Consider the following 57,671-nt stretch of genomic DNA (forward strand, 5'->3'; position numbering starts at 1 on the left):
CGTACCTTCTAGATATCGTTTTACTGCTTTTATTTTATCTTTTGAAGAAAATTTAGCCATAAAAAATGCACCTCCAATTGTTAGTTATGTGCCTAACAATTGGGGTGCACTTCATTCCGGTAGCGCTTAATACCCTTTATTTTTTAATCTGTAAAATAACCTTGTGATTTTTTTATATTGCATCACATCTGTCTGTTTCAAACCATTCTCAATATCTGTAAGTTCCACAGCTAAAATTTCGCTTGCATAATTTTGCTGAAATAAAATATCTAGTAATAAACTTTCTTCTTCCTTTGTTAAAACAACTTCCCTTTGCATATACCCCTCTCCTTACACTCGCATCGTTACTCTTATTATATAAAAAATTCAACCCATTTAATAGATATAATATTCAGTTTTTATTAAAAGATATGTAGCAATCGTACACATACAAAAAAATCATTTCGTATATCGATTTGCATAGCTAAACGCCGCATAAGCATCCGGCTTAATTTTTGCAGTTAATCCCATTGCTCGAATTTTTTCTGTCATATCTAAAATAAATTCTTTTGTTAAACCATCATTCCCAATGTCTAAATGAATTTCCATTATGAATCCAGCCCCATCTTGAGCATAAGGATGCAATAACTCCCATATTGTTTGTATATGAGTAGGCGTAAATAGACATGCGATTTCTTGACTAAACTGCGTTTCTAAATATATTTTCTCACGTAAGGTTGCCGGCTTATCTTTTACTGATCTGTGGTGTAAACAGCCCCAGGCACCTTTTCCAACACGATGAATATGGATTGCTGTAATAAACCTCGTATCCTTTTGATGCGCTTGCGAGTCTGTCCCAATGGATAATCGATATAAATTTCGCGGATCCTTTTCAATGAAACTACAAATACGGTTAAAGACCATATCAAAATTTAAATGTCTCTCTGAAACATTGTAAAATTTATGTGCACCGTCCACAGAGTCACGTCCTTTCAATTAGACAGACTTTTCGTATTCTCATTGTATGGGACAAAAACTAAAATTATAACTTCCTATCCTTTATTCGTTTCAATATTTCGAATTACAAAGTGACAAACTTGGCACGTATAAATTACATTTTGATTAGATTGAGCCGTTAATACATGAATAATCTCAGCAGAACTTTGACAATTAGGACAAATCACAACTGGTAAACGTTCCATACGATAACCTCCTAGTTATATTTCTCCCGGCTATTTGCAGAACCCAGCGATTGTGAGAAGTTTAGCTTCACATATTCACCCGGTTGACGGGACTAATTTTCCACATGGATAAGCAAACTTGCACGGATTAAAATTTCATTTTAATACCATTGTAGGAAAAATAAAAAACTTCTATACATTCCGCTAGAAAGTAATAGAACTAAAAAAGGTACTGCCACATGGCAGTACCTTTTTTATATGTATCAAGAAATGATATCGTAAATCTCAATTGCAACCATGTCGATATTATCGAATTGATACACTTGAGGTTTTTCACCTTGTTGATACACTTCTAACTCATACATTTCACTTTTATCGAAAAATTTCACGCTACATTTGCGCTCACCGTTCACTTCAAAATAGCGTTGTGCTACTTCACCGCTTTCAGCTTGTTCTTGTAGACTAACAAGTCGAGTTAAAATTCCTTGGAGTAGAGACATGAAATCTCTCCTTTCTCTAATCTTCCTACCAATAGGTTTTACAGCTATACTCATTCTATCCGCCATAACAGAAAAAATGTTCCACACTCTAGGATAAAGGTTATTGGCCAGAAACTCAACTAAAAATTTGTCGAAATGCGAAGGAAAAAACAGAAAGAACATATTTCCCCTTCTTTATTGCGGTTTTTATACTGGAAGAATATAATAAAAAACAGAAAAAAAGGAGGAATAACAATGGAAAAAATTGAGGTTTATACACAACCCGATTGTCCGCCATGTGTTATTGTGAAAGAATTTTTGAAGCATAATAACGTTGCATATGAAGAATTTGACGTAAAAAAAGACGCTGCTGCTCGCAATCGTCTTTTATACGACTATGATTCTTATTCAACTCCAACAGTCGTAATTGATGGCGAAGTAGTTGCAGGGTTTCAAATTGAAAAGTTACAACAACTACTCAATATAGAATAGGAATAGGTAAATACCTATTCCTATTCTTATCCCGCTATTTGTAGGTAGTAAAACTCCCACCCAAAATTTAGCTACAGCAAAGAAGTTAGATGGAAGAGTAATCCCTCTCACTGATTAAAAATTTCACTTTATAATTGTTGCAACCTTTTTATTTCAGTTAAAAGTTCCTGACTTTCATGATATCCTGCTAATTTCCATTTATCTTGATCCCTTTTCAATGTTACAATTTGATACTGTCCACTTTTTGTCCGCTCATATACATATAAATTTTTATGTTCTTCATCATACGACATTTTCGTTTCTGAATTAAAAGAAAACGGTGCTTCTTTTGCCGGAAGTAAATATTCACCACTTTTTTTATCACTTCTGCTATTTTCATCTGTAAATACTTGAAGGAAATTATCTGTAAAATACGGTGATAACGTCTCTATCATCTTATTCATCGGCAAATGCTTCCCACGAATTGAAAACTGTGTTTCATAGCCTTTTTGTATCGTTGTAAATACTTCTTTCCGATCGACTTCCACTTCCTCTTTTCCTAAAACAGTCGTAACACTATAACCAACTAGAAAGGCAACACATACAAATAGAACAAGCCATATTCCATATTTCCTCATTTTTTCACCTTCCTTTTAAAAGAACTTGTCTTTGTAGTATTCATTGTAACAATGATTATGCAAAGAAAGGACAGATTTCGTTCGTAAAATCTTTACAACGATAGACAGCATTTTCATCACCATTTTCACTATTACCAATTTATGATAAAAACAAACAAAAAATGCACGAATTCCTTCGTGCATTAAAATAAAACATCTTCTTCATATAAATATTCATAAGATAAATCTATAAATAAAAAGTTGTCATCATCAATCGGGAAAGAAAATGTTCGTACCATTTCTCCCGTTTCAATATCTGCATATAAATCTGAAAGCCTCGCCTTATTCTCAAAACGCATTTTCATGATATTCTCGAGAAAATACGGGCGCCAACTCCAGTTCTTCATATAATAATCCGGCATCACAATCCATTCTCCATCTTTTTTCATAACATTTCCTGATTGTTGGAAACCATCTTCATTACAAATAAATATACGAAAACTACACTGTGATACACTTTGACTAAATTGTAATAACCAATCATTTATATCTTCATTCTTTTTTTGTTTTGATAAAACATCGCCAATGCGATCGCGTAACATCTCTGTTAAATTATAAATTTTTTGTAACTTCTTCTTTTCATGCTGAATAAACTGATGACATTCATTACCCAGTCGCTCTTTCAAAACATTCGTTTCAATAAAATCAGGTAAACATTCTTTCAAATAATTACCTTGATAATATCTTCCACCGTTCTTCCAAGCATATTGCAGTTGATAAAAAGCATCTATTTCTTCATATAACAAAGTTGCACCAATTCTTCTAGCAAGTAATGATAAAGAATATAAAATATCTTGATAAGATTGTAAAAGTGCTGTTTGCCTTAAGTTCGTTAAATCTACTTTTAAAATATCAGGTGCTAACACGCTAATACGCTCTAAATTACTTGTGCCCGTTCCGACTTTATTAATCGAAATTTGAATACCATATGTACGATAATACATAAGCAAATGATTAAATTGCTCTATATCTTCTTTACATTCATGCTCTGTAATCTCTAAAACAATTTGTTTTAAATTTAAACCTTGTTCTTCATACCTCAATAAAAGTTGAAGCAAGCTTTCATCATTATCATTCATTAATACATTAGCATTCCGATGTATAAATAATAATAATTTTTGATCGCTTTCTAAATAACGATTTAAAGCTTTTTCTACTATAATATTATCCGCTTCCAGTTGAAATTCACTTGGAATCGAATCATCGTGAAAGAAAGAAGCTAAACTTTGTATGCCCTCTTCTGTTTGAATACGTCCTACTACTTCGTATCCAATTACAGTATGCTCATCAGCACTAAAAATAGCTTGATAATAAGGAAGGACTTTATCCAAGTTACTCATTACATCTAATGCATCTATCAACGTGCTTCCCTCCCTTTACTTTTCAAAAATTATAACATGATATTTACGGAAAAATAATAAAAAATCCCTTCAGTTTTCCTGAAGGGATTAGAGGGGTAAAATGCTAAGGGGAATTAGCAATTCTACTATGAAGAAAAAAGAGGTCTTAAATATAACGTATATATGACCTCTTGTAAACACTTTTCTTTCATATGTCACAATTCCGTCACATTTAACCGTAGAAAAATGAATCAAACATTCATTTTTTTATCCCTTTTAAAATGGATATTGATGTAAATGTTGTCCTCCATCCATTGTCATGCAAGTTCCATTTATGTACGCAGCTTCATCTGAACATAAATAATAAGCTAGGCCAGCGATTTCTTCTGGCGTACCCAACCTTCCAAGCGGAACACTTTGTATCGTACGTTTAGCCATTTCTTCTGAAATCCATAATTTATCAGCACCGCCCGTACGTTCAATTGGTCCTGGCGCGATAGCGTTAACTCGTATTCCATATTTACGTCCCCACTCAACAGCGAGCGTCTTCGTCATTGCTAATACTCCTGCCTTCGCTGCAGCCGAATGAATCACTCCTGGACCTGCATCCCATGCATATGTTGCTACCATGTTAATGATATTCCCTTTTATACCTTTTTCAATCCAATATTTTCCGACAGCATGACTACAGTAAAACGTACCGTTTAATACAATATTAATGACTGAATTCCAGCCATTCACAGATAAATCTTCTGCTGGACAAATAAAGTTTCCAGCTGCATTATTTATTAAAACATCAATTCTACCAAACTTCTCATCAATCTGTTCAATCATTTTCTGAATGTCATCCGTATTTCTTACATCCATTTGTACAGGTAATACTTGCCCTGGAAATTGTTCAATTTCCAACTTTGTTTCCTCTAGTTTTTCCTTTGTACGTCCTGTAATAACAACTCGTGCCCCTTCTTTTGCAAAACGAGTCGCCATTCCTTTTCCCATTCCACTCGATCCACCTGTTATAATAACTACCTTTTCTTTCACATACATCCCCTCCAAAAAATGAATACACATTCATTTTATCACTTTATTTAATAGAAATCTTTATATTTTTAAACTTTTCTGATATTTTAGCGTAAAGAACTTTCTTTTTATTCATTTTTTTTCGTAATCTATACTACTTTTTATTATGTAAAGTATATTTTAAATAAACTGAAAGGAGATTTGAGTAGCCTATAAATGGAATGAAAACATTGAGGTATACTCATATTTTTATGAAGCACATTACAAGAAGAAATTTTTTAAAAATTGGTATGCGTACTTGTCTCTATTCATTTATAACCAGTAGCATCGGATACTACTATGCTAAATATATAGAGCCCCATTTCATTTCTTTTACACAGCACACATTAAAATCACAACTCATCCCAAAAAGTTTTCATGGTATGAAAATTCTTCAATTCAGCGATTTACATCTCGGATACTATTTCTCGCTTCAACATTTATCTAAAGTTGTTTCTAAAATTAATGCTGTAAATCCAGATATTGTCCTTTTTACCGGAGATCTCATTGATAATTATCAAACGTATACTGACACTCCTTTCGTTGCATCCATTTTAAAAAATATACAAGCCCCCTTTGGTAAATTCGCTATTTATGGTAACCATGATCACGGTGGATATGGAACTGAATACTATGAGCACATCATGCGTGAATCAGGATTTGAGCTATTGCTCAATAGTGAAAAAAGAATTCGTCTAATGGATAATAGCGAAATTTCTATTTTCGGTCTCGATGATATACTACTAGGCAAACCAAAAATAGAGAAAACATTAGAGCATGCACGGCAAAGTACTTATAACATTGTTCTTGTTCACGAACCAGATATCGCGCCCCAAGTTTCTAGATATCCAATCAACTTGCAACTTTCTGGTCATAGTCACGGCGGACAAGTACAAATTCCTTTTTTAGGAGCTATTATTACACCTTCACTCGCCAAAGACTATATTGAAGGCTTCTATACAATTCAGGATTTAACTCTCTATGTCAATCGAGGCCTGGGAAGAACACGTGTCCCATTTCGTTTTATGTCAAAACCTGAAATCACAATTTTCACACTCCAACATTCTTAATAATTCGCCTATTTTCTTACATATCCTTTCTTGTACGCGCTCATCCACGTTTTGTTTACCATATGATAAAAGTGAGTCCAATAAAGGAGGTATGTTCATGTATCCATATTATCAACCAATTCCAGTCCGTTCAGCACCTATTGGTCCAGTAGGCGACTCACGCTTCTTCCCGTTTTTTGGCGTTCCCTTTCTAGCTGGAATTGCTGGTGGATTGCTCGGCGGAGCATTAGCTTTCGGCCCTCGACCATTTTATCCACCTTATCCAACACCTTTCCCGCCACCAGCACCTTATCCTTGTTACGGTGGACCATGTCAGCAACCATACTATTACTAAGTTAAAATAACGATTCTTTCAAATATTATTCTCTCAACGAGCCATCTCATTACACGCTTATAATAAAACTATTGTTTCTACTCATCCTTCCATTTTTGGAGCATATGAGTAGAAACAAGTAAAAACCTCTTATTGACATAAGAGGTTTTTACTTGTTTCATTATTCAGCGTCTGTATTTTGATATGCCATCTTAAACAACTTCACTTGGCTATCAATTTCTTCTGTACTACTATTAATAACATAATAGTAATCACCATCTTTATTTTGTTCACGTGTTTTCACATTATCAGCTAATGTAAGCTGTAAAATCGCCTTAATTCGTGCCTTCATTTCAATATCTAATATCGGGAAAGATATTTCCACTCGCTTCTCCATATTTCGCGTCATCAAATCAGCTGAAGATAAATATATTTTCTCCTCCCCATTATGATGGAAATAATAAATACGGCTATGTTCTAAATATCTTCCAACAACACTAACTACACGAATATTTTCACTTACATTTGGAATGCCAGGTCGTAGGCAACATGTCCCTCGAACAATGAGCTCTACCTTTACTCCAGCTTGTGATGCTTCGTACATTTTTTTAATTAATGGTTTATCTGTTAATGAATTCATCTTAGCGATAATATATCCATTTCCATATTGCCTATGATAACGGGTTTCTTCATCTATTAAATCTATAAATTGCTCTCTTATATCAAATGGAGCAACCGATAAATGATGAAAATGTGGCTTTGTTGTATAACCACTTAAATAATTAAAGAAATTGGTTGCATCAACCCCAAAGTCTTTTCTTGATGTAATATATCCAAAATCAGTATATAACTTCGCTGTTGCATCATTATAGTTTCCAGTTCCGAGATGTACGAACCTTTCGATTTTTCCGTTTTTTCTTCTTACAACTAACGTAATTTTACTATGTGTTTTCAAGTGACTTACACCGTAAATAACATGACAGCCTGCCTGTTCCAATTCTTTAGCCCAATGAACATTGTTTTCTTCATCAAATCTTGCCTTTAATTCAACTAATACTGTCACTTGTTTTCCCTTTTCAGCCGCTATCTTTAACGCCTGAATAATCGGTGAATCACCACTTACACGATATAACGTTTGTTTAATCGCAAGTACATTCGGATCGTCCGCCGCATCACGGACAAAATCAACTACCGGCTGAAATGATTCAAAAGGATGATGTAATAAAATATCATGCTCAATTGCTTTTTCAAATACATCTTCTTCATCACCTAAATCTTGAGGTGGTTGCGGAATAAGAGCCGGATATACAAGATGTTCATATAAAGGAGCTAGTTTTTTATATAAAGAAAACAAACATGTTAAATCTAATGGACCATCCATTATATATACATCTTCATCTTTTACTTCCAGAACCTCATATAATAACGCTAATACTCTTTCATCAATGTGTTCTTTCCCAACTTCTAAACGAACAGCAGCCCCCCACTTACGCTTTTTTAATTCTTTTTCAATTACCTTTAATAAATCTCTCGCACCTTCTTCATGAATCGTTAAATCTGCATTGCGTGTAATACGGAAACGAGTAACAGATGATACTGTATATCCCGTAAATAATTTATGAGTAAAGCTACTAATTACGTCTTCTAATAAAATAAATTTATGCTTTTGCCCTTCGCTCGGTAAAATTATGAAGCGCTCAAGTAATGAAGGAACTTGCACAATTCCTAACTTCGTCCTGTTTTCTTCTTCCGCTTGCTTCTCATCATATAAAAGAGTAGCCAAATTCAAACTTTTGTTTAATAACATTGGAAATGGGCGATATGCATCAATAGCTACAGGAGTTAACACCGGAAAAATTTGCTCATCAAAATACTCTTCTATAAATTCTCGCTGCTCTTTCGTCAAATCATTGAATGTTAAACGTTCAATTCCCTCTAACTCAAGTGCTGGTAATACATAATTTTTAAATGTATCATATTGTACTGTCATTAGTGCATGGGCTTTTATCGCAATTTTATTTAATTGCTTTTTTGGTGTTAAGCCAGCTTTATTTTCTGGCTGATTAAATCCAGCACTCACTTGATCCTTTAATCCCGCTACACGTACCATAAAAAATTCATCTAAATTCGAACTAAAAATACTAATAAATTTCAATCTTTCCAAAAGTGGATTATTTGCATCTTGCGCTTCTTGTAAGACACGTTCATTAAATGCTAACCAACTTAACTCTCGATTATTGTAATAAGCTGTATCATTTAAATTTACTGCATTCCCCTTCAATAATTCCATTCTCTTCACACTTCCCCTTGAAACTTTTTTACTATAATTTACTTACTTTTATTTTAGCAAATTACAATATTATAAAGTGTAATTTTTTTGTAAAGACATCCGTACAACCTAATATTTTAGTTCAAATGACAAGTTAATATTCGTTTTTAATACTCTTTCTAACTGTTTTTTTGTTTTTCAGCTTGTACTTTTTCCGCTAATGCCGATTGTTCACATAAAGCTTTAAACGTTAATCCTTCTTCGCTTTCTGTTATAGATATGGTATCAATAAGCGATCGTTGCCTTGCATTTAAAGTAGCTGAAAATTGTAAAACAGCTCCTAACAGGCGGATTTTTTTTGTTCGCTTTTATCAAACCAACCTTCAAATGGAGATAAATGTTGTTTAAATAACATTTTTGATTTATACGATGCAATAAGCGCTAGCCTTACTCGATCTTTATGCATCATGCCATCAATTGTCTTATTCGCTAATAAATAAAACGTATGTAAACGGCTCGCTTCTTCGTCTATATATTTGCCTATATTAAACACTTTCGCTGCTTGATGGAACACTTCCCAGTCTTTTACTGACATAGAAATAAGCCCTATTTCCTCAAGTTGTTTGCAAATTAGTCTTCCATGTTTAATAAGTTGAATAACAAATTCCATGTCCATTTCGTATTCATGTGATAGTAAATGCAGACTTTCTTCAACTACGTTCGGATAATATGAAATCCCCAAATCTTTTGTCAACTCTTCATAGAAAACACCTTCTCTTAACCCTTTTCTACTTAATACAAATGCCGGTGCCTCTATAACATTAACAAGTGTATGAAATACTTCAACCGCTGGAATAATCGTATCTGCTCGATCTTTTGCCAATCCTTCCAATTTCTGAAGTTCTATGAACGACAATCTTTCCAATTCATCTTTTACACTTTCAATATCTTCTTCTTTCATCTTGTATAAATGTAATCCTGCTATAGGATAACATATTAAATTTTGATGGATTTTTACTAAGTTCCTAGCACTACCACCAATTGCAATAAGAGGCAATTTCTTATTGATTAACCATGGTAACGTTCGAAGTTGAAACTCTAAATACTGTTGCATTCCCTCTAACTCATCTTTAGTAGAAATATCACCTTTAATAAATTGTTGCTTTAAAGAAAGTGCCCCAAAAGGAAAACTATGGTACTCTAAAATCTCTCTATTTCTAAAGTATGTAACTTCCGTACTTCCCCCACCAATATCTACCGTTATTCCTTCTGAAAACGATGTAGAATTCATAACCGCCAAGTATCCGTAACGCGCTTCCTCATACTCTGATAATACTCTAAGCGTAAAGTCCGTTTGTCCTTCAACAAGCTTTTTAATTTCCTCTTGATTCTCCGACTGTCTAATTGTTGCTGTTGCAACACAAAGTACATGATGCAACTGATGGAATCTTGTACTTTCTTGAAATTGAAATAATGTCTGTAATAATACTTCTATTCCCTCTTCATTCAACACACCATCAATTAAGTAATTCCTTAACCTAGCAACAACTTTCGTATTTTCAATCTCTTTATAAAAACCTCCATTTTGCTTTTCATAAATAACTAAACGCATTGTATTAGATCCAATATCTATAATGGCATACTGTTGTTTTAATATTTCTTTCAAACTTCTCACTCTTTCATTATCAAATTTCAAAAACATATTCTATTACTATTATACAAAATAGTTGTTTTTTGTAACAATATTGCTTTAATATTGAAAATATATACAATCACTTTTTGCGTATAATAAATACCTATTTTATTTATGGTATAATAATGAAAAATTGAAAGGAGATTCAATATGAAACCTTCACAACCACAATCTCAATTACAAAACCAACATTCTATTAATCGACTAGCTCAATCTATTTTCGTTGTGAATCGTCATGCTAAAGCAGCTACTAATCCTAAATATTTATACTGGTTAAAAAAGACAGCTTTAGAACGTTTGATTGCTGAAAAAAAAGCAATTAAAGAAGGATTACATTTTTCTAGAAACCCACGTTTTAGCCAACAACAATCTGATGTCCTTATACGTTTAGGCGATTATTTTTTCCACATCCCTCCTACGAAAGAAGATTTTCGAATTCTACCGCATCTTGGTCATCTTGAATCCTCCTATCGAAATCCGAAAACAACCTTATCTTTAACAGTGGCAAAAAAAACAATTCAAGATTATATTGGTCCTGAAGCATTAAAACAAGAAAAAAAATTAAGTGAACCTGTTCCATGGTATAGTCGTACTTATACAAAAAAATAAAACAGTTTGGCCAAGTGTAGGCCAAACTGTTTTACTTTTTCTCTTCTTTAATTTTAATATTTGCTTGTTTATAAAAAGCTACTTTTTCTGTATTATAAGACTTTGTGAATTCATTAAATTTATCTTTTTCTGACTCAATATCCTTATAAGATTGATTTACTACTTTTACTTTTTCACTAATATCTTTTAATTTAGTACCTTTATCTTGTAACATTGTATATAACTCTTTTTCTTGTTTTAAAGATTTGTCATAGCTGTCATACATTTTATTAAATGAATCGTGTCGTTTCTCATACGTGCTTTTCACTTTATCAGCTTGATCTTTCAATTTCTTATCTTCAATTTTCTTCACATACTTATCAGCTGACTTCACTTCTTCTTGCGCTTTATTTAAAACTTCTTTTTCTTTTGCAAGCACTTTTTCTCGTTCAGTTGTATTTTTCACTGCTTGATTCAGTTTTTCTTTAACAGTTTGATTATTATCTTTTCCTTCTTGAACAATCTGGTTATATAATTCTTGTCCTTCTTTCTCTAAAGTCTCAAGTTTTTTTGCATCTTCAAACATTGTTTTTTCTTGTTTAGCAGCGTTTTCAAACGCTACATATAATTCTTCTTCTGGTTTCGGACCGAAACAACCGGCTAATAAAATCATTGATAATGCAGTTACAATTGCTAATTTACTATATTTCAACATCTCTTCCTCCTACTTATAAACGACCATCGTGTAATATAAAAAAGTTATAAAATATGTAATTGTTCTATACACTCGCATCTTTTTTACGAAGATCATTAATATTGTTTGTACAAATTATTACTTGATATTACATTATTCTTTTTGAATTATTTAGCAATTCCATATCCATCTTTAAGTATACTACTTCGTGTTTTTTAAGGCCTGTTCACACTATGTATTACTTTAATGTCCACGGAATTTCACCTCAGTCTTAATAAGACTATAATAGTTCACCTGATAAAAGGTGATCGCTCCGCTCTCACGTCTATCATTCCCTTTCCAGCTTTCTATCAATTAATCTCTTTGTTCATTTTACACAGTACAATCGATATCTCGCAACAACTTACAAATATTCTTTTCATTTCCTAAAAAGGAAAAGTGTAGAGCTTGCTTTCCTCTACACTTTTAAAATAAAACACACTGTGCAAATTGCATTGACACTACCATCATAATTATATGCTTATTTCATATATTTTTAAAGACTTTTATTACAAACGTGGCGTTTTTTTGTAATAAAAGTCAAAAAAATGTTACAAATAAAACATCTTCCTATCATATATCTTCAAATCAAAGCTTCACTCATTTTCTTGCAAATTTCTATACTGGTACAATTGATTTTGCGACTTTCTCAACAGTTCTTCAAACGTTTTTCCTTCTACTGGATAGCTAGCTGCTCCAAATAAAAGAGTGACACTGAGTAAATCACCTTCTATTTCACTTTCAATATTTTTCATTAATCGTTTTGTTATTGTTGATGTTTCATGACCATTATCAATTGCTACAATAACGTACTTATTTTCATCCCACTTTGTAACAACATCGCCCTTCCGAATTGTCTTTACAATTGTACTCTCTAATTTTTGTACTAACACTCCCAACTTTTTTTCTTGCAACGTGTCTTTTAATCCTTCCCATTCTTTTACAGAAAGAATGTACACTGTAATATTACGAGAATCTCTTTCAGATAAAGCAGCTACTTTCCCAAAAAAATCAACAACAAAATCATTGCTTGCCATTCCTCCTACTTCCATACCCATACGCTCATTCGCTCTTTTATCGTACCAATGTCCAAAATAATAACTTAGTATCATTTGCAATATATAAATAATAAAGACGGTATAAAATGATCGTGAATCCAGTTTTACAATTACATCCTGAAGTGCAATCCATTCTGTAACTGCCACAGTATTGCCAAGCAATAATCCACTAATTTTCCCTTTATGTTTCATACTTTTCCCCCTTTTATACCAATATATGTTTCTATATCAATAATGTTTTTCTACAAAATAAAAAATGTACATATGCAATGTACATTTCTGCTTAAGCTTGTATACCTTTTCTACTCTATTTCATATATATAATATATAACTTTTATAGAAAGGAGTAATCTATATGCTACAAAAAGAGAATCTATCAGATGCTATGCGTTTACTAGCTGGTTTTCTATTATCATTAAAATTATTATTTACCTCTTTCGGCATACACTTTATTACAAACGATCAAATCGACGCTATTGTTAATGTTGTTTCATTTTTATTTATTCTATACTTTGGCTACAAAAATAACTATGTAGGAAAAAAAGGAATGGAGCAAAAAAAAATACTCAAAAAACACAACCTTCACTAAAAAAGGAACCTTTTGTACAGGTTCCTTTTTATCATTGACGCACAACAACTTCATTTGTTTGCAGTGGGCCATATGATATCTCTTTATCTTGAAATGTATATGTAGCCTGAAAGAATGTTTGTTTAAGAGCTTTATCTTTATTAGCTTTTATTTTACAACGTAGTTCCACCTTCTCATTCGGTAACAATTCATCAATTCGCCATCTAACAAGCTGGAATAAAAACTCACTTATCCCCCTATCAACTTTTAAAGAATTAGGAATATAAGCAAAGTAATCTCGAATCATATGACTTACAACGACTCTCGAAATCATTTCTACCCCTTTATTTTCCACTTCAATTCGCATAATAAGTATGTCGTTTACATCGTAGGTCAATTCATACGAAAATTGTTCTGTATACATACTACCAATTTGTAATGTAACGGCTACTTGAGGAAATTCGTTTTCCTTTTTAGATCCGTCAATCCACAATACTGGTTGTAGCGGTATTGAATACTTTCCTGTATCCGAAATTCGTCCCCATATTTTCATATTATATATTCACCTCATTTCAGATGTAACATACACACAATGAATTCCCCAAATTACTAAAGCTTGCTACAAGCAACCTTTAATATTTCTCTTCCTTTTATCCTATTCGACAATATGAAGAAAAAACCATTTTTCATCTATTAACAGAAGGTGTTCTTTATGAAATTTTTTTACAATTTACTTCATTTCCTTTATAGCAATATTCAGTATGGCTCACTCGTTCTCTACTCATACGAAAGAATATTTTGACGGAAGAAAAAGTTTGCCTTATAGTCAAATTTGACTATAATATTCTTTATGGCATATCAGTGCACTTATGGAAAAGAAATTAAAATCAACTATACATTAAAATTTTTTATCCACTGCACTCAAAACTTAATATAGTTTACTTATTTCTAAAGGAGGGTTATATTTGGAAACTCAACCATTAAAAAAAGACGCCAACAAGACAAAATTTGTTGTTGCTGGTTTACTGCTTGGTATATTAATGGCCGCAATGGATAATACAATCGTTGCAACCGCAATGGCAACAATCGTTGGAGACCTAGGAGGATTTGATAAGTTTGTTTGGGTCACATCAGCTTATATGGTAGCAACAATGGCAGGGATGCCTATCTTCGGGAAACTTTCTGATATGTACGGGCGGAAACGTTTTTATATTGGGGGCCTCATTCTTTTCTTATTCGGTTCTGCGCTCTGCGGAACAGCTTCAAGTATTGAGCAATTAAGTATTTATAGAGCTATTCAAGGTATCGGTGGTGGTGCCCTTATGCCTATCGCCTTCACAATTATGTATGATATCTTCCCACCAGAAAAACGCGGGAAGATGACAGGGCTATTTGGTGCTGTTTTCGGGACATCTAGTGTATTCGGTCCTTTATTAGGTGCTTATATTACTGACTACATAAGTTGGCATTGGGTCTTCTATATTAATATTCCATTAGGACTTATCTCCTTTTTCTTCATTACTAAATACTACAGTGAGTCTCTAGAATTTAGAAAACAAAAAATTGATTGGGCTGGTGCTATTACACTTGTCATAAGTATCGTTTGCTTAATGTTCGCATTAGAACTTGGTGGTAAAGAATACGCCTGGAATTCCACTGTAATTATTGGCTTATTTACAACAGTATTTATTACACTTATTATTTTCTTCTTTGTAGAACGAAAAGCAACCGAGCCTATTATTTCGTTCCATCTATTTAAAAAACCTTTATTCGCAGCTAGCCAAGGAGTTGCCTTTTTCTATGGTGCCGCTTTTATTATCTGTACAGTTTATATTCCAATCTTCATTCAAGGCGTTCTTGGAGGTTCCGCCTCTAATGCTGGATTAATTTTAACACCAATGATGGTTGGTTCTGTAATTGGAAGTCAAACAGGAGGACAATTAGCTTCTCGAACAAGCTATCGTAACATTATGATGGTATCTGGTGTCTTCTTCGTTCTTGGTATTTATTTATTAAGTACTTTAACAATGGACACACCTCGTTTACTCGTAACACTATTTATGATTCTCGCTGGGCTTGGTGTTGGCTTCTCATTCTCAGTATTAAGTATGTCCTCTATTCACAAGTTGGAAATGCGGGACCGTGGTTCGGCGACATCAACAAACTCATTCTTCCGATCACTCGGTATGACTCTTGGTGTAACGATTTTCGGTACAATTCAAAATCATATTTTTACAGATAAACTAAACTCTGTATTCCCACCTGAACTAGCAAAGTTAGCTCCAAAAGGCGGAGACACAAGTTTCTTATTATCACCAGGCGCTACCGCAAAAATTCCTGCTGAAGTATTAGCGGGTATTAAAGAAGCTCTCGCTACATCTATTGCGAATACATTCTTCTGGGCACTCATCCCGGCTGTACTAAGTATTATTTGTATTTTACTTATGGGAAATGAACGCCTCTTTACAGGCCCTAAAAAGAAAGAAAAACAAAAGCAAGTTAGTTAATATAAAAAAGAAGCGGCATATTCCTTTATGAAAAAGGATATGCCGTTTATAATATGTATAAAGTGAAACTTTAATCAGTGGGGGGTGTTCATCCCCCACTGATTATTAGCCCTCACCAATCGGGCTTTTACGGGCAGTTAATCCCCACCTAACTTCTTTGCTTCCGCTGAATTTTTGGGTGGGGATCTTACTGGATAAAGTTTTTATATACAGGAGTTGAGACAGCATGAGCATGAAATTAGTCATTCTCGGCTTGCTACTCGAAGGAGATAAACATCCATATGAAGTGCAGCATATTATGAAAGAACGACAAATGGATTGTTACATTAAATATGCTAAAGGATCACTTTATTACGCCTTCGAGCAATTAGAAAAGCAAGGCGCAATTCATATTACAAATGTAATTAGAGACACAAATCGACCTGACAAAACGATTTTTCATATAACAGAAGAAGGCAAAAAACTATTCCACACTTTACTATTAAAACAATTCGAAGCCAAAAACCAAATATATAAACCTATTTATTCAGCCTTATCTTTCGCTCACTTTAGCAATGATCACGAATTAGTTCCTATTTTAGAAAAAAAGAAAAACGATACTCTTCAATATTTACATACTATGCAAACGATATATGATTGTAATAAAGGAAAGGTTCCACGTGCACAACTATATATTTTGCAAAGTGTAATTGAGCATATTACAGTTGAATTACAATGGCTAAACACTCTCCTTAAAGATGCTATAGCAGGCCGACTTTCAGAAGTTGCTATAGATGAAAATTGAGCTATGAAAGAAGACATCCCTACTTCTTTCATAGCTCAATTTCTCTTTTTATACTGTACTATTATTAATTACTTCAGAATAAAAATTCAGAATAATAAGAAATGAAAAACTTTAGAATTTTCTTATTTCAAAACAGTAGACAAAATTCCAAAAATTGTGTTAGAATTTGTTTCAATATCATATCGCTTGTTAAATTCCTTTCAAAAGGAAAATAGGTACACGAAAGTTTCGTTTCGTGTTTAAAAGGGAAGCTTGGTGAAACTCCAACACGGTCCCGCCACTGTAAATGCTGAGATTTCTTTTTAGTACCACTGTGAAAACGGGAAGGTGAAAGAAATTATATGAAGCATAAGTCAGGAGACCTGCCTGTTTTAACAACACTGATAGATTCACGGATGATGATGAGGTGTTAAAACAAAAAGGAAGGCTTATTTTCTATGTCTTTGTACTTTTTGTTATAGGTATTTCCTAGTAAACGGAAATGCTTACTTTCAATTAGGGAGGAATTTAAAATGGCAATTCAAACAAGTAACTTAGGTTATCCACGTATCGGACTACAACGAGAGTGGAAAAAAACATTGGAAGCATTTTGGTCCAATAAAATCGATGAAGAACAATTTTTAACAACAATGAAAGAAATTCGCCTTCAACACGTAAAAGTACAGCAAGAAAAAGGGATTGAACTCATTCCAATTGGCGACTTTACATATTATGATCACGTTTTGGATACTGCCTATATGCTAGGATTTATTCCATCACGCTTTTCTGAGTTTACATCTTACCTTGATGTATATTTCGCAATGGCGCGTGGCTCTAAAGATCACGTAGCTTCCGAAATGACAAAATGGTTTAACACAAACTATCACTATATCGTTCCTGAATATGAAGAGGGATTACAAATCTCTTTAAAAGATAATCGTCCACTTCGCTTATACGAAGAGGCAAAACAAGAATTAGGAGTAGATGGAAAGCCTGTTATTTTAGGACCATATACTTTCTTAAAATTAGCTAAAGGCTATACACAACAACAATTTCCCACCATTTTAAAACAGTTAGTTGCACCTTACGTACAACTGCTTTCAGAACTACATGCAGCTGGGGCACAAGCCATTCAAGTTGATGAACCGATTTTCGCTTCTTTAACGAAAGAAGAAGTTCAACAAGCAAAAGAAATTTATGAAGCTATTCGTAAAGAAGTTCCAAATGCGACTCTTCTTTTACAAACATATTTTGATAGCGTAGAAGAAAACTATGAAGAAATTATTACATTCCCGGTATCCGGTATTGGATTAGATTTCATTCATGGTAAAGAAGGTAATTTAAATGCTATTTCAAAATATGGATTCCCAGCTGATAAAACTTTAGCTGTCGGTTGTATAGACGGCCGTAACATTTGGAGAGCTGACCTTGATGAAGTACTTGCGTTATTTACAACGTTACAAAAACAAGTCCAAACGAAAGATATCATCGTTCAACCTTCTTGTAGCTTATTGCATACACCAATCGATAAAACAGAAGAAACTCACTTATCGACTGAGCTGTTTGATGCGTTAGCATTTGCAAATCAAAAATTAGAAGAGCTAGTTCTTATTCATTCCGCTCTCACTCAAGGTACAGAAAGCATTAATAATGAGCTGGAAACATATCGAAACGTACATCATACAATTCGGTCATCTGCTGCTCGTAACCGAGAAGATGTCAAAGCAGCACGAACAGCACTAAAAGAAGAAGATTTTTCACGCCCTCTTCCATTTGAAAAACGATACGAATTACAACAAGTTGCCCTGGAGTTACCGCTATTACCAACAACGACCATTGGTAGCTTCCCGCAAACAACTGAAGTTCGTCAAACGCGAAAAGAATGGCGTAACGGTGTTATTTCAAATGAACAATACGAACAATTTATTGAAAAAGAGACAGAAAAGTGGATTCGTTACCAAGAAGAAATTGGGCTTGATGTACTTGTACATGGTGAATTTGAAAGAACTGACATGGTCGAATATTTTGGTGAGCGCCTTGCTGGTTTCTCATTCACTAAAAACGGTTGGGTACAATCTTACGGTTCCCGCTGCGTAAAACCACCTGTTATTTATGGTGATGTAGCCTTTATTAACGGCATGACTATTAAGGAAACAGTTTATGCACAAAGCTTAACAGAGAAAGTTGTAAAAGGAATGTTAACCGGACCTGTTACAATTTTAAATTGGTCCTTCGTTCGAAATGATATTCCAAGAAAAGAAGTTTCGTATCAAATTGCACTAGCTCTTCGTCACGAAATTGAACTACTTGAATCTTCCGGAATTAGAGTAATCCAAGTCGATGAGCCCGCACTTCGTGAAGGAATGCCACTAAAAGAAAAAGATTGGGATGCTTATATTACATGGGCAGTACAATCCTTCCTTTTAGCAACTTCTTCTGTAGCAAATGAAACACAAATTCATACTCATATGTGTTACAGTAACTTCGAAGATATTGTTGACGCGATTCGCGCATTAGATGCAGATGTAATTTCTATCGAAACATCAAGAAGTCACGGAGAATTTATTGATACTTTAAAACATACAACATATGAAAAAGGCATCGGCCTAGGTGTATATGATATTCATAGCCCACGTGTACCGAGTAAAGATGAAATGTATAAAATCGTAGAACAATCTTTAGAAGTATGTGATCCTAAATATTTCTGGATTAATCCTGATTGTGGTTTAAAAACGAGAAGAACAGAAGAAGTTATTCCAGCTTTAGAACATATGGTGCAAGCAGCGAAAGATGCTCGTTCCCTTTTAAAAACAAACCCATTTTTTATTCTTTACTTTCAAAAAAGAATTCGTATTGTATTTTATATAATTCATCATCCGTTGGCTCTTCAAGAGGAATTGCTTGTAAGACAACTGTATACTCACCATTTGGAATAGGTATTTGAAATTTATTAGAAAGAATACTCGTTATAACGATACTTTCATTTTCAACTGTAAAAGGAACCGTAATCGTTCTAACTACTTCTTCTTTTTCAATATGTTTCCCTGGGGTCACTTTCACTTCACAAGTATAATCTGAAAGTGCTTCAAAAATAACAGTTCCATCTGCCTTAGCATAACCTCTTTCAAAATCTTCATCAGTCCAGTCTACATAAGGCTGCTCACCGTCATAGTTCATCAACATTAATTGCGAATAAGAAATCGTTAACTCCATAGTTCCCCTTCTCCTTCATTATGAAATGTACAACTACTACTTCACTTCAAATTTTACTCGCGTACCATCTGGATATTTATCTAACTTATTCCCTACCCAAGAGCCTGCTCCGCGGTTATCCGCCGGACTTATATATTCAATATGTGCTCCTTTTCCGCCTTCCTTGCACATCGCCATTGGCCATTCATCACGATCATACCCTTTTTTTGATGGATATGGTGCTAACGACAATTTCCTTCTATCTGCAGCACCACCACGATCGATTGTACAAACTTCTGAATGCCCTTCTTTTATAGCATCCGTAATATGTTTTCCGGTCTCTGGATAACGTTCTTTCGGAAATTCTAACACTTGATCATACGTATTTGTTTTCTTTACACTTGTTTCCTCTGGCACAAGTACTTCATAAACTGCCACTAAAATAGACAGAATTGCGATAATTGAAATGATAATACCTTTTAATTGCTTCATGTATACCTCCATGTTTCTACCAGTTTCTTTTCCTCCGTTATTATAACAAACTTCTCCTGTATATGTTTTCAGACATTATTTTAGTTATTCCTTGCCATTCCGCCAAAAATTTTCATTTTTTCACTAATGCTGTAGAAAACTAATAGCCTTCCGACATTCTTTTTCAAAGGAAGTCCTCATAAAAGATTGAAATGATATATACGATACTTTTTGGGGAGGAAATATGATGGAAGCTACCTATAAAACGAAAGATGTCACGAATAAAACAGGCATCCCAAAACATATAGTTCGCAAATATAGTCAGCTGTTAGAGGAACATGGTTATATGATTTCCAAAACAGCTGATGCTCGTATTTATAAACTTGATGATTTAAAACTATTGAAATCTATACACGAAAGAGCTGCTACATTACAAGAAGATATTTCAGAAACGATACCGATTATTTTAAAAGAAAAAGAGGCCCCGCCTGTACCAGTTATACAAGATAAGCAAGAGATACAAACGAAAGAAAAAGAAGATGGGCGTAACTTTGAGGAGTTCATGTTAAAACTTGAAATGCTAGCTCAATTAAATGAAGCAATTATTCATCAAAATTCTACTCTAATTACACAAAATCGTTTAAAGGATGAGAAACTAGACGAATTGATGCAACAAGTTTATGTAAAAGAAGGCTCTCAAGAAAAAATGCTTCAAGAGTTAGTCGATCACGTCGCTCAAACCGATGCACTGCAAAAAGAAAAGATGGACTTATTAATGAATCATATGTATAAACGAGAATCCAAACAGGAAGAAAAAATGAATAAACTTGTTAGTCAAATTTATAACAAGGACAGTAACCGTGATGCACAGCTTATGCAAGTTATTCGAGAAATTCAAGAAACAAAAAGAATGGTTGCTGCCTCAAAAGAGCAAAGCTTCTTTCAATCATTTAAAAGTTTATTTAGCCGAGCAAAACAAGAAAAAACAAATGAATAAACAATATAAAATAAAAAGTTACCTTCCATCGGTAACTTTTATTCCTTATTTTGTACAGCTGGTAATATAATAATTGCTTCAGTGCCTTTTCCACTTTCACTCTTATATTCCAATGTACCATTATGCGCTTGTAAAATACTAAATGTTACCATAAGCCCTAATCCTGTCCCTTTTTCTTTTAAAGAATAATATGGTTGCCCAAGCCTTGCTAACTGTTCTTTCGTCATACCAACACCACTATCTTTAACTCTTATTATGATTGTTTCGTCTTTTTGAATAGCTGTTACTTTTAAATATCCTTTATTTCCTTGAATTGCTTCAATACCATTTTTAACAACATTCATAATAGCTTGCTTCAATTTTGTCTTATCACCAATCGTATAAAGACTTTCTGAAATTTCAACTTGTAAATACACACCTTGCATCGCTGCAAATGACGACATGAGAGTGGTCATTTCTATTAATTGGGCTGATAAACAAATGTGTTCTTTTTTCTCAATTTGCGGCCTTGCTAAATTTAAGTAATCTGAAATAATTTGTTCCGCCCGATCCAATTCAGCTAATACGAGACTCATATAATCCTTATTCTTCACATCTTCCGTACTTTCTAGTAATTGGATAAACCCACGAACAACAGTTAGTGGATTTCGAACTTCATGTGCCACACTTGCTGCTAACTCACTTACAATATTAAGCTTTTCTGATTTTTGCATCTCTGTACGTAGCAATGCATTTTCATTTAAATATTCAGTTAAATACACCTGAAATACCATTGTCATGACCATGATAAGCGAGGCAAATATAAATCCGCTATATATTTGCGAAATATACGGTGTAAATCCTGTTTCCAAAAGAACATTAATCATGCCTAATACTAAAGAAACAAGCACATAAAATGATGAAATCATAAATGCTAAAATTAATTTCTTATCCCTTGAAAAAAGAGACCATTTCTTTGATAAAAATAGCGGAACTATCAATAGAAATATTACTTCTACAACCGGAAGAAAGCTCATTCCCTTTAGTAACCATTCATATGCAACAAAAATAACCGCTGGGATTAAACCAACAATCCCACCATATAAAAACCCACTGACTATTGGAATTGGGTGAAAGTTATACCCGCACACATTGCCAAAACAAATAGAATATGTCATGGAGAGAACGAGCGTAACGCTAGATAAAAACATAATAAAGTAACGATTTGGCTTCGGAGGCATTTCTTAATAGCGATTTAAACGAATCGCTTCATATAAAAATAGTGGCAAAATTATGATGGCAATTTGAATCAACAAATCACGGATAAGCTCCATAACCTCTCATCCCCTATATGTATTTTGATATGATTATATCATTTTATAGGTGTATTTGTTTTAAAATTTCGATTTTTCTTAACATATTTGTTGATTCTTTGTTAACAACTCATAATAATTGTTACAGATTTTCGAAATGATTGTAAACCCTGTACCAAATTTCCCTCGTGCAGTATACAATGAATACGGATTACAAAGAAAATATAAAAATACTTTTTTAGACGGACAACTATAGCAAAATACAGCATATAATCCATACTATCTATGTTTACAAATAAGTGATCATTACTTTAGTAGGAGGAAGATAAATATGGCGGGTACTACGCTTGTTTTAAAAGAAGAAAATTTGGTTGTTCTAGAAAATGTTGAAAAATCAGTATATGAAGAGTTACAGCATAAAGCAGGAGATGAAGATTGTACATGTGCTGTGAACGAATCAGTTGTTCACCTTGGCAAGGTATCCTCTGTACTCTGGAATGAAGATGAAATAGATTGGGAATACGGATATTAAAAAGTCGCTTATAGCGACTTTTTTTCTCTTTTCTCTCTCTTTCTAAATTACATATACAAAGCGCAATCATAGAAAATATGATAAAATGAACTTAATTTTCAAACGGAAGAAAGGGAGATACAATGGAACAATTCATTAACCCTAGAGTGAAGGATATCCAAATTTCTGGAATCCGTCAATTCTCTAACATGATTCAAAACTATGATAATTTGATTTCTTTAACAATCGGACAACCCGATTTCCCTACACCTTCTCTCGTAAAAGAAGCGGCAAAACGGGCTATTACAGAAAACTATACAAGCTATACACATAACGCTGGTTTACTAGAATTACGTAAGGCAGCTTGTAACTTCGTAAAAGATAACTACGATTTACATTACTCACCTGAAAACGAAACCATCGTTACAATTGGTGCTAGCGAAGCAATTGATGTTGCATTCCGAACGATTTTAGAGCCAGGAACAGAAGTAATTTTACCTGCTCCTATTTATCCAGGTTACGAACCTATTATTCGATTATGCGGTGCAACGCCCATTTTTGTAGATGTTCGTGAAACTGGATTCCGTTTAACAGCTGACGCTCTAAAAAATGCTATTACAGAAAAAACAAGATGTATCGTACTACCATATCCTTCTAACCCAACTGGTGTAACTTTATCCACAGAAGAATTAAAAGATATTGTAGATGTTTTAAAAGATAAAAATATTTTCGTCCTTTCAGATGAAATTTATAGCGAGCTTGTGTATGAACAAAAGCATACATCTATCGCTCATTTCCCAGAAATGCGTGAAAAGACAATTGTCATTAACGGTTTATCTAAATCACATTCTATGACTGGCTGGCGTGTTGGACTTTTATTTGCACCAAGCTATTTAGCAGGACACATATTAAAAGTTCATCAATACAATGTAACGTGTGCTACTTCAATCGCTCAATACGCTGCAATTGAAGCATTAACAGCGGCTAAAGACGCACCCAAAATGATGCGCCACCAATATAAAAAACGCCGTGATTACGTATATAATAGACTCACTCAAATGGGATTAACAGTTGAAAAGCCAACAGGTGCATTTTACTTATTCCCATATGTTGGTCATTTGACATCTTCATCATTTGAGTTTGCACTTGATCTTGTCAAAGAAGCTGGACTAGCTGTAGTTCCTGGAACAGCATTCTCTGAATACGGTGAAGGCTACCTCCGCTTTTCCTATGCATATAGTATTGAAACTTTAAAAGAAGGCTGCGACCGATTAGAAGCCTTTCTAATAAAAAAAGCTAAGAGTTAAACTCTTAGCTTTTTTTATGCATAATGATCACAAGTTTGACGTTTTAGTAATTTATGAGGAATAATGATACACTTTGCAGTGGATTCTGCATTCTCTACTTTATCAACTAAAGCTTTTGCTGCCTCATATCCTAGCTGATAAATATTCACATCAACTGTCGAAAGTGGCGGGCTCGCAATTTCTGATAATAAAGCATTATTAAAGCTTACAATAGAAACATCTTTCGGTACAATGAATCCTTTTTTAGAAAGAGCACTTAACACACCAAGTCCAATTAAGTCATCCGTTGCCATAATTGCCGTCGGCGGTTGCTGCAGTCCCATTAATTCCTCAACAGCTTGTTGACCACTTTCCCTCGAAAAATCAAAATGTAAAATATATTCTTTTGGTAATAAAATGTCTGCTAATTTCAAGGCATCACTCATACCAGCTAAACGATCTCTCGTTACAAGTAAATCTGATCCACCACCAATGAACGCGATTTGCTTATGCCCTAATGAAATTAAATATTCTGCCACTTCTCTTGCAGCTGTATAATTGTCATTATCTACATATGTAATTTCATCTTTTCGATCATATGGTTTTCCTATTAAAACAAACGGGAAATTTTGTTCATGTAAATATTGAATAATCCGATCATTCTCCCTTGAATATAAAAGAATAATGCCACCAATTTGGCGTCCCTGTACCATCTTTACGACACCATTAAAAATTTCTTCTTCCGTTTCACCTGTCGACATGTAAAGCGCATAACCTTCTACGTGTGCAAATGAACTAATCCCTCTTATAACTTCTGGGAAAAATGGATTTTGAAAAGCTTTACTTGCAGAACTTGGCATAACAAGACCAAGTGTTTTCGTCGTTTGGTTCGCAAGATTTCTCGCATTTAAATTGGGATGATACCCTAATTCACTCATCACTTTCCTAACACGGCGCTTTGTCTTTTCACTTATACTTGGATTATCAGCAATTACACGAGAAACTGTTGATGGTGCAACATTCGCTTGCTTCGCCACATCTTTAATTGTAACTGTCATAAAAATCCCCCTCCTCTCATTTCTCTGCCATTTTTCATATATTTTATCTCGCACTCATTGCAAGTCATAAACTTTCATTTCTTATATCTTGCAAAACTAATCCTATTCTCCCTCTTCATGTATTGTAAGGGATATAGCTATTTTTTCCTATACTATAATATACTATTTATTTCACTTCTTTTCACATGTGATGTCAAATCTCTTTTCATCTCCCTATAAACTTATTTATAGGGAGATGAAAAGAAAAATGGGACGTAATGTCCCATTTTTCATCCTTTTGTACCTCCAGCTGTTAAACCAGAAATAAAGTATTTTTGTAGTGATAGGAATAAAATTGAAATTGGGATCGCAATTAACACAGAACCCGCTGCAAACGTTGTAAATTCATTACCGAATTTCTTCGCAACCATTTCATATAATCCAACTGCTAAAGTATAATTTTCTGGTGTTCGCAAAATAATACTCGCTAAAATGAAATCTGTAAATGGACCAATGAAAGTAAATAGCGCTACAACCGCTACGATTGGCTTTGCAAGTGGCATAATGATTTGCCAAAAAATACGAAAATGTCCTGCTCCATCCATACGAGCTGATTCATCCAGTTCTTTCGGAATCGTATCAAAATACCCTTTCATAAGCCATGTATTCATCGGAATGGCCCCGCCTACATAAATTAAAATTAATGCAAGGTGTGTATCAATTAATCCTGTTAATTGAGCTAATACGTATAGAGCAATTAACGCTGCAAAGTTTGGAATCATTTGCAGAATTAAAAATGTTAATAAACCATTTGTTCTTCCAACAAAACGATATCTCGAAAATGCATAAGCGGTAAAACTAATTGCTAACACTGAGAAAATCATCGTTAAAACACTTACTTTTAATGTGTTTTTATACCATAGTAAGTAATTACTATTCTCTAGATCTAATAACTTACGATAATGATCTAACGTTGCATTTTGTGGAATAATACTTGATCCAGATAAACTATCACCCGGATTAAACGATGAGCCAATAATCCATAATAACGGATAGAAAATGATGGCACACATTACGAAAATAACTAAATAACTTAATGAGAGACGTAACATCTTCTGTCTTTTAATATTCATTTACATCATATCCTCTTCTTGGAATGATTTTGTTCTCTTAAATTGCCATAACGCAACTGTAATAACGATTAACGATAATATCATTGTAAGAGCTGCTGCTTTTCCGTACTGCGCTGAAGTCATCGTTAACTTATAAATCCATGAAATTAAAATATCCGTTCCACCTGCGTCTTGTCCAGCTACAGCAGGACCTCCACCGTTGAATAGATAGATGATACTAAAGTTATTAAAGTTAAACGTATATTGCGTAATTAATATTGGCGCTGTTGCGTATAACACTAGTGGCAATGTAATTTTACGAAACTGTTGCCAAGCTGTCGCTCCATCTACTGTAGCCGCTTCATATAATTCTCCCGGAATCGATTGCAGTATACCTGTTGTCATCGCAAAGATAAACGGGAACCCAAGCCACGTTTGAATCATAATTAAAGCAATCTTCGCCCAAAATGGATCTGTCATCCAAGCAATCTTTTCAATTCCGAATAAAGCTAATACTTGATTGTTAATCGCTCCGAATGTTTCATTAAACATACCAGAGAAAACAAGAATAGATACGAATGCTGGAACCGCCCACGGTAAAATGAAGATTGTTCGAATAATCGCCTTTCCTTTAATACCGGGCTGATTTACGATAATCGCTAAGAAAATACCAAGTGCAACTTGTAATGTTGTTGCAACGAATGTCCAAATGACAGTCCAAGAGAATACACTTACAAATGTCTCTCTCCACATCGGTAAAGTGAAAATATCAATAAAGTTTTTAAAGCCCACCCAATCTACTAATTTAGCTGGAGGAGAATGATATAAATCATAGTTTGTAAATCCAATTAAAATTACGAAGATGATTGGAAATACGACCACAAAGATAAGTAGTAGAAAACCTGGTGAAACCATTAAATAAGGAAAACCTTGATCTAACAAATTACGATATTGCTCTTTTACAGAATTTAACGGTGTTCCGCTATCACGTTTCTTTCCATTTTGGTATGCATCATATAAGTTAAATGCATATATGCCGAGCCCAAAAGCGATAACGATAAGGGCCAAGATTCCTTCTACTAATAGAAAGACAGAATGGTCACGTGGAACTTCTGTACCAAGCGTTACAATACCCCATAATCCCATATTTAATAAATCAGCAAAGGCTACAATAAAAGAACCTGTTAATACTAGAAAAATAAGACCTTTTACAAATTGTTTATTATACATTTGGCCCACGCCTGGAATGATTGATAACATGGTTGCCATTTTCCTATGCTTTGAACGGTTTAACCCATTTGCTGGTTCCATAGATGTTTGCATGTTCCTTCCCCCTTTTTTCTTCCTACATGGAAGGGAGAGAATTCGTGCCTCTCATATTAGAGGCACGAATTTCACCTTATTTTTTCTTGTTATGATTTGCCTTAATATTACCTTTAATTTGTTTCACTGCACTATCAAGCGCCGCTTTTGGTGCCTCTTTATCTGTAACAACTAATTGAAGCGCATCTCCAGCTGGTTTCCAAACTTCTTGCATTTCTGGAATGTTTGGCATTGGAATTCCATTTTCAGATTGCGTTGCAACTGCTTTTGCAGCTTCGTTATCTTTAATAATTGGATCTTCCATTACTGATTTTACTGGAGGAATTTCTTTTGTTTTCTCAAATCGAATTTTTGCGTTTTCTTCATTTGTTACCCACTCAGTGAATTTTGTAGCTAAATCATTTTGTTTAGAGAAACTTGTTACATGCCATCCTTTAACCCCAACAAACGTTTTCATTGGTTGACCATTTGGTAATTTCGGCATTGGAGCAACGCCATAATCAATCCCGTTCTTTTCCATTGCTTGGAACGCCCATGGGCCATTCATGATAGAAGCTGCTTTTCCTTCATTGAATAGTCCATCAGCAGCAGGCCCACCTGATTCACCGATAATACCTTTTGGGAATAATTTTTCCTTGTACCATTTTTGAAGATATTCAGCACCTTGTACTGCTCCACTATTATTTAATCCAACATCACTTGCATTTGGCTTTCCATCTTTTTCACCAAATACATAACCGCCCATACCTGCCATGAATGCATTAGCAAAGTAGAAGTTATCTCCTAATGCTAAAAATCCGTACTTGCCATCTTTCGTAAATTCTTTTGAGAAGTTAAACAGCTCGTCCATCGTTTCTGGCGCTTTTGGCATTAGTTTTTTATTGTAAATAAAGACTGGTGTCTCAATTGCTTTTGGTAAACCATATAATTTTCCGTTATATGTCTGTGCTTCTATTGATGAATTAGTAAATTTACTCTTTACAGCATCATCTGCTTTCACTTCAGAAAGTAAACCTTCTGTTACTGCATTTCCGATTTGATCGTGTGGCAATGTTACAACATCTGGTCCAGTCCCCGCTGGCCCATCAAGGCGTAACTTCTTCACTTGATCTGTCATTTGCATTTCAACAACTTTTACTTTTACTTTATATTTTTCCTCAAAGCTTTTCACTGCTGGTTCTAAACCAACACCTTTTTTATCATCTTCCCAAACAAGAAGATCATAGTCTTTTTTCGCTTTACTTTCCTCTTTTTTCCCTGAATCTTTCGGTCCACATGCAGATAACATACCAATAGATAATGCTGAAACCGTTAATAATGATAATGCTTTCTTCATCCCAAAAACCTCCCTAAATTGTCTATGTACCTCAGTAACTGAAAACGTTTGCATTTGGTAGTTTAATTGAAGCGCAAACAATATCTCAATCTATGAAAACGTTTGCGCTATTTGTCTATCATTATACATTCTTTTATTCATTTTGCAAATATTAATTTAAAAATTATGTCATTATACTCTTTATACATTGACTTTATATAAAATGAATACTACTCTTATAAGCAATATTAAAGCTACGAGAAAGGCAATCGTTTGCAATACAGGCTTTATTATTACACTTAAGGGAATACTATGTATAGAGATATTGAAGGGGGATTTTCTATATGTTTAAAGAAGCCATTTATCATAGGCCGAAAGATAATTATGCATACGCTTATGATGAACAAACAATTCACATCCGAGTACGTACTAAGAGAGATGATATTCAAAGCGCCGATCTTATTTACGGTGATCCTTACGAATGGAAAGACGGGAAATGGATATCAGCAAGTACACCCATGAAAAAAACGGGTTCTACTGCATTATTTGATTATTGGTCCATTGCAATCGAACCAAAATTTAAGCGCTTACGTTATGGGTTTGAATTAAAATCTGAAACAGACACTCTTATTTATGCAGAGCGAGGATTCTTTTCTAGCATTCCAAATGATGATGTTGGTAACTTTTTCTGTTTTCCATTTATTCATGCAGATGATGTATTCAAAGCACCATCTTGGATTAAAGACACCATTTGGTATCAGATTTTCCCTGAGCGATTCGCTAATGGCGATAGTACGCTGAATCCAGAAAACACCCTTCCTTGGGGAAGTGCGAATCCAACTCCAACTGATTTTTTCGGCGGAGATTTTTCTGGTGTTATTCAAAACCTTGATTACCTTGTTAAGCTTGGCATTTCCGGAATATATTTCACACCTATTTTCAAAGCTCATTCAAACCATAAATATGACACAATTGACTATATGGAAATTGACCCACAATTTGGGACGAAAGAAACTTTTAAAGAGCTCGTTGAAGAATGTCATAAGCACGGTATAAAAGTAATGCTTGATGCTGTGTTTAATCATAGTGGATACTTTTTCGAGAAATTTCAAGACGTACTAGAGAATGGTGAGAAGTCCGCATATAAAGAGTGGTTCCACATTCATGAATTTCCGATTATAACCGAACCACTTCCAAATTATGATACTTTCGCCTTTACACCGTATATGCCTAAATTAAATACAGCTCATCCAGATGTAAAAGAATACTTACTTGAAGTAGGACGTTATTGGGTACGAGAATTCAATATAGATGGCTGGCGCCTTGATGTCGCCAATGAAGTCGATCACAACTTTTGGAGAGAATTCCGAACTGAAATAAAGACACTAAATCCTGAAGTATATATTTTGGGAGAAATTTGGCACGATGCCCTTCCGTGGCTACAAGGCGATCAATTTGATGCTGTCATGAGCTATCCTGTTACAAATGCTCTACTTTCTTACTTTGCTAACGATTCCATTAAAGCAAGTGAATTCATGAAGCAAATTACAGAATCTCTACATTCCTACTCTATGAATGTAAATGAAGCAGCATTTCATTTATTAGACAGCCATGATACTCCAAGAATTTTAACAACATGCAACGGAGATAAAAATAAGTTGAAATTGCTCTATGTATTCCATCTTTCTTTCATCGGCTCTCCTTGTATTTATTACGGGGATGAAATTGGTATGGATGGCGGCATGGACCCTGATTGCCGTAAATGTATGATTTGGGATACTAAGGAACAAGATCATGCATTATTTACCCATATACAAACATTGATTTTATTACGTAAACAACATAAAGCATTTGGAGGACATGGTACTTTTCAATTCATCGAAGCAAATGATGAACATAATTATATTTCTTATACGAAAACATATGAGGATGAAACTATCTTTTTCGTTTTAAACCCTACTAATAGTGAAGTTACAGTTTCACTCCCTCTTCATGTTACTGGTAAGAAAATAATTAACATTTATACAAACGAAGAATTTTCAGCGGAAGCAAGTGTATTACAAGTTACACTTCCTCCATATGGATTCTCCATATTAAAATGGTAATCCAAAAAAGCCTTATGCCAAGTTTGAAATGGCATAAGGCTTTTTCTTATTTCAATTTGAACACTATCGCTTCATACGGACGTAATGGAATGTTATCTATTGATCCGATTTCTACATCGTAATTGTGTATAAATAACTCTGATTCACTATAACTAATATCCTTAGGCATTTCAAATACACTTTCATCCGCAGTAAAGTTTGCAATGACAAGTAGTTTTTCATCTCCATATGTTCTTACATAAGCAAAAATAGAAGGGTCATTATCTAATATTAAATCATATGATCCATACACAACTATTTCATTATTTTTGCGTAGTTCAATTAATTTCTTATAGTAATAAAAAATTGAACCTTCATCTTGGATTGCTTGTTTCACATTAATCTCTTTATAGTTAGGATTTACAGTAATCCAAGGTTCACCTTTTGTAAATCCAGCGTGATTCTGATCATTCCACTGCATCGGAGTTCTAGCATTATCACGACCCTTTATATAAATAGATTCCATTACTTTTTCTATATCTTCACCATGGTCTATCACTTTTTCTTTATACATATTTAACGTTTCAATATCTCGATATTCATCAATTGATTGGAATCGAACGTTCGTCATTCCAATTTCCTCTCCTTGATAAATATATGGCGTTCCTTTCATCATATGAAGAACTGTCGCTAACATTTTTGCTGATTCAATGCGATACATTCCATCATTACCAAAACGAGATACAACGCGAGGCTGATCATGATTATTCCAATAAAGGCTATTCCATCCGGTATGCTCTAATGCTTTTTGCCACTTTGTTAAATTCTCTTTTAAAGTAAGAAGTGAGCATGGTTTTACATCCCACTTTCCACCTTCTCCTGAATCTAAATCCATATGTTCAAATTGGAATACCATTTGCAACTCTTTTCGTTCTTCTCCAGTATACAATTTCGCTTCTTCTGTCGTTACACCAGGCATTTCACCAACCGTCATAATATCATAATGCGATAATACTTCCTCATTCATTTCATGTAAATATTTATGAATGTTTGGACCGTTCATAAAATGCTTATGACCTGAAACATACCCCTCTTCTTCTGTTTCAACAGCTGGTAATCCCTCTTCTTTAGAAATAAAATTAATAACATCCATACGGAAGCCATCAATTCCTTTTTCTAACCAAAACTTCATCATTTCATAAACATCTTGTCTTACCTTTTCATTATCCCAATTTAAATCTGGCTGTTTTTTAGAAAACAGATGTAAATAATATTCATCTGTCATTTCATCATACTGCCATGCTGATCCACTAAACGCTGCTCCCCAGTTATTCGGCTCTTTTCCTTCTTTTCCAGGGCGCCATATATAGTAATCTCTATATTTATTATCTTTTGATTTACGTGATTCAATAAACCAATTATGTTCATCCGAAGTATGATTAACAACTAAGTCCATCATAAGTTTCATATTACGTTCATGCATTTCATGTAATAGCTCATCCCAATCTTCCATTGTTCCGAACTCGTTCATAATTTTACAATAATCGCTTATATCATAACCATTATCATCATTTGGAGATTCATAGACTGGTGATAACCAAATCACATCAATCCCTAACTCTTTTAAGTAATCTAGCTTTGAAATAATCCCTTGAAGATCTCCTATACCATCACCATTACTATCCATAAAGCTACGAGGATAAATTTGATATACTACACTTTCTTTCCACCATTGTTTTTCCATTATGCTACCCCATTTCATTCATCATTCATTTTTCTCTTTTTTAAGGTGCAAGCGTTTTCATTAATGAATGATAACAGATTCTATCTCAATTTAAAATAGCGCTTACAATTTTTATTGTTCTTTTTCTAAGAAAACATATGAAAACCACTAATAAATCTCCAATAAATGAAAACGTTTTATTTTTTTATTTATTTTTTGAATCTATTCGTTTATAATGAACTCAAAGAAAACGTTTGCATAATTATTTCTAGGGGGAAATACCATGGCAGAACTTAAATTAGAAAACATTTATAAAATATATGATAATAACGTAACAGCTGTAACTGATTTTAATTTACACATTCAAGATAAAGAATTTATTGTATTTGTCGGTCCTTCTGGATGCGGAAAATCTACAACATTACGAATGGTAGCTGGACTTGAAGATATTTCAAAAGGCGAGTTTTCAATTGATGGTAAACTAATGAATGATGTTCCTCCAAAAGATCGAGATATCGCTATGGTATTCCAAAACTACGCTCTTTATCCACATATGAGTGTATATGATAATATGGCATTTGGATTAAAACTTCGAAAAATACCAAAAGATGAAATCGATCGTCGTGTGAAAGATGCAGCAAAAATTTTAGGACTTGAACAATATTTAGATAGAAAACCGAAAGCATTATCAGGTGGACAGCGCCAACGTGTTGCTTTAGGTAGAGCAATCGTTCGAGATGCAAAAGTTTTCTTAATGGATGAACCATTATCAAACTTAGATGCTAAACTCCGTGTTGCAATGCGCTCAGAAATTTCTAAGCTACATCATCGTCTTGGAACAACAACAATTTATGTAACACATGATCAAACAGAAGCAATGACTATGGCTTCGCGTCTTGTCGTTATGAAGGATGGAAAAATCCAACAAATTGGAACTCCAAAAGAAGTATATGAAACACCAGAAAACATTTTCGTGGGTGGATTTATCGGCTCACCAGCTATGAACTTCTTCCGTGGTAAATTGACTGAAACCGATTTCGTTATAGACAATACTATAAAAATTAAAGTATCTGAAGGAAAAATGAAGATGCTACGTGAACAAGGCTATGTAAATAAGGAAATTGTTTTAGGTATTCGTCCAGAGGACATTCATGATGAACTACTATTTTTAGAAGCTTCACAATCTACTGCCTTCACAACAAAAATTGAAGTCGCTGAGTTATTAGGTGCTGAATCCATTTTATATATGAAACTTGGGAATCAAGATTTTGCGGCACGTGTAGATGCAAGACATACGTTTTCACCTGGTGACCAAATTAAATTAGCATTTGATATGAATAAAGCGCATTTCTTTGATAACCAAACTGAACAACGTATTCGCTAAAAAATTTATCTTTACTATACACATACAAAAAACCGTCCACATATATTGAGGGCGGTTTTCATTATTATACTAGGGCTTCTACTGTATGAAATGATTGTCCTTTCGTGCTAATAATACCGAAAATCGGTAAATCACTAAGCACCACTTCTTCTTGCTGTTTCATAAAAGATGACGTTAATTGTTTTATCTCTATCCAAACGTCATTAATACAAAGTACATTGGAATCGTTCTCTTGTTGGCGAGAAAAAATAGAATCTATTTTATATAAACCTGCATTTTGAAAAAGCATATCAATGCGACTGAATGCATTCAAAGTAATGCTAATAACGCGTTGCCAATCTCCTTGCTTTCCCATATCATAGGATACAAAAAGTGCCTCTCCGCCTAGATTCATAATTTCCTCCACTGTTGCTTGTCCACTCTCTTGATCAATGTCCGTCACAATAACTTTTGCGCCTTGTTTAGCCAACAAAAGAGCTGTATTACGTCCAATACCGATGCCACCGCCAGTTACGATAGCAACTTTTCCTGCAAGCTTCATTTTCATTACCCCTTCTATAAGTCTTACCGTCATTCAGTATACTCCTTTATAAGATTAATCTGCAAGCAAGAAAAATTGCTATTTCATTTGTAAACGTTTACTTTTTATCCTTCTTTTTTCTTACTATTACGCTGATCGAAAACTAAACCGATGAAAATTAAAATCCCCCAAAAGATTACACTACCTCCAGTCATTTTAATCTCCCCCTTATTATATAAAGATATTATTTTAATCATTATAACATTTTCTAAATTTTCAATCTATTAAAAATAAAAATGATATTATTACATAAATGGTATTTGTATAACAAAAAAAAAGACCTTCTTATTTTATGTATAAAAAGGTCTTTTTTTCATTATACAAGACTTATTACTTTCGTTTTTGTAATTAAATCCTGAAAACCACAATTATCTTTGCGGAACAACATCATATATATATTACATATTAATGGAATTCCTAATAGCAATACGTTCGGTAATAACACTACAAAAAATCTTATAATTAATGTTTGCAACGTTAGCTTTTCACTCTTCAATGAAATTAATTTTATTCTCGTTACCTTTTTTCCAAGTGTAACACCGTTCCAAATAAAGGGTAACACAATAAAATATATCGCCATTAATATAAAAACTACTGCGAAATCATATCTAAAATCACCTAAGCTTATATTAAAGCGCTTAAACATAGCACTATAGTTTCCGGTCATAACAGCTACTACTGCACCATACATAACCGAGATTAAAAACATGTCAATTAGGGAAGCACCTATGCGATTCATTACAAGCGCTGGACGATGCATCTTTAACTTCATTTTATGTCGACTCCTTCATATCCTTCTTTACCCGTCTCATCGTACCACTTCTAAAAAACATTGTAAACTAGCGTTTCTCTTACTTTTCTTGTACAATTTGTTACAATAGCATTATAAAGGAGGTTCCCATATTGAAAAAATGGATAATCCTATTCGTCGCCTTCCTATTAACTGGTTGTGCAGGAAACACAGGTCACTTAACTTATACGGTTAACGATGAATACGAACTCATACGTACTTCTGGAAATGCATTTGAACTTTTCCCCTCGCAAGATGCTGTATATGCCACACAATACATCCCTGCAAAAATTACAGACATTGCTTGGGATGATAAATACATTATTGCAAAACAAACCGAGGAAAAACCAGATCCGAATAACCCTGACGCAGCAATTGCAAATAAAAAAAGTGAACATTATTGGATTATTGACGTAAAGCACAATAAACGTTTCGGTCCCTACAATGAAAAGCAATTTAATGAACAAAAAGATGCGTTTAAAATTAAGGTGCCTTTTCAAAGTGTAGATTCATACATAAAAGAAATAAAAAAACAGTCAGCATAATATTTGAATGCTGACTGTTTTGTCTTACATTATTTTAGTGAGATGTTAAACGTTTGTGGCTCTTTTACAACATCTTGTGTTTCTGAATCCCCTGCAAGTAAATCATCAGTTGTAAACTGAATATCCTTTACCTTGTCTTTTCCATCGTCAAGTATTAAACCAATAATACCATCTCTTGTTTCACCAGGCTTATAGTCTTCTCTTGATACATTTTTTGTACCAACTAACGTATCTTCGTCATATAAAAAGTTTTGAGTGGCTACTTTAAAATGTTGCTTACCATTAATCATAACATCATTCATAGAGAAAAATTGCATATTTTTATTTCCGCTATTCTCCACTTTATATGTAATCTCAACGTAACGAATTGTATTACTAATCTCTGTTCCACTTAGCGATGCATATAATTCTGCATCTTCTTGGCTTACTTTATCCCCTAATCTCCGTTTTACTTCTTCAGGAGTTAGTGCCGTGTATACTTTCAATGTTTTTTTTGCCTTTTCACTCATCTGTGATAAAGAAATTACTTTCACATCTTGTACGTGAATTTTCATTGGCGCTACTTCAAATGTTTGATTCACAGAATGCATCTGCTCTAACTTGAAAGTACCCCATCCTGTTTCTTTCACTTTTTGTCCTACTTTTTTCAGCTCACGCCCACCATATTCTTTTGTTTCAGGAATAGATTCTTTCTTCTTTGGTTCAGCTTTCTTTTCTTCTTGATGGAAGCAACCACTTAACATAAGAAGAAAACTACATAAAACAAAAATACTTTTCCATGCTTTCATCATTTCATTTCTCCTAACGCTATCATTCATGAATATAAAATTAGTCCCTGGCTTTGTAAACTATAGAAACAATGACAAGTCCACAAAATGAACTTGTCAGTCCAGATACTATTATACCTCCAATTTGGAAAATATGAAAATAGGGATCTAGGAACGCGTGCATGATAAATATAATAGTTGCTACAACAATTACTGAAACCCAATACTTTCTTTTTTCCGAAGCTAAAATAAGATCTTTACCCATTTCATTTCTATACTTCCATAAAACGTATACTAATAATAGAACACCAATACATGTACTTCCATGTTGCATATATTTATAAACAGAGATACCGTACCATTCTCTTTGTAATAATGGTATTTTCATAACAAAATAGCCTGTCTTATGAGTGAATGCATCCCAAACAACATGCGTTAACATACCGAATAATGCTGAATAACAAAATACAAAAAGATTCTTCCATGTATGAAGCCCCCACCACTTGTCTACTACATATGTATAATACCCAGCAAACGGTTTAGGTAAATGCGTTATAAAAGGCTTTTTTAAAATGTAATGATATATGTATGCTAACAAGAAGACAAGTGGTAAATTCAAATATAAGAATCCAAGCCACGTATGCCCAATTACACCATACGGTCTAAAGTGTAAAAAATATTCAAAGTCAGGCGCCATACTACCTAATATAAGAGCCGTTACTGAAATATGTTTAGAATGCTTTTTCGCAAAAGGAAGAACTGCTGCTGGATGTGCAAATGTAAACGGCATACTTTAACTCCTTCTCACATTTTCAATAGAATACCATATATCATAACGAGAGAATGGATCTTCATGCAATATTTATTTTCACATTGGAATATGATAGTTTAAATGATATAATCCACATAAAATATTCAGAAAATAAGGAAGGGATTCAGGTGTCATTAACACTTGTATTTGCCGCCTTTTTAGAATCAAAATCCTTTATGAATTGAGGTTTATATATTGATTGACGTACCTTTTTTACAAAATGTCACATTAAAAAAAGAAAATATCCCTAGTTTTTCCGCATATCCTTACTGCTTACCCGCTATTCGAACATTACAATCACTAGCTTTCCATCCAAATGTAACATTCATTATTGGAGAAAACGGAACAGGTAAATCAACATTACTTGAAGGAATTGCAATTGCGTTAGGCTTTAATGCAGAAGGTGGAACGAAGAATTTCCGCTTTAGCACTAACGATTCACATTCATCTTTACATGAATACCTTCGAATTTCCAAAAGTTTCAATACACCAAACGACGGTTTCTTTCTTCGCGCTGAATCATTTTATAACGTTGCTTCTTATATTGATGAAATAGATGCTATAAAATCTTACGGCGGCGTTTCACTACACGAACAATCTCACGGCGAATCATTCTTTTCCTTATTTATGAACCGTTTTTCAGGACAAGGTTTATACATTTTAGATGAGCCTGAGGCAGCTTTATCACCAATGAGACAACTTTCCATGCTCATTCGAATGCATGAGCTAGCGGAACAAGGTTCACAATTTGTTATTGCGACGCATTCTCCTATTTTAATGGCCTACCCTGAATCCACTATATATTCTTTAACACAAGAAGGGATTCACGAATCCACATTAGAAGAAACTGAGCATTACCAAACGACGAAACTTTTCTTTGAAAATCGTGATCGATTATTTCATCATCTATTTGAATCGTAAAAAAAGAAGCAGCAATAGCTGCTTCTTTTTTATAGTGCTTCTATAAATAAGGCAACCCCGATACCGCCACCGACGCATAAAGAGGCAATTCCTTTTTCTAACCCACGTCTTTTTAATTCGTGAATTAAACTTACTGTAATACGAGCCCCTGTACAACCAATTGGATGCCCAAGTCCTACGCCACTACCGTTTACGTTCACTTTTTCACGGTCTAAGCCTAACTCTTTCTCTACAGCCAAATATTGAGCCGCGAAAGCTTCATTAATTTCAAGTAAATCTGCATCTTCCAATGACCAATCTACTTTTTCTAAACCTTTACGAATTGCTGGTGCTGGTCCAATACCCATAACTTTTGGATCTACTCCAGCTACTGAATATCCAACAATTCTAGCTAACGGTTGTAAGCCTTTTTCTTTCGCTTTTTCTTCGCTCATTAATACTAGAACCGCGCTTCCGTCATTCAGGCCAGATGCATTACCTGCAGTTACTGAACCATCTTTACGGAAAGCTGGTTTTAATCCAGCTAATTTTTCTGCTGTAATATCAGCACGTGGATGTTCATCCTTTGAAAATACTACTTCTTTTCTACGTTCTTTTATTTTAATAGGAACAATTTGATCGTCAAAGTATCCAGACTCGATTGCCTTCAGTGCCAATGTATGACTTCGAAGAGCAACTTCATCTTGTTCCTCTCTTGTAATTTCATATTGTTCAACTAAATTTTCCGCTGTTTCCCCCATCATAATATGATGAATCGGATCTTCTAACACTTCCCACACCGTATCACGAATTTCTCCGTGCTGTAGACGTTGTCCCCAGCGGTGTTGTTTCAATGCATAAGGGCTTGAACTCATTGCTTCTACTCCACCTGCAATAACAACGTCACTTACACCTAATTGAATTTGCATTGCAGCTGACATAATTGCTTGCATACCTGAAGAACATTGGCGTTGGATTGTATACCCTGTAACTGTGTCAGGAAATCCTGCCGCTAATGCAGCTGTTCTTGCCGTATTTGCTTCATCAGTTCTTTGAATACAATGACCTAAAATCACTTCATCAACTTCGTGTGGTTCTACCCCGCCTCGTTTTACAGCTTCCTGAAGTACAGGAACAGCTAATTCTACTGGCGTTACATTTTTTAGCGCTCCCCCAAAAGTTCCAATTGGCGAACGAACTGCAGCTGTAATAACAACATTATGCATTTTGCACTTGCCCCTCTCTTATGTACCCTAGTCAGTTTTTAGGTGAAATTCCATAAGATGTATATCTATAACTATCATACTATAAACATACTAAAAAATCAAAATATTTAATATAATAAAAATAGAAGGAATTAACCTTCTATTCTGTCAATGCATATAAAAATTTTTGTAAAATTTTCTCTGTCGTTTCATTCAATTTGGGTAACTTATCTACCGGAAAATATTGAAGCTTCAATCCTTCATGATCGAGCTTTAATTCCCCACTCACATGATGCCCTTGATACAGATGAATGACATTAAAAATTTCATCTCCATTAGGATAACGGAAATATACTTCCTTTCCTGATAGAACACCAAGAAATTGCATTATTTTTGCAGTTAACCCCGTTTCTTCAAATAACTCTCTACGTGCAGTTTCTTCTGTCGTTTCTCCTAATTCCATCGCGCCGCCAGGTACACCCCAATCATATGTATCTGAACGATATTGAAGCAATACTTCTTGATTATCATTTAATATAATGATTGCTGACCCAACGAGAATAAGTGGCCTTGTCCCAACGACTTTGCGTAACTCTTCAATATACCCCAATATGTAAACTCTCCTTTCCTCACCCTCCCTTATCATAACAAAATTTTTCTCCTTTTGTTGATGTAATTTCCAAGAAAAAAAAGGAAGTTTCCGCTTCCTTTTTTCCCATTTCTATTTCTTAAAACTTTCATATTTTACAGCTTCAAAAGCTTCTTCAATTTCATCATTACGATAATGGACATATGTAAATCGCCCTAATTCTACTAATCTTGCTATTTCTTGTAACGCTTTATGCTGCTCATATGTTTCTTCCAGCTTAATATGTACATAAAACTTCATCAACGGATGTTCATATAAAGGTTCTCCCACCTCTACATATACATCTTCAACCCCTTGCACAACTCTTACATAACTTGCAAATTGATAAAGAGCTTCTCTGTCTGAAACGATTTTTAATGTATACATATATTCTCCCCCTTTTCTTTACTATATCAAAAAGATGATATCACCATGTTATAGAACTATGAAATTTTTTCGACTTGTCATCTATATATTCAATAAAGAAGGCGTTTATCCATACATGACATCTTTTTCCCACATATATTATAGGAAGAACTTTTTTTCATTTGAGGTGTTCCTTATGGATCCATACGTCAATATATGTATTTGTATTACTCCCGGCGCCGATATTTCTGATGACCGCATCGCAAAAGATTTAGCTGTTGCAGAATCAATTTGGCACCCCATTACATTTCAAATTCAAGAAGTAATTGTATTAAATGAACTTTTCCGTTTTTTTGACCGTGAAATCAGTTATAAAAATTCCATTCAAAGTCAAGAAAAGCTGGCATCCTTTTTCCAAACATGTGTAAATGAAGCTCCTGAATGCGACCTTTATATTTGTTATATTGGCAGTGATTATTTCAAAGAAACAGCAGTAATTGCCTGCGCTTATTCTTTAGCAAAACAACAGCAACTGACTGGCTATATCATTTTAACAAATTCGGCTGCTCCTATGAAAAATATATATACGCTCGCTCACGAAATCGGTCATATTTTATTTACAAGACGTGTTCACGGAAAACTTACTCATGCAGATCCTCATTCTCCAACCGGCTCGGAGCACCACCCTTCTCCAACAAATCTTATGTATCCGATAGTCCCTCGTCCAGAAAATGTTCATATTCATTCCTTATTAACAGCAGAACAAAAAGCGCTCTCTTTACAAAGCTCTTTATTACAAAGAAAAAAACAGTAACCCTCATGTTACTGTTTAAAACAACTTATTCCAATCAACAAAACAAATCCCGGCTGCTAGAAATAAAAATAGACAACTAAATGTAAATGTAATCCCTCTAAAAATCCCTATATAATATTTCTTTGGAAATAATTTTTGGTATATCCAGAGCAGCCGCTTTTTATTGAATTTCTAGTTCATACTTTTTCTTTCTTCAATTTTTAAAGACCATTTCATTAATCCATATATACTTCCATACATAAGTAAGACCTTTGCAATTCCCCAAAATACATTACTTTCTTCTGAGTCCTTAAATAAGAACATAATCGTAAGAGGAACAATTAGTACAAAAACACCCATCCAGCCAAGAACATATACTTCACCAATAAGAAGTAATAAAAAGATAATTGCTGCTAATATATATGTTTGCATTGTCGCCAATTGCAATACAGGTGTCCCATACCATTTATTCATAAACATCAATAACACCAATAATAAAATAGGAACCATTACTATTACATAAATCATTCCAAATTCTACTAATTTACTTTTAAAAGAAGACATTCTAAATGCAACAATCGTTCCAATAATCGTAATGATTAAAACGATAGGATAACCAATTAACTGTACATTTGTTAACGTAAATTGTTGATCTGGACTTCCAAATAAAATATTTGTCAGTAACCAATATCCACCAATACCAATAATCATCCCTAAAATACTTTTTATGCTCCCGCTTTTATCCTTCTCCATCTCTTTCGCTAATTCTTCCGCATACTCTTTTGGTGAGTCACCAAATATGTCACTTACTGTCTTTCCCTTTTTTTCACCTTCTATTAAATGAAGCTCTGCATCTTCTAGAAAAGCGTCCACATCTTCTTCTTTAATCCCTTTTGTTATTAAATATACTTTCGTATCGATTAAAAACTTTTCACCTTCTTTAGAAATCTTCATTATAACTCCTCCCTTATTTAACCATTTCTCTTCTATTCGTCTTCATCATAATTTCAACAAAAATTAAAATAAATAAACTTCCGTATAAACATATAATTTGAAATAGCATTGGCATAAGTTCTTCCGTTGTAAATGTTTTAAACACTAACATAATTGAAAGTGGAATGATTAAATATAAATTTTTAAACCATCCTTCAAAATATGTATTTATAGTTACTGTGATGATAAAAATCCCACCAGACACTATATAACTTTGCACTTCGGTGAATGTGAGCATTTTTGTCGGATATATCACATCTAATATCGTAACAGCTCCTAATAAAAACATTGGAGCAATCATAACTAAAGACCACATAGAAAACCATGTTTTTGTAAAGCTTGTTACGAAGGTCATTTTGCGAAGTAGAAAATTAGGACCTATAACAACTAAAATAAATGAAAAACTATAACCGATACACTGAATAAGTGAAATCTGTAACATTCCATTATTCACTATTAAGATAGAAGCAATAATCCAAAACGTTACGATATTCATTACTGTAAAACCAATGTGCTTCCACGTTTCCCGTCTATCCTTTTCCATTACCTTTACAAGTTCATGCGCATATTCTTTCGGGGAGCTTCCGAAAATATCTTCTACACTCTTCCCCTCACTCTCACCTTCTATTAAATGCAACTCTGCATCTTCTAAAAAGTTTTCAATATCACTTTCTTTTACACTCTTTGCCGTCAAAAATAATCTCATATCTAACAAAAACTTTCGTGCTTCTCTTGATAGCATTATTTTTTTCTCCCCTTCCCTACCAGTAGACGCTCTACACTACTTTGCATCGCTTCCCAGCGATCCATAAATTCATCAAGTGCTTCCTCGCCTTTTTCTGTTAATGTATAATATTTTCGCTTTGGACCAGATGGAGATTCCTTCATTACGCTTGTTATTAGTCCTTCTTTTTGCATTCGTATTAATAACGGATAAATACTCCCCTCACTCGCCATTGTAAAACCATACTTCGCTAGCTTTTCACTCATTTCATAACCGTATATTTCGCCTTCAGAAATAATAGCAAGTAAGCATCCTTCTAAAATCCCTTTCAGCATTTGACTTGTCGACATAATTCAAATCCTCCTACTATCTTGCTTTACAAGATAGATAAGCGTAAGTATCTTACTTTACAAAATAGTATAGCAAAGACTATTTTGCAAAACAAGATAGCTAACGATATTTTTTCCAAATGTTTGCAGGAATTTCATTATAGCTTCTCTAAATAGAGCACTATGAAAACTTTATTATGAAGGGATGTTTTTCATCATGGTTACAAATCGAGTTGTCTTTTTAACAGGTGCTGCAAGTGGCATTGGTTATGAAATGGGAAAGGCTTTTGCAAAAGAAGGTGCAAAAGTTGTGATTACCGATCGGCTTGAAGAACGTGCAAAAGAAGCTGCTGAACAATTACAAAATGAAGGTTTTCAAGCTATCGGTTTAAAATGTGACGTTACATCTGAAAAAGAAATTACAGCAGCAATTTCTCAAACAGTTGATCATTTCGGTTCATTACATATATTAATTAACAACGCAGGAATGCAACACGTTTCACCCATTGAAGACTTTCCAACTGAAAAGTTCGAGCTACTAATTCAAATTATGCAAATTGCTCCGTTTATCGCAATTAAGCATGCCTTTCCGATTATGAAACAACAAAAATATGGTCGTATTATTAATGTCGCTTCTATTAACGGCCTTGTCGGATTTGCTGGAAAAGCTGCCTACAATAGTGCAAAACATGGCGTAATTGGATTAACAAAAGTTGCTGCTTTAGAAGGTGCTACGCATGGTATTACTGTTAATGCCCTTTGCCCTGGTTATGTCGATACCCCTCTTGTACGTAATCAACTACAAGACTTAGCTACTACACAAAATGTACCACTTGAAAATGTTTTAGAAGATGTTATTTATCCACTCGTCCCACAAAAGCGCTTATTACAAGTACAAGAAATCGCTGATTATGCGATGTTTTTAGCGAGTGAAAAAGCTAAAGGTATAACGGGACAAGCTGTTGTTATAGATGGGGGTTATACCGCTCAATAAAAATAAAGTTTGCTCAAGAAGAGCAAACTTTATTTTTTATCCCGAGGATCTTCGTACTTTAGTAATTGCCGAGGGAGCTTCTCAATTGCAACAATTACCCCCTCTAATTTACTTTCAATACGGTGGAGTAAATATAATGTTACAACAATCGGAAACCCTACATTACCTATCATCTTAATCCACTCTTCCATCCTCTTTCCCTCCTTTCATTATATAAGTAAGAGAAAACACTGCATTTAGGCATAAAAAAACAAGCTATTAAATTTCAGCTTGTCTTTCAAATAATGTCAGAATTTCTTTTTTATAATCTCCACGTAAAATCCCTTTCTCAGTAATAATTCCTGTAATTAATTCATTCGGCGTTATGTAAAATGCTGGATTATAAACATCCGTTCCAATTGGTGCTACTTGTTTTCCAAAGATTTTTGTAACTTCTGTTTCATCTCTTTCTTCAATAATAATTTCGGCTCCAGTTTCTTTCGTAACATCAAATGTTGACAGTGGAGCAGCAACGTAAAATGGGATATTAAAGTGCTTTGCTAAAATAGCTAAATTCATTGTCCCTATTTTATTGGCTGTATCTCCATTTGCGACAATTCGATCCGCTCCCACAATAATCGCGTTTATTTCTTTCGTTTGAATAGCATGAGCTGCAGTATTATCTGTAATAAGGGTCACATCAATATTTGCTTGCTTCAATTCCCACGTCGTTAAGCGACCACCTTGTAAAACTGGCCTCGTTTCACACGCATATGCATGTAAACGCACACCTTTCTCTTTTCCAATATAAAAGGGAGCTAATGCAGTTCCATATCTGGCAGTTGCAATACTTCCAGCGTTACAGATTGTTAAAATATTATCGCCATCTTTAAAACATGTTAACGCATATTCCCCAATATTTCGACACACCTCTTCATCTTCCTGTTGAATACGAAGCGCTTCTTCTTCTAATATTTTTTGTGCTTCTTTTATTGTAGTAATCTCTCGAATAGATTCTCTCATACGATCAATTGCCCAAAATAAATTTACTGCCGTTGGGCGTGATGTCCCTAAATAGTTACAGTCTCTATTAAACTTCTTTTGAAATTCTTCGATATGTAAAGTATTATATTTTTTCGCTGCAAGCGCCAAGCCGAATGCAGCTACAATTCCAATTGCAGGTGCTCCTCGCAATTCTAGTATGACAATACTTTTCCATACCTCTTCAATCGTCGTTAATGTTTTGTATTCTGTGCTATGCGGTAACTTTGTTTGATTTAATACCGCAATTGCATCACCTTTCCAACTTACAGATCTCGGAACAGTAACGATTGTACTCATGCTTTTACACCCCTTGAAACTGTCTGTTGAAATAATGTTCGAAACAGTTGAATATCAGCACTTTTAGATTCATATTTTATTAGTTCTTTTCCTAAGGATAGCGCTTGTTTCTTAGCTTGAATTCTTGTTTCTTTATTTTCTATTTCATCTAAATCTGCTACATGAGCTAAACCAATTGTTCTACGAATTAGTTCACATCCGGCAAATCCAACAGCATCAGTAAAGATATTTTGCAAAATAATTGGTAACCATTGTTTTTCTTTCGTATATGCTTCTACACCTTCCCCAATCCATAACTTTGTAAAAGTCTCTACAAAATAACTCCACATCTTTTCTATATGAAAAAATAGTACACTTCTCTTTTCTTCTTCTCTAGATAAAGCATTTAATAATAGATTTGCAATAAATTGACCTATGTCAAATCCAAATGGGCCATATGTCGCAAATTCTGGATCAATCACTTTCGTTTCAGAAGGTGACGAAAAAATACTACCAGTATGTAAATCACCATGAATAAGAGTTTCTTTTCTTGTTAAGAACTTATATTTATATTGTGCTACTTTTAGTTTTAAAGTTTTATCACTCCAAAGTTCATCAACCACGAGCTGTAAATCTGGCTCATAATCATTTGTATCATAATGTCCAAATGGATCTGTAAACACTAAATCCTCTGTAATTTTACAAAGGTCCGGATTTACAAAGGCACCTTCTAGTACCCTCTTCTCTTCTGACTGTAAACCAAAATCTGAAGTGTAAAATAAAACATGTGCTAGAAAACGACCAATATGCTGGGATAAAAGCGGATATTCTTCTCCGTCTATTAATCCTTTTCTTGTAATTGTTAGTCTTGATAAGTCTTCTACTACCGTTATCGCTAACTCTTCATCATGACTGTACACTACTGGAACATAATCCGGTACATACTGCGCAAAAATTTGTAATGCCCTGCTTTCAATCGTTGCTCTTTTTATAGACAATGGCCAGCTTTCACCAACTACTTTAGCATAAGGCAGTGCTTGTTTTATTATAATGGATTTCTCTCCATCATCTAATTTGAACACGTAATTTAAGTTTCCATCTCCAATTTCATGACAAATGACATTTGCCTTCTCTTCAAAATAGCCATGATCTTTCGCATATTGTACAGCTGTTATTTCTGTTAATGAATAATATCCCATCGTCTTCTCCCCCTTTTTAAATTCAGAGGTTTTTCTAACATAGAAAAACCTCTTTCCACTAAGAAAGAGGTTTGAAGTTTATCTTCTCCCCTCTTATCTGCCAGAAAGTTTTACTTTCTGCTGGAATTAGCACCGTGCCTTTTGGCGTAATAAACGCCCCATTTCACAATGGTATTACGGTCGGTTGCTGGGCTTCATCGGGCCAAATCCCTCCACCTGCTCTTGATAAGAGTTGTATAATTTTTTGAATTTTTAACTTTATGTTGAAGACTATACCAAGAATAAAAATCACTTGTCAACATTTTATTTGTATAATTCTGGACGGCGATCCGCAAAAACTGGAATTCCTTTACGTACTTCTTTAATTTTCTCGAATACAAGCTCTCCAAATAAAATTGATTCCTCTTCATTCGCCTCTACTACAACTTCACCCCAAGGATCCACAATTAAAGAATGACCTGCAAATACATTATTCGAATCCTTTCCTGCTCTATTACACGCAACAACATAACATTGATTTTCAACTGCTCTTGCTTGCAATAGCAAACGCCAATGTGCTAAACGAACTAATGGCCATTCAGCTACAACAAATAATAATTTTGCCCCTTTAGCAGTATGGACACGCATCCACTCTGGAAAACGAATGTCATAACAAATTGTTCCAGCGCATTCAACATCATCTAGCTTAAATTCGCCCGTACCATTACCAGCTATTAAATATTTATGTTCATCCATAAGCTGAAATAAATGTACTTTACTATATTCGTTGACTAGCTGTCCTTCATTATTTACAACATACATCGTATTTGTAACGCCTTGATCCGTTTGCTTCGCTATGGACCCACCAACAATATGTACATCATATTGCTTCGCCCATTCTATTAACTTTTCTTTCGTTTCCACTCCATCCCTATCTGCAATTTCAGAAAGTCTCGTTAAATCATATCCTGTTGTCCATAGTTCTGGTAAGACGATAACATCTGGTCTTTCCTTCATAGCTTCGCTTATTTTATTTTTAGCATTCTCAATATTTTTTTCTACATCTCCAAAAACAATATCCATTTGAATACATGCGACTTTCATTTTTTCAGCCCCATTCTTATTTTTCTCTTTACAAAATACTGGAAAGATTATATCATTTGTCACTAGAATTGTAACAACTTTCAAAAGAGGTGGAAAGTATGAAATTATTTCAACCTTCTGAGATAGTAACATCATTGCCAACACAATTTTTCGCTTCACTTGTTGCAAAAGTTAACAAAGTCGTTGCAGCTGGTCACGATGTTATTAATCTAGGTCAAGGTAATCCAGATCAACCAACACCGCAGCATATCGTAAAAGCTTTACAAGATGCTGCCGAAAAGACCATTCATCATAAATATCCGCCATTTCGCGGACATGAAAGCTTAAAGGAAGCCGTGGCTACATTCTATAAACGTGAATACGGCGTCGAATTAAACCCAAAAACTGAAGTTGCTATTTTGCTTGGCGGGAAGGCTGGTCTAGTAGAATTACCGATTTGTTTTACAAATCCTGGTGATACGATTCTCGTTCCGGATCCAGGTTATCCAGATTATTTATCCGGGGTTGCTTTAGCAAAAGCACACTTTGAAACAATGCCGCTTATTGCAGAAAATAACTTTTTACCAGATTATACGAACATTGATGACTCTATTGCAGAGCGTGCAAAATTAATGTTTTTAAACTATCCAAATAATCCTACCGGTGCTACTGCATCAAAAGATTTTTTTGATGAAACCATTCACTTTGCTAATAAACATAATATATTAGTTGTTCACGATTTTGCTTATGGCGCTATCGGATTTGATGGTCAAAAACCTGTTAGTTTCTTGCAAGCAGATGGTGCGAAAGATATAGGAATTGAAATTTACACATTATCAAAAACTTTCAATATGGCTGGCTGGCGCATCGCTTTTGCTGTAGGGAATGAAAGTGTGATTGAAACAATTAACCTATTACAAGATCATATGTATGTTAGTATATTCGGTGCAGTTCAAGATGCTGCTCGAGAAGCGCTATTAAGTTCACAGTCTTGCGTAATAGACCTTGTAAATAGTTACGAATCTCGAAGAAACGCTCTTATTTCAGCCTGTCACTCAATTGGTTGGAATGTAGACATTCCAACAGGATCATTCTTTGCATGGCTTCCCGTTCCAAAAGGATATACCTCTGAGCAATTTTCTGATATTTTACTAGAAAAAGCACATGTCGCAGTTGCTCCTGGTGTTGGATTTGGTGAGCATGGGGAAGGGTATGTCCGTGTTGGTCTCTTGCATACAGAAGATAGATTACGAGAAGCCATTAATCGAATTGGTAAATTAAATTTTTTCAAAAAGTAATTGACAACACGAAAAATATCTGACAAAATTCAGTTATCTTAAAATTTTAAACATTTCTAAATACTTCTTATCAAGAGCAGGTGGAGGGACGAGCCCGACGAAACCCGGCAACCGATCTACAATTGTAGACACGGTGCTAATTCTCGCAGCATTACGCTGACAGATAAGGAGCTGGTTGTAAAAAAACCTCTCCTTAGCTGAGAGGTTTTTTTATTTAACTAGGAGGTTATAACAATGAGCGGAATTATAGCGACGTATTTAATCCATGATGATTCACATAACTTAGAAAAAAAAGCTGAGCAAATTGCACTCGGTTTAACAATTGGCTCTTGGACTCATTTGCCACACTTATTGCAAGAACAATTAAAGCAGCATAAAGGCAACGTCATTCATGTTGAGGAATTAGCTGAACATGAATATACCAATTCGTATTTACGTAAAAAAGTAAAACGTGGAATTATTAAAATCGAATATCCGCTATTAAACTTCAGTCCAGATTTACCAGCGATTTTAACGACTACATTTGGAAAGCTATCACTTGATGGCGAAGTAAAACTAATTGACTTAACTTTTTCAGACGAGTTAAAAAAACATTTTCCTGGTCCAAAATTGGGGATAGATGGTATTCGAAATCTTTTACAAGTGCATGATCGTCCCCTTTTAATGAGTATTTTTAAAGGAATGATTGGACGAAACATTGGGTATTTAAAAACGCAATTACGCGATCAAGCAATTGGTGGTGTAGATATAGTAAAAGATGATGAAATATTATTTGAAAATGCATTAACACCACTTACGAAACGCATTGTATCTGGAAAAGAAGTTTTACAATCTGTCTACGAAACATACGGTCATAAAACGTTATATGCCGTAAATTTAACAGGACGAACTTTTGATTTAAAAGAAAATGCTAAACGTGCAGTGCAAGCTGGAGCTGATATTCTATTATTTAACGTATTTGCTTACGGACTAGATGTACTACAATCACTTGCAGAAGATGATGAAATCCCAGTTCCTATTATGGCACATCCTGCTGTAAGTGGTGCTTATTCAGCATCCAAGTTATATGGAGTTTCATCACCATTATTACTTGGAAAGCTACTACGTTATGCTGGGGCTGACTTTTCATTATTCCCATCTCCATACGGAAGTGTTGCGCTAGAAAAAGAAGAGGCTCTTGCTATCTCAAAATATTTGACTGAAGACGATGCATTTTTCAAGAAGAGCTTTTCTGTTCCGTCTGCTGGTATTCATCCTGGTTTCGTTCCCTTTATTGTACGAGATTTCGGTAAAGATGTTGTTATTAATGCTGGCGGCGGAATACACGGACATCCAAATGGAGCGCAAGGCGGCGGTAAAGCTTTCCGTACTGCAATTGATGCTACTTTGCAAAATAAACCACTCCATGAAGTAGACGACATAAATTTGCATAGTGCACTACAAATATGGGGAAATCCCTCTTATGAGGTGCAATTATGAGTATTCAAGTATTTTGTGATTTCGATGGCACGATTACAAATAATGATAACATTATGTCCATTATGGAAAAATTCGCACCACCAGAAGCCGAAGAAGTAAAGAATAAAATTTTATCACAAGAACTATCCATTCAAGAAGGTGTTTCTCAATTATTTCAATTAATACCTACTAATCTGCACGATGATATTATTCAATTTTTAATAGAAACTGCTGAAATCCGTAGTGGTTTTCATGAGTTTATACAATTCGTAAAGGAAAATAACATTTCTTTTTACGTGATATCAGGTGGAATGGATTTCTTCGTCTATCCACTCTTACAAGGAATCATTCCAAAAGAGCAAATTTATTGTAATGAAACAGACTTTTCAGCAGAGTTTATTACAGTTAAATGGCCTCATTCTTGTGATGATCATTGTCAAAATCATTGCGGATTATGTAAATCATCATTAATCCGTAAATTAAGTGATACAAATGACTTTCATATTGTAATTGGAGATTCTATTACTGATTTACAAGCCGCGAAACAAGCTGATAAAGTATTCGCTCGCGATTTTCTTATTACAAAGTGTGAAGAAAATCATATTGCTTATACACCGTTTGAAACATTTCAAGATGTGCAAGCTGAATTAAAACTTTTGTTGGAGGTGAAGGCATGAAACAACTTTTTCGTCAATGGTATGACTTAAGCGAGATAAAAAAAGAGTTAACAACACGAAATTGGTTCCCAGCAACAAGTGGTAATATTTCTATAAAGGTTAGTCATGAACCACTTACTTTTCTTATTACAGCAAGCGATAAAGATAAAACAAAAACCACTCCAGATGATTTTCTATTAGTAGATCATGTAGGAGTTCCCGTTTTAGAGACTGAATTACGCCCTTCAGCAGAAACAATATTGCATACACACATTTATAACAATACGAATGCCGGTTGCGTACTTCATGTTCATACAACCGATAATAATGTCATCACAAATTTATATAGTGATGCAGTCATCCTTCAAAATCAAGAAATTATTAAAGCTCTCGATATTTGGGAAGAAGATGCAACCATTCACATTCCTATTATCGAAAACCATGCCCATATCCCAACACTTGGAGAAAACTTCCGAAAGCATATACAAGGAGATTCGGGTGCAGTATTAATCCGTAACCACGGTATTACCGTATGGGGCCGAGATAGCTTTGATGCAAAGAAGAGATTAGAAGCTTATGAGTTTTTATTCCAATTTCATATAAAACTATTATCAATTCAAGGAGGCGTTTCTAATGGCGCAAATTCGTATTCAAGAAGTAAATACTCGTATTGAAAATGAAGTAGAAGTATCTAAATTTCTACAAGAGGAAGGCGTTTTATATGAGAAATGGAATATTTCTAAACTTCCTACTCATTTAAATGAAAATTATTCGTTAACAGATGAAAACAAAGCAGAAATATTAGCTGTGTTTTCAAAAGAAATCGCTGATGTTTCAGCACGCCGTGGTTATAAAGCACATGATGTAATTTCACTTTCAAATAGCACCCCTAACCTTGACGAATTATTAATTAATTTCCAAAAGGAACACCATCATACAGATGACGAAGTTCGCTTTATCGTCAGTGGTCATGGCATTTTCGCTATTGAAGGTAAAGATGGGAAATTCTTTGATGTTGAACTTGAGCCAGGCGATTTAATATCTGTTCCTGAAAATGCAAGACATTATTTTACCTTGCAAGATGATCGCCAAGTTGTAGCTATTCGTATTTTTGTGACAACTGAAGGCTGGGTTCCAATCTATTAAGGTAGTTAGTTGAATAAAAGGACTTGGACCCCCTTTTCCAAACTTTTATTCACTCTACATATAGACATCCTCCTATGGAACAGGCTTATTTCATTTTGAAATAAGCCTGATTTTTTATTTACTTGAAAGTACTATTTCATCACAAATTTAACACCTTGATTTTTCAAGTGCATTTTCCGAACATTTTTTGAACATTTATTGAATTTTTTCTGAAAATTCTGTTTTATATGTGATATACTACAATTAATTAAGAAGGAAAATAATATCGCAAACAGAGGGGGATAATCATGAGCTTACTTATCGCACTTATACTTGGAGTTACATGTGGAGCATTTCCTGTTATTTTAGGAGCTATTATGGAAGAGTTAGAAATTGGTGTTTTAGGATTTGTCGCATCTTGTGTAAGCGCTTTATTGTTTGGTTTATTCGGCGCTATTCCTGTTTCAATTCTGTGTGCTTTTTATATAATACGCCATGCTCGTACAAAACAATTTGGTCCTAATCACGTCGCACAAATTATCCCGTTCCCGGTTGAACGATGCCGCCGCGCGTCTAACTTATAATTATAAAAATTAAAGATGACTAAATAAATAAAAGTCCTCATTTGAGGACTTTTATTTACTTTCTTCTAGAAATTGAAACAATTCTTGTAGATGTAGGGCATCTTCACCATAGCTAACAGATACATGAAATATGCCGTCAATCTCAGCTTGCATATAAAGATCCACTCCATCACGATCATATTTCAATGCTAAATAAAACTCCATTTCTTCTAACATCTTTTTTGAGGTTCGAATTACATAATGTCCCTTCTCATCTCTTCCATATTCAAATTCTGGTTCAAAATCATATTTTTGTTTAAAAGCTTCTTTTTGTCTTTCATTAATTTGCATACAAGTAGCTCGCTGTACAGTATCAATCATCTCATCAAACTTTTGAAGGTCCACCTCGTTTACCCCCTTATATATTTTTTATATAATACTTGTGTTCCACTATTTTCTTCGCCATCCTTAATTAACTCTTCATACAATTCTTTCGCCAAACTTAAGCCTGGGACTGGTAATTGTAATTTTTCTGCTTCCTCTAAAGCAATTTTCATATCTTTCATAAAATGCTTTACATAAAATCCTGGCTCAAAGTCTCCTTTTAACATTCGAGGAGCTAAATTACTTAATGACCAGCTACCTGCTGCCCCTGTTGAAATACTCTCTAACACTTTATCTGGATTCAGTCCAGCCTTCTTCGCGTAAGCAACAGCTTCACATACTCCAATCATATTGGAAGCAATGGCAATTTGATTGCACATTTTTGTATGTTGTCCACTCCCAGCTGGTCCTTGTAATTGAATGTTTGTTCCTAACTTTTCAAGTAAAGGTAAGCATCTATCATATATTTCTTTCTCTCCACCTACCATAATTGCGAGTTTTGCTTCTTTCGCGCCAACATCTCCTCCTGAGACAGGTGCATCTAACGTATATATTTTTTTGCTTTTTGCAACTTCATTAATACGTTTTGCTAAAGTAGGTGTAGATGTCGTAAAGTCAATTGCTATCGTACCTTCTTTTGCATGTTCTATAATTCCTTCTATACCAAAATACACTTCTTCTACATCATGTGGATATCCAACCATTGTCATTACAATATCAACTTGCTTCACTAACTCTTTTGGCGTATCACACCAATGTGCACCAGCTTGCACTAAAGAATCTGTTTTTGCTTTCGTTCTATTATATACATATACTTTATGACCATCTTGCATTAAGTGATAAACCATACTTTTTCCCATTACGCCAATACCAATGAAACCTATTGATACAGTTTTATGTTCCATTTTCTCATCCCCTTTGTTCTAATAAATCATTTACCATCTTTCGGAACTCTTTATTAAAGTCATCATCCATACTATTTTTCACATTTGAAAATAACATAACAAAAATTCCTTTTTCTTTATTAAAATTATTAAAAGTGTTCCAACCAGATAATACACCATGATTATGAAAATAATCTGGATATATATAAAAACTAAATGCATATTTCCGTTCTGCTGAAGGCGAAAACATTGCTTGTATACTTTGTTCAGAAAGAAGTTTTCCATTTATAATTGCTTCGTCTAACTTCTTCATATCTCCAACTGTCGTATACATCTCACCACAACCATATAGCCAATCCATGCCTAACTTTTGCGCTGGTACAAGCTCTTGATTTTTTTTCACATAACCCTTTGCAAAATTTTTATCTCCAGGTACCATATTTCCCATACCGGATTCATGCATATCTACTTTTAAAAATATGTTTTCTTTTATGTAATCTCCTAAAGGTTTTTTGGAGATATGTTCTATTATATAAGCAAGAACCATATAATTATAATCTGTATATCTCCAACCTGTTCCTGCAGGAAATTCTAAATTTTGACGTCCAATCCAATTAATTAACTGTAAACGGGAAGCAGCATTCACATTTCCTTTTGCATGTTCAGGTAAACCAGAGGTATGCGTTAATAAATGATATAGCGTAATATTTTTATTCTCCGGAAATGAAGGAATATATTTATTTACATTATCTTGAATATTCAATTTACCTTGTTCTTGCAACTGTAAAATAGATGTGGCAACAACTGTTTTCGTAATAGAACCGATACGATATTTTGTTTGAGGCGTATTTTCTATTTTATTTTGAACATCAGCATACCCATATCCTTTATTCAATATAACACGCTCTTTATCTGTTACCAAAACTGTTCCATTAAATTGCTTTCCGACTAAATATTGATCTAATTTTTGAGATATGCTACCATAATCAATTTGTTGCTCTTCTTTTTCTTCTATATTCCCTTGTACTTCTGATTCAATAGTAGGATTCACTTTAGTTGTTAATACAGTGTTTTCCTTTATATTGGGGCTAACAAGAAAATAGTATACTCCGCCGCCAACTATAGCAGACAGTGAAGCCATCACCATTACTTTTTTTATCATATCGATCCTCCATAATTCCTTCGCTAAAAATTGTCCCCCCTATTCTATTATCAAACAATAAAAAAAAATCGCAACAATTTGTTGCGAAAAATTACATTTTTTCTTTTCTATACACACATACTTGATTCTTTCCATTTTTTTTCGCTTCATATAATGCAATGTCCGCTCGTTGCATTAATTCTTCTCTTGTAGTTCCTTGTTCATATAACGCAACTCCAAAGCTAGCTGTTAACTTCGAAATTCCAGTAAATTGCTTTGTTTCAATGAAGAATCGTAATGACTCCGCAACTTGAAATGCTTCCTTTTCTACTGTATTTGTCACTAATATAATGAATTCTTCTCCTCCCCATCTTGCAAATACATGTTGCTGCTCCACTTTAGATTTCATAAGCTCTGCAAGTTGTATTAATGCTAAATCGCCAAAATCATGACCATATGTGTCATTAACTGTTTTAAAATTATCTATATCAAATAAAATGATTGCTATTTTCTCATCACTACGTATTACCTTTTCCCATTCTACCTCTAGTATTTGTTGAAACTTTAAACGATTATAAATCTCTGTCAATGAATCTATCATAGCAAGTCTTTCTTGTTCTTGATAGGTTTCATCTAATTCTGTAATTTCCGTGCACTTTACAATAAATCTTGATAAATCTTCTGGCAATGGTGTCGCACGTAATAGAAAAGTAGATACTGCCCCTTCATAATTTAACATCTTAATTCTTCTACCACTAGATAAAGTATCGTCTAGCCATGTTATATCATGCGTCGTCGAGTAGTATCCATTTTCTCTAATAAAATGTTCAGCAAATACTAAATGTTGCTCACGATAGGCAAACAAATTTTCATATCCGAAAAAAGCTAAAAAATTTGTATTACAATCAACTATTTCATCATCTTCTACTATAAATAATAGATCATTTTGAAAATCAAACATCGTTTGAAGCAATTCCTGCTGCAAACTAACTTGCCTTACTAAAGAAAGTTGATACAAACTCTTATTCACTTCCTCTAACACTGCTTGCGGAGTTACAGGAGCTATTACAATATTACGTATTCCTAATGCAAGTACATCTGTGAATTCTTTTGTTATTTGTTGATCCCAAATGACAATGAATGTACTGTGCGGAGTATACATATTCTTTATATATTTTATTTGAGAATAATCTGTTACATACGTAATGATAATGTGTGGTTTCGTTCTTTGAAATAATAGTTCGCCCTCTTCAAAACTATTTGCTATAAACATACATTTTGGATGGATATTTTCTACCGTTTGTTGATGCTTACATCCATTTTCTATATAAAGGACATTTAACTGCAGATCTTGTAACACATTTTGGAAAACCGTATTCTCTAATAAAAAATGTAGTATGTTCATCACTAGTCTTCACTCACTTCATATATCTTGTTCTACTGAATTCCTCACAAATTTTTTTAAAAGACTGGTCTCCAATAAACTTTAATTTGTGAGAGACACATATTAACAAGCTAATTGAGAATGTTATCTTCGCTTTTCACTCTATAAATTCCTTTTTTAGTGTATGATTGTAGGAATTGTATCGTTTGTATGAATGCCCTAGCTAATTTTTAAAACTTGACAATTAAAATAAAGATATTATATTCTTAAATTCGATAACTTACAAAATGTAAGTAGTGTATATTATTTTTTTGAAAA

General features: G+C 34.1%; 60 protein-coding genes, 3 pseudogenes and 3 riboswitches. Of the genes and pseudogenes, 23 read left to right on the forward strand and 40 right to left on the reverse strand.

What is annotated here, in order from left to right; translation table 11 throughout:
* Nucleotides 1-126: 126 nt before the first annotated feature.
* From abbA to MR169_RS08835, 4 genes are all read right to left on the reverse strand, one after another.
* Nucleotides 127-318 (reverse strand): antirepressor AbbA, encoded by a 192-nt coding sequence (gene abbA / locus MR169_RS08820; protein WP_001188692.1) that lies wholly within the window; start codon nt 316-318, stop codon nt 127-129.
* Nucleotides 319-438: 120 nt separating this feature from the next.
* Nucleotides 439-957 (reverse strand): ribonuclease H-like YkuK family protein, encoded by a 519-nt coding sequence (locus MR169_RS08825; RefSeq protein WP_000348489.1) that lies wholly within the window; start codon nt 955-957, stop codon nt 439-441.
* A gap of 74 nt (nt 958-1,031) precedes the next feature.
* On the reverse strand, nt 1,032-1,181 hold the full coding sequence (locus MR169_RS08830; protein ID WP_000440540.1) for a hypothetical protein: 150 nt from the start codon (nt 1,179-1,181) through the stop codon (nt 1,032-1,034).
* 242 nt (nt 1,182-1,423) lie between these two features.
* Entirely contained in the window at nt 1,424-1,660 is a 237-nt protein-coding gene (locus MR169_RS08835; protein ID WP_000055151.1) for a YkuJ family protein, read from the reverse strand.
* Nucleotides 1,661-1,894: 234 nt separating this feature from the next.
* Here MR169_RS08835 and MR169_RS08840 point away from each other — a divergent pair, with 234 nt between their 5' ends.
* Nucleotides 1,895-2,131 (forward strand): glutaredoxin family protein, encoded by a 237-nt coding sequence (locus MR169_RS08840; protein ID WP_242319278.1) that lies wholly within the window; start codon nt 1,895-1,897, stop codon nt 2,129-2,131.
* A 128-nt stretch (nt 2,132-2,259) separates the two neighbouring features.
* Here MR169_RS08840 and MR169_RS08845 read toward each other — a convergent pair whose 3' ends face one another.
* The 3 genes from MR169_RS08845 to fadH form a co-directional block, all read right to left on the reverse strand.
* The gene (locus MR169_RS08845; RefSeq protein ID WP_242319279.1) at nt 2,260-2,748 is read right to left on the reverse strand and encodes a DUF3993 domain-containing protein; all 489 of its coding nucleotides are present in this window, start codon (nt 2,746-2,748) and stop codon (nt 2,260-2,262) included.
* Nucleotides 2,749-2,930: 182 nt separating this feature from the next.
* Nucleotides 2,931-4,148, reverse strand: a complete 1,218-nt coding sequence (locus MR169_RS08850) for an EAL domain-containing protein (RefSeq protein WP_000564310.1) — start codon at nt 4,146-4,148, stop codon at nt 2,931-2,933.
* A gap of 255 nt (nt 4,149-4,403) precedes the next feature.
* A complete protein-coding gene (gene fadH / locus MR169_RS08855) occupies nt 4,404-5,168 on the reverse strand; it encodes a 2,4-dienoyl-CoA reductase (RefSeq protein ID WP_000660913.1) in 765 nt (254 codons plus the stop codon).
* A gap of 230 nt (nt 5,169-5,398) precedes the next feature.
* Between fadH and MR169_RS08860 the strand changes: the two genes are divergently transcribed.
* Both MR169_RS08860 and MR169_RS08865 read left to right on the forward strand, forming a co-directional pair.
* Nucleotides 5,399-6,256 carry a metallophosphoesterase gene (locus MR169_RS08860; protein WP_044795990.1) on the forward strand — a complete coding sequence of 286 codons (858 nt, stop codon included), beginning with the start codon at nt 5,399-5,401 and terminating at the stop codon, nt 6,254-6,256.
* Nucleotides 6,257-6,353: 97 nt separating this feature from the next.
* Entirely contained in the window at nt 6,354-6,590 is a 237-nt protein-coding gene (locus MR169_RS08865; RefSeq protein WP_000283741.1) for a hypothetical protein, read from the forward strand.
* A gap of 160 nt (nt 6,591-6,750) precedes the next feature.
* Here the strand turns inward: MR169_RS08865 and MR169_RS08870 are convergent, their stop codons facing one another.
* Nucleotides 6,751-8,859 (reverse strand): polyphosphate kinase, encoded by a 2,109-nt coding sequence (locus tag MR169_RS08870; protein WP_242319280.1) that lies wholly within the window; start codon nt 8,857-8,859, stop codon nt 6,751-6,753.
* A gap of 108 nt (nt 8,860-8,967) precedes the next feature.
* Nucleotides 8,968-10,540, reverse strand: a pseudogene (locus MR169_RS08875) (Ppx/GppA family phosphatase).
* Nucleotides 10,541-10,681: 141 nt separating this feature from the next.
* On the opposite strand from MR169_RS08875, the gene MR169_RS08880 reads away from it, so the two are divergent.
* Nucleotides 10,682-11,140 carry a YkyB family protein gene (locus tag MR169_RS08880; protein WP_000804862.1) on the forward strand — a complete coding sequence of 153 codons (459 nt, stop codon included), beginning with the start codon at nt 10,682-10,684 and terminating at the stop codon, nt 11,138-11,140.
* Between the two features lie 31 nt (nt 11,141-11,171).
* Here the strand turns inward: MR169_RS08880 and MR169_RS08885 are convergent, their stop codons facing one another.
* Both MR169_RS08885 and MR169_RS08890 read right to left on the reverse strand, forming a co-directional pair.
* A complete protein-coding gene (locus tag MR169_RS08885) occupies nt 11,172-11,834 on the reverse strand; it encodes a YkyA family protein (protein ID WP_000922482.1) in 663 nt (220 codons plus the stop codon).
* Nucleotides 11,835-12,448: 614 nt separating this feature from the next.
* Nucleotides 12,449-13,102 (reverse strand): diguanylate cyclase domain-containing protein, encoded by a 654-nt coding sequence (locus MR169_RS08890; RefSeq protein ID WP_242319281.1) that lies wholly within the window; start codon nt 13,100-13,102, stop codon nt 12,449-12,451.
* Between the two features lie 163 nt (nt 13,103-13,265).
* On the opposite strand from MR169_RS08890, the gene MR169_RS08895 reads away from it, so the two are divergent.
* The gene (locus MR169_RS08895) at nt 13,266-13,499 is read left to right on the forward strand and encodes an SPP1 phage holin family protein (protein ID WP_000939448.1); all 234 of its coding nucleotides are present in this window, start codon (nt 13,266-13,268) and stop codon (nt 13,497-13,499) included.
* A gap of 31 nt (nt 13,500-13,530) precedes the next feature.
* Here MR169_RS08895 and MR169_RS08900 read toward each other — a convergent pair whose 3' ends face one another.
* Entirely contained in the window at nt 13,531-14,031 is a 501-nt protein-coding gene (locus tag MR169_RS08900; RefSeq protein ID WP_000708122.1) for a hypothetical protein, read from the reverse strand.
* 412 nt (nt 14,032-14,443) lie between these two features.
* On the opposite strand from MR169_RS08900, the gene MR169_RS08905 reads away from it, so the two are divergent.
* The 3 genes and pseudogenes from MR169_RS08905 to metE all read left to right on the forward strand — a co-directional run.
* Nucleotides 14,444-15,985, forward strand: coding sequence for an MDR family MFS transporter (locus tag MR169_RS08905; protein WP_000449899.1), 1,542 nt, complete (start codon nt 14,444-14,446; stop codon nt 15,983-15,985).
* Nucleotides 15,986-16,211: 226 nt separating this feature from the next.
* Nucleotides 16,212-16,769, forward strand: a complete 558-nt coding sequence (locus MR169_RS08910) for a PadR family transcriptional regulator (RefSeq protein WP_000062063.1) — start codon at nt 16,212-16,214, stop codon at nt 16,767-16,769.
* 196 nt (nt 16,770-16,965) lie between these two features.
* Nucleotides 16,966-17,153, forward strand: a riboswitch (cobalamin riboswitch).
* Nucleotides 17,154-17,281: 128 nt separating this feature from the next.
* Nucleotides 17,282-19,564 (forward strand): annotated as a pseudogene (gene metE / locus MR169_RS08915) (5-methyltetrahydropteroyltriglutamate--homocysteine S-methyltransferase); the annotation flags it as partial.
* 7 nt (nt 19,565-19,571) lie between these two features.
* On the opposite strand, the gene comJ reads toward metE, so the two are convergent.
* Both comJ and nucA read right to left on the reverse strand, forming a co-directional pair.
* Nucleotides 19,572-19,961 carry a competence protein ComJ gene (gene comJ / locus MR169_RS08920; protein ID WP_000424030.1) on the reverse strand — a complete coding sequence of 130 codons (390 nt, stop codon included), beginning with the start codon at nt 19,959-19,961 and terminating at the stop codon, nt 19,572-19,574.
* A 36-nt stretch (nt 19,962-19,997) separates the two neighbouring features.
* Nucleotides 19,998-20,432: a DNA-entry nuclease gene (gene nucA / locus MR169_RS08925; protein WP_000811494.1), complete on the reverse strand. Its 435-nt coding sequence runs from the start codon at nt 20,430-20,432 to the stop codon at nt 19,998-20,000.
* Between the two features lie 226 nt (nt 20,433-20,658).
* Between nucA and MR169_RS08930 the strand changes: the two genes are divergently transcribed.
* The gene (locus MR169_RS08930) at nt 20,659-21,408 is read left to right on the forward strand and encodes a DUF3967 domain-containing protein (protein ID WP_242319282.1); all 750 of its coding nucleotides are present in this window, start codon (nt 20,659-20,661) and stop codon (nt 21,406-21,408) included.
* A gap of 38 nt (nt 21,409-21,446) precedes the next feature.
* Here MR169_RS08930 and kinB read toward each other — a convergent pair whose 3' ends face one another.
* A complete protein-coding gene (kinB, locus tag MR169_RS08935; protein ID WP_242319283.1) occupies nt 21,447-22,628 on the reverse strand; it encodes a sporulation sensor histidine kinase KinB in 1,182 nt (393 codons plus the stop codon).
* 403 nt (nt 22,629-23,031) lie between these two features.
* On the opposite strand from kinB, the gene MR169_RS08940 reads away from it, so the two are divergent.
* Together MR169_RS08940 and MR169_RS08945 are read left to right on the forward strand one after the other, a co-directional pair.
* On the forward strand, nt 23,032-23,232 hold the full coding sequence (locus MR169_RS08940) for a hypothetical protein (protein ID WP_000929276.1): 201 nt from the start codon (nt 23,032-23,034) through the stop codon (nt 23,230-23,232).
* Nucleotides 23,233-23,354: 122 nt separating this feature from the next.
* Nucleotides 23,355-24,518, forward strand: coding sequence for an aminotransferase A (locus MR169_RS08945; RefSeq protein WP_242319284.1), 1,164 nt, complete (start codon nt 23,355-23,357; stop codon nt 24,516-24,518).
* A 14-nt stretch (nt 24,519-24,532) separates the two neighbouring features.
* Here the strand turns inward: MR169_RS08945 and malR are convergent, their stop codons facing one another.
* From malR to MR169_RS08965, 4 genes are all read right to left on the reverse strand, one after another.
* Nucleotides 24,533-25,555 (reverse strand): maltose operon transcriptional repressor MalR, encoded by a 1,023-nt coding sequence (malR, locus tag MR169_RS08950; RefSeq protein WP_242319285.1) that lies wholly within the window; start codon nt 25,553-25,555, stop codon nt 24,533-24,535.
* A 269-nt stretch (nt 25,556-25,824) separates the two neighbouring features.
* Nucleotides 25,825-26,667, reverse strand: coding sequence for a maltosaccharide ABC transporter permease MalD (gene malD, locus MR169_RS08955; RefSeq protein WP_242319286.1), 843 nt, complete (start codon nt 26,665-26,667; stop codon nt 25,825-25,827).
* Nucleotides 26,668-27,969 (reverse strand): maltosaccharide ABC transporter permease MalC, encoded by a 1,302-nt coding sequence (malC, locus tag MR169_RS08960; RefSeq protein WP_001194997.1) that lies wholly within the window; start codon nt 27,967-27,969, stop codon nt 26,668-26,670.
* A gap of 76 nt (nt 27,970-28,045) precedes the next feature.
* The gene (locus tag MR169_RS08965) at nt 28,046-29,305 is read right to left on the reverse strand and encodes an extracellular solute-binding protein (protein ID WP_242319287.1); all 1,260 of its coding nucleotides are present in this window, start codon (nt 29,303-29,305) and stop codon (nt 28,046-28,048) included.
* Nucleotides 29,306-29,628: 323 nt separating this feature from the next.
* On the opposite strand from MR169_RS08965, the gene MR169_RS08970 reads away from it, so the two are divergent.
* Nucleotides 29,629-31,389 (forward strand): alpha amylase N-terminal ig-like domain-containing protein, encoded by a 1,761-nt coding sequence (locus MR169_RS08970; protein ID WP_242319288.1) that lies wholly within the window; start codon nt 29,629-29,631, stop codon nt 31,387-31,389.
* A gap of 46 nt (nt 31,390-31,435) precedes the next feature.
* Here MR169_RS08970 and malL read toward each other — a convergent pair whose 3' ends face one another.
* The gene (malL, locus tag MR169_RS08975) at nt 31,436-33,112 is read right to left on the reverse strand and encodes an oligo-1,6-glucosidase (protein ID WP_000415178.1); all 1,677 of its coding nucleotides are present in this window, start codon (nt 33,110-33,112) and stop codon (nt 31,436-31,438) included.
* A 262-nt stretch (nt 33,113-33,374) separates the two neighbouring features.
* On the opposite strand from malL, the gene MR169_RS08980 reads away from it, so the two are divergent.
* A complete protein-coding gene (locus MR169_RS08980; protein WP_000818931.1) occupies nt 33,375-34,475 on the forward strand; it encodes an ABC transporter ATP-binding protein in 1,101 nt (366 codons plus the stop codon).
* A gap of 64 nt (nt 34,476-34,539) precedes the next feature.
* Here the strand turns inward: MR169_RS08980 and MR169_RS08985 are convergent, their stop codons facing one another.
* The 3 genes from MR169_RS08985 to MR169_RS08995 form a co-directional block, all read right to left on the reverse strand.
* Nucleotides 34,540-35,049, reverse strand: a complete 510-nt coding sequence (locus MR169_RS08985; RefSeq protein WP_000218410.1) for an SDR family NAD(P)-dependent oxidoreductase — start codon at nt 35,047-35,049, stop codon at nt 34,540-34,542.
* A gap of 71 nt (nt 35,050-35,120) precedes the next feature.
* Complete coding sequence (locus MR169_RS08990; RefSeq protein WP_000145653.1) at nt 35,121-35,210, reverse strand: hypothetical protein; 90 nt, start codon at nt 35,208-35,210, stop codon at nt 35,121-35,123.
* Nucleotides 35,211-35,371: 161 nt separating this feature from the next.
* Nucleotides 35,372-35,827, reverse strand: a complete 456-nt coding sequence (locus MR169_RS08995) for an RDD family protein (protein WP_000769095.1) — start codon at nt 35,825-35,827, stop codon at nt 35,372-35,374.
* A gap of 131 nt (nt 35,828-35,958) precedes the next feature.
* Between MR169_RS08995 and MR169_RS09000 the strand changes: the two genes are divergently transcribed.
* Complete coding sequence (locus MR169_RS09000) at nt 35,959-36,390, forward strand: DUF3997 domain-containing protein (RefSeq protein WP_242319289.1); 432 nt, start codon at nt 35,959-35,961, stop codon at nt 36,388-36,390.
* A 29-nt stretch (nt 36,391-36,419) separates the two neighbouring features.
* Here MR169_RS09000 and MR169_RS09005 read toward each other — a convergent pair whose 3' ends face one another.
* The gene (locus MR169_RS09005) at nt 36,420-37,181 is read right to left on the reverse strand and encodes a hypothetical protein (protein ID WP_000973894.1); all 762 of its coding nucleotides are present in this window, start codon (nt 37,179-37,181) and stop codon (nt 36,420-36,422) included.
* A gap of 37 nt (nt 37,182-37,218) precedes the next feature.
* On the reverse strand, nt 37,219-37,947 hold the full coding sequence (locus MR169_RS09010) for a DUF4184 family protein (protein ID WP_201144578.1): 729 nt from the start codon (nt 37,945-37,947) through the stop codon (nt 37,219-37,221).
* A 216-nt stretch (nt 37,948-38,163) separates the two neighbouring features.
* Here MR169_RS09010 and MR169_RS09015 point away from each other — a divergent pair, with 216 nt between their 5' ends.
* Nucleotides 38,164-38,889 carry an AAA family ATPase gene (locus MR169_RS09015; RefSeq protein WP_000568001.1) on the forward strand — a complete coding sequence of 242 codons (726 nt, stop codon included), beginning with the start codon at nt 38,164-38,166 and terminating at the stop codon, nt 38,887-38,889.
* A 29-nt stretch (nt 38,890-38,918) separates the two neighbouring features.
* Here MR169_RS09015 and MR169_RS09020 read toward each other — a convergent pair whose 3' ends face one another.
* The 3 genes from MR169_RS09020 to MR169_RS09030 form a co-directional block, all read right to left on the reverse strand.
* Entirely contained in the window at nt 38,919-40,094 is a 1,176-nt protein-coding gene (locus MR169_RS09020) for an acetyl-CoA C-acetyltransferase (RefSeq protein ID WP_000552070.1), read from the reverse strand.
* Between the two features lie 139 nt (nt 40,095-40,233).
* Entirely contained in the window at nt 40,234-40,683 is a 450-nt protein-coding gene (locus MR169_RS09025; protein ID WP_061663485.1) for an NUDIX hydrolase, read from the reverse strand.
* Nucleotides 40,684-40,794: 111 nt separating this feature from the next.
* On the reverse strand, nt 40,795-41,088 hold the full coding sequence (locus MR169_RS09030) for a DUF3928 family protein (protein ID WP_000288327.1): 294 nt from the start codon (nt 41,086-41,088) through the stop codon (nt 40,795-40,797).
* Nucleotides 41,089-41,263: 175 nt separating this feature from the next.
* Between MR169_RS09030 and MR169_RS09035 the strand changes: the two genes are divergently transcribed.
* Nucleotides 41,264-41,881, forward strand: a complete 618-nt coding sequence (locus MR169_RS09035; RefSeq protein WP_109139885.1) for a DUF955 domain-containing protein — start codon at nt 41,264-41,266, stop codon at nt 41,879-41,881.
* A 15-nt stretch (nt 41,882-41,896) separates the two neighbouring features.
* Here the strand turns inward: MR169_RS09035 and MR169_RS09040 are convergent.
* From MR169_RS09040 to MR169_RS09055, 4 genes and pseudogenes are all read right to left on the reverse strand, one after another.
* Nucleotides 41,897-42,040: pseudogene (locus tag MR169_RS09040) on the reverse strand (DNA-binding protein); the annotation flags it as partial.
* Between the two features lie 12 nt (nt 42,041-42,052).
* Nucleotides 42,053-42,814 carry a DUF1129 domain-containing protein gene (locus tag MR169_RS09045; protein WP_109139886.1) on the reverse strand — a complete coding sequence of 254 codons (762 nt, stop codon included), beginning with the start codon at nt 42,812-42,814 and terminating at the stop codon, nt 42,053-42,055.
* A 13-nt stretch (nt 42,815-42,827) separates the two neighbouring features.
* Complete coding sequence (locus MR169_RS09050) at nt 42,828-43,595, reverse strand: DUF1129 domain-containing protein (protein WP_242319290.1); 768 nt, start codon at nt 43,593-43,595, stop codon at nt 42,828-42,830.
* The gene (locus MR169_RS09055; RefSeq protein WP_000107978.1) at nt 43,595-43,927 is read right to left on the reverse strand and encodes a PadR family transcriptional regulator; all 333 of its coding nucleotides are present in this window, start codon (nt 43,925-43,927) and stop codon (nt 43,595-43,597) included. The genes MR169_RS09050 and MR169_RS09055 overlap by 1 nt, the downstream gene beginning before the upstream one ends.
* 196 nt (nt 43,928-44,123) lie before the next feature.
* Between MR169_RS09055 and MR169_RS09060 the strand changes: the two genes are divergently transcribed.
* Nucleotides 44,124-44,900, forward strand: a complete 777-nt coding sequence (locus MR169_RS09060; RefSeq protein WP_242319291.1) for a 3-hydroxybutyrate dehydrogenase — start codon at nt 44,124-44,126, stop codon at nt 44,898-44,900.
* Between the two features lie 29 nt (nt 44,901-44,929).
* Here the strand turns inward: MR169_RS09060 and MR169_RS09065 are convergent, their stop codons facing one another.
* From MR169_RS09065 to MR169_RS09080, 4 genes are all read right to left on the reverse strand, one after another.
* A complete protein-coding gene (locus MR169_RS09065) occupies nt 44,930-45,091 on the reverse strand; it encodes a YvrJ family protein (protein ID WP_000393336.1) in 162 nt (53 codons plus the stop codon).
* A gap of 67 nt (nt 45,092-45,158) precedes the next feature.
* Nucleotides 45,159-46,220, reverse strand: a complete 1,062-nt coding sequence (gene mtnA / locus MR169_RS09070; RefSeq protein ID WP_242319292.1) for an S-methyl-5-thioribose-1-phosphate isomerase — start codon at nt 46,218-46,220, stop codon at nt 45,159-45,161.
* Nucleotides 46,217-47,398 (reverse strand): S-methyl-5-thioribose kinase, encoded by a 1,182-nt coding sequence (gene mtnK / locus MR169_RS09075; RefSeq protein ID WP_242319293.1) that lies wholly within the window; start codon nt 47,396-47,398, stop codon nt 46,217-46,219. The genes mtnA and mtnK overlap by 4 nt, the downstream gene beginning before the upstream one ends.
* Nucleotides 47,399-47,488: 90 nt before the next feature.
* Nucleotides 47,489-47,630: riboswitch (SAM riboswitch) on the reverse strand.
* A 71-nt stretch (nt 47,631-47,701) separates the two neighbouring features.
* Nucleotides 47,702-48,565, reverse strand: a complete 864-nt coding sequence (locus tag MR169_RS09080; RefSeq protein WP_002098106.1) for a carbon-nitrogen family hydrolase — start codon at nt 48,563-48,565, stop codon at nt 47,702-47,704.
* A 14-nt stretch (nt 48,566-48,579) separates the two neighbouring features.
* On the opposite strand from MR169_RS09080, the gene MR169_RS09085 reads away from it, so the two are divergent.
* The 6 genes from MR169_RS09085 to MR169_RS09110 all read left to right on the forward strand — a co-directional run bounded on the left by MR169_RS09085 (nt 48,580) and on the right by MR169_RS09110 (nt 53,581).
* Nucleotides 48,580-49,758 carry a pyridoxal phosphate-dependent aminotransferase gene (locus MR169_RS09085; protein ID WP_242319294.1) on the forward strand — a complete coding sequence of 393 codons (1,179 nt, stop codon included), beginning with the start codon at nt 48,580-48,582 and terminating at the stop codon, nt 49,756-49,758.
* Between the two features lie 64 nt (nt 49,759-49,822).
* Nucleotides 49,823-49,928, forward strand: a riboswitch (SAM riboswitch).
* A 64-nt stretch (nt 49,929-49,992) separates the two neighbouring features.
* The gene (mtnW, locus tag MR169_RS09090; protein WP_242319295.1) at nt 49,993-51,237 is read left to right on the forward strand and encodes a 2,3-diketo-5-methylthiopentyl-1-phosphate enolase; all 1,245 of its coding nucleotides are present in this window, start codon (nt 49,993-49,995) and stop codon (nt 51,235-51,237) included.
* Nucleotides 51,234-51,893 carry a 2-hydroxy-3-keto-5-methylthiopentenyl-1-phosphate phosphatase gene (locus tag MR169_RS09095; RefSeq protein ID WP_061663482.1) on the forward strand — a complete coding sequence of 220 codons (660 nt, stop codon included), beginning with the start codon at nt 51,234-51,236 and terminating at the stop codon, nt 51,891-51,893. Before mtnW ends, MR169_RS09095 begins: the two co-directional genes overlap by 4 nt.
* Nucleotides 51,890-52,546: a methylthioribulose 1-phosphate dehydratase gene (locus MR169_RS09100; protein ID WP_242319296.1), complete on the forward strand. Its 657-nt coding sequence runs from the start codon at nt 51,890-51,892 to the stop codon at nt 52,544-52,546. The genes MR169_RS09095 and MR169_RS09100 overlap by 4 nt, the downstream gene beginning before the upstream one ends.
* A complete protein-coding gene (locus MR169_RS09105; RefSeq protein WP_242319297.1) occupies nt 52,506-53,018 on the forward strand; it encodes a 1,2-dihydroxy-3-keto-5-methylthiopentene dioxygenase in 513 nt (170 codons plus the stop codon). The genes MR169_RS09100 and MR169_RS09105 overlap by 41 nt, the downstream gene beginning before the upstream one ends.
* Nucleotides 53,019-53,305: 287 nt before the next feature.
* Nucleotides 53,306-53,581 (forward strand): hypothetical protein, encoded by a 276-nt coding sequence (locus MR169_RS09110; RefSeq protein ID WP_000054660.1) that lies wholly within the window; start codon nt 53,306-53,308, stop codon nt 53,579-53,581.
* 51 nt (nt 53,582-53,632) lie between these two features.
* Here MR169_RS09110 and MR169_RS09115 read toward each other — a convergent pair whose 3' ends face one another.
* The 4 genes from MR169_RS09115 to MR169_RS09130 all read right to left on the reverse strand — a co-directional run bounded on the left by MR169_RS09115 (nt 53,633) and on the right by MR169_RS09130 (nt 57,374).
* Nucleotides 53,633-53,965, reverse strand: a complete 333-nt coding sequence (locus MR169_RS09115) for a DUF3909 family protein (RefSeq protein ID WP_000365623.1) — start codon at nt 53,963-53,965, stop codon at nt 53,633-53,635.
* Between the two features lie 5 nt (nt 53,966-53,970).
* Complete coding sequence (locus tag MR169_RS09120; protein WP_000400471.1) at nt 53,971-54,849, reverse strand: NAD(P)-dependent oxidoreductase; 879 nt, start codon at nt 54,847-54,849, stop codon at nt 53,971-53,973.
* Nucleotides 54,850-54,853: 4 nt separating this feature from the next.
* A complete protein-coding gene (locus MR169_RS09125; RefSeq protein ID WP_242319298.1) occupies nt 54,854-55,990 on the reverse strand; it encodes a serine hydrolase in 1,137 nt (378 codons plus the stop codon).
* 91 nt (nt 55,991-56,081) lie between these two features.
* Nucleotides 56,082-57,374: a GGDEF domain-containing protein gene (locus MR169_RS09130; protein WP_001023191.1), complete on the reverse strand. Its 1,293-nt coding sequence runs from the start codon at nt 57,372-57,374 to the stop codon at nt 56,082-56,084.
* Nucleotides 57,375-57,671: the final 297 nt, after the last annotated feature.

This window comes from Bacillus cereus group sp. BfR-BA-01349, from assembly GCF_022663795.1.
Classification (GTDB): Bacteria; Bacillota; Bacilli; order Bacillales; family Bacillaceae_G; genus Bacillus_A; species Bacillus_A cereus.

What these genes read in the sequence shown, in the direction of transcription:
- MR169_RS09065 (WP_000393336.1), bottom strand. Translation starts at nt 45,091, where the DNA reads ATGGAAGAGTGGATTAAGATGATAGGTAATGTAGGGTTTCCGATTGTT.
- MR169_RS08870 (WP_242319280.1), bottom strand. Translation starts at nt 8,859, where the DNA reads ATGGAATTATTGAAGGGGAATGCAGTAAATTTAAATGATACAGCTTAT.
- MR169_RS09105 (WP_242319297.1), top strand. Translation starts at nt 52,506, where the DNA reads ATGGCGCAAATTCGTATTCAAGAAGTAAATACTCGTATTGAAAATGAA.
- MR169_RS08845 (WP_242319279.1), bottom strand. Translation starts at nt 2,748, where the DNA reads ATGAGGAAATATGGAATATGGCTTGTTCTATTTGTATGTGTTGCCTTT.
- MR169_RS08835 (WP_000055151.1), bottom strand. Translation starts at nt 1,660, where the DNA reads ATGTCTCTACTCCAAGGAATTTTAACTCGACTTGTTAGTCTACAAGAA.
- mtnA (WP_242319292.1), bottom strand. Translation starts at nt 46,220, where the DNA reads ATGAGTACAATCGTTACTGTTCCGAGATCTGTAAGTTGGAAAGGTGAT.
- MR169_RS09030 (WP_000288327.1), bottom strand. Translation starts at nt 41,088, where the DNA reads ATGTATACATTAAAAATCGTTTCAGACAGAGAAGCTCTTTATCAATTT.
- MR169_RS08830 (WP_000440540.1), bottom strand. Translation starts at nt 1,181, where the DNA reads ATGGAACGTTTACCAGTTGTGATTTGTCCTAATTGTCAAAGTTCTGCT.
- MR169_RS09020 (WP_000552070.1), bottom strand. Translation starts at nt 40,094, where the DNA reads ATGCATAATGTTGTTATTACAGCTGCAGTTCGTTCGCCAATTGGAACT.
- MR169_RS09060 (WP_242319291.1), top strand. Translation starts at nt 44,124, where the DNA reads ATGGTTACAAATCGAGTTGTCTTTTTAACAGGTGCTGCAAGTGGCATT.
- MR169_RS08970 (WP_242319288.1), top strand. Translation starts at nt 29,629, where the DNA reads ATGTTTAAAGAAGCCATTTATCATAGGCCGAAAGATAATTATGCATAC.
- kinB (WP_242319283.1), bottom strand. Translation starts at nt 22,628, where the DNA reads ATGCCTCCGAAGCCAAATCGTTACTTTATTATGTTTTTATCTAGCGTT.
- MR169_RS08885 (WP_000922482.1), bottom strand. Translation starts at nt 11,834, where the DNA reads ATGTTGAAATATAGTAAATTAGCAATTGTAACTGCATTATCAATGATT.
- MR169_RS09125 (WP_242319298.1), bottom strand. Translation starts at nt 55,990, where the DNA reads ATGATAAAAAAAGTAATGGTGATGGCTTCACTGTCTGCTATAGTTGGC.
- comJ (WP_000424030.1), bottom strand. Translation starts at nt 19,961, where the DNA reads ATGGAGTTAACGATTTCTTATTCGCAATTAATGTTGATGAACTATGAC.
- MR169_RS08895 (WP_000939448.1), top strand. Translation starts at nt 13,266, where the DNA reads ATGCTACAAAAAGAGAATCTATCAGATGCTATGCGTTTACTAGCTGGT.
- MR169_RS08910 (WP_000062063.1), top strand. Translation starts at nt 16,212, where the DNA reads ATGAGCATGAAATTAGTCATTCTCGGCTTGCTACTCGAAGGAGATAAA.
- MR169_RS09120 (WP_000400471.1), bottom strand. Translation starts at nt 54,849, where the DNA reads ATGGAACATAAAACTGTATCAATAGGTTTCATTGGTATTGGCGTAATG.
- MR169_RS09050 (WP_242319290.1), bottom strand. Translation starts at nt 43,595, where the DNA reads ATGCTATCAAGAGAAGCACGAAAGTTTTTGTTAGATATGAGATTATTT.
- MR169_RS08860 (WP_044795990.1), top strand. Translation starts at nt 5,399, where the DNA reads ATGAAGCACATTACAAGAAGAAATTTTTTAAAAATTGGTATGCGTACT.
- MR169_RS09095 (WP_061663482.1), top strand. Translation starts at nt 51,234, where the DNA reads ATGAGTATTCAAGTATTTTGTGATTTCGATGGCACGATTACAAATAAT.
- MR169_RS08880 (WP_000804862.1), top strand. Translation starts at nt 10,682, where the DNA reads ATGAAACCTTCACAACCACAATCTCAATTACAAAACCAACATTCTATT.
- MR169_RS08840 (WP_242319278.1), top strand. Translation starts at nt 1,895, where the DNA reads ATGGAAAAAATTGAGGTTTATACACAACCCGATTGTCCGCCATGTGTT.
- MR169_RS08890 (WP_242319281.1), bottom strand. Translation starts at nt 13,102, where the DNA reads ATGAAACATAAAGGGAAAATTAGTGGATTATTGCTTGGCAATACTGTG.
- nucA (WP_000811494.1), bottom strand. Translation starts at nt 20,432, where the DNA reads ATGAAGCAATTAAAAGGTATTATCATTTCAATTATCGCAATTCTGTCT.
- MR169_RS08985 (WP_000218410.1), bottom strand. Translation starts at nt 35,049, where the DNA reads ATGACGGTAAGACTTATAGAAGGGGTAATGAAAATGAAGCTTGCAGGA.
- MR169_RS09110 (WP_000054660.1), top strand. Translation starts at nt 53,306, where the DNA reads ATGAGCTTACTTATCGCACTTATACTTGGAGTTACATGTGGAGCATTT.
- MR169_RS09035 (WP_109139885.1), top strand. Translation starts at nt 41,264, where the DNA reads ATGGATCCATACGTCAATATATGTATTTGTATTACTCCCGGCGCCGAT.
- MR169_RS08930 (WP_242319282.1), top strand. Translation starts at nt 20,659, where the DNA reads ATGGAAGCTACCTATAAAACGAAAGATGTCACGAATAAAACAGGCATC.
- MR169_RS08990 (WP_000145653.1), bottom strand. Translation starts at nt 35,210, where the DNA reads ATGACTGGAGGTAGTGTAATCTTTTGGGGGATTTTAATTTTCATCGGT.
- MR169_RS08995 (WP_000769095.1), bottom strand. Translation starts at nt 35,827, where the DNA reads ATGAAGTTAAAGATGCATCGTCCAGCGCTTGTAATGAATCGCATAGGT.
- mtnW (WP_242319295.1), top strand. Translation starts at nt 49,993, where the DNA reads ATGAGCGGAATTATAGCGACGTATTTAATCCATGATGATTCACATAAC.
- malC (WP_001194997.1), bottom strand. Translation starts at nt 27,969, where the DNA reads ATGCAAACATCTATGGAACCAGCAAATGGGTTAAACCGTTCAAAGCAT.
- MR169_RS09005 (WP_000973894.1), bottom strand. Translation starts at nt 37,181, where the DNA reads ATGATGAAAGCATGGAAAAGTATTTTTGTTTTATGTAGTTTTCTTCTT.
- malR (WP_242319285.1), bottom strand. Translation starts at nt 25,555, where the DNA reads ATGACAGTTACAATTAAAGATGTGGCGAAGCAAGCGAATGTTGCACCA.
- MR169_RS08940 (WP_000929276.1), top strand. Translation starts at nt 23,032, where the DNA reads ATGGCGGGTACTACGCTTGTTTTAAAAGAAGAAAATTTGGTTGTTCTA.
- MR169_RS08900 (WP_000708122.1), bottom strand. Translation starts at nt 14,031, where the DNA reads ATGAAAATATGGGGACGAATTTCGGATACAGGAAAGTATTCAATACCG.
- mtnK (WP_242319293.1), bottom strand. Translation starts at nt 47,398, where the DNA reads ATGGGATATTATTCATTAACAGAAATAACAGCTGTACAATATGCGAAA.
- abbA (WP_001188692.1), bottom strand. Translation starts at nt 318, where the DNA reads ATGCAAAGGGAAGTTGTTTTAACAAAGGAAGAAGAAAGTTTATTACTA.
- MR169_RS08980 (WP_000818931.1), top strand. Translation starts at nt 33,375, where the DNA reads ATGGCAGAACTTAAATTAGAAAACATTTATAAAATATATGATAATAAC.
- MR169_RS08945 (WP_242319284.1), top strand. Translation starts at nt 23,355, where the DNA reads ATGGAACAATTCATTAACCCTAGAGTGAAGGATATCCAAATTTCTGGA.
- malL (WP_000415178.1), bottom strand. Translation starts at nt 33,112, where the DNA reads ATGGAAAAACAATGGTGGAAAGAAAGTGTAGTATATCAAATTTATCCT.
- MR169_RS08865 (WP_000283741.1), top strand. Translation starts at nt 6,354, where the DNA reads ATGTATCCATATTATCAACCAATTCCAGTCCGTTCAGCACCTATTGGT.
- MR169_RS09130 (WP_001023191.1), bottom strand. Translation starts at nt 57,374, where the DNA reads ATGAACATACTACATTTTTTATTAGAGAATACGGTTTTCCAAAATGTG.
- malD (WP_242319286.1), bottom strand. Translation starts at nt 26,667, where the DNA reads ATGAATATTAAAAGACAGAAGATGTTACGTCTCTCATTAAGTTATTTA.
- MR169_RS08965 (WP_242319287.1), bottom strand. Translation starts at nt 29,305, where the DNA reads ATGAAGAAAGCATTATCATTATTAACGGTTTCAGCATTATCTATTGGT.
- MR169_RS09100 (WP_242319296.1), top strand. Translation starts at nt 51,890, where the DNA reads ATGAAACAACTTTTTCGTCAATGGTATGACTTAAGCGAGATAAAAAAA.
- MR169_RS09045 (WP_109139886.1), bottom strand. Translation starts at nt 42,814, where the DNA reads ATGAAGATTTCTAAAGAAGGTGAAAAGTTTTTAATCGATACGAAAGTA.
- MR169_RS09010 (WP_201144578.1), bottom strand. Translation starts at nt 37,947, where the DNA reads ATGCCGTTTACATTTGCACATCCAGCAGCAGTTCTTCCTTTTGCGAAA.
- MR169_RS09055 (WP_000107978.1), bottom strand. Translation starts at nt 43,927, where the DNA reads ATGTCGACAAGTCAAATGCTGAAAGGGATTTTAGAAGGATGCTTACTT.
- MR169_RS09085 (WP_242319294.1), top strand. Translation starts at nt 48,580, where the DNA reads ATGAAATTATTTCAACCTTCTGAGATAGTAACATCATTGCCAACACAA.